Origin of the sequence: Pseudodesulfovibrio profundus, assembly GCF_900217235.1 — a bacterium.
In the GTDB taxonomy this organism is placed as follows: domain Bacteria; phylum Desulfobacterota; class Desulfovibrionia; order Desulfovibrionales; family Desulfovibrionaceae; genus Pseudodesulfovibrio; species Pseudodesulfovibrio profundus.
This window is the reverse complement of sequence record NZ_LT907975.1, coordinates 2,446,450-2,504,120: the sequence shown is the minus strand read 5'-3', so window position 1 is coordinate 2,504,120 and position 57,671 is coordinate 2,446,450. Positions and strand designations below refer to the sequence as shown.

The 57,671-nt window shown below is 54.7% G+C and carries 49 protein-coding genes and 2 pseudogenes (1 of these 51 running past the window's edge); 25 read left to right on the top strand and 26 right to left on the bottom strand.

Translation table 11 applies throughout. The features are described from left to right. Positions 1-388: 388 nt before the first annotated feature. The 6 genes from DPRO_RS11765 to aprB form a co-directional block, all read right to left on the bottom strand. Complete coding sequence (locus DPRO_RS11765; RefSeq protein WP_097012213.1) at positions 389-1,051, bottom strand: kinetochore Spc7 family protein; 663 nt, start codon at positions 1,049-1,051, stop codon at positions 389-391. Positions 1,052-1,102: 51 nt separating this feature from the next. Further along, positions 1,103-2,374, bottom strand: a complete 1,272-nt coding sequence (qmoC, locus tag DPRO_RS11760; RefSeq protein ID WP_097012212.1) for a quinone-interacting membrane-bound oxidoreductase complex subunit QmoC — start codon at positions 2,372-2,374, stop codon at positions 1,103-1,105. 10 nt (positions 2,375-2,384) lie between these two features. Then, positions 2,385-4,676 (bottom strand): hydrogenase iron-sulfur subunit, encoded by a 2,292-nt coding sequence (locus tag DPRO_RS11755; RefSeq protein ID WP_097012211.1) that lies wholly within the window; start codon positions 4,674-4,676, stop codon positions 2,385-2,387. 3 nt (positions 4,677-4,679) lie between these two features. Beyond that, on the bottom strand, positions 4,680-5,924 hold the full coding sequence (locus tag DPRO_RS11750) for a CoB--CoM heterodisulfide reductase iron-sulfur subunit A family protein (protein ID WP_269459698.1): 1,245 nt from the start codon (positions 5,922-5,924) through the stop codon (positions 4,680-4,682). 158 nt (positions 5,925-6,082) lie between these two features. Then, positions 6,083-8,080 (bottom strand): adenylyl-sulfate reductase subunit alpha, encoded by a 1,998-nt coding sequence (aprA, locus tag DPRO_RS11745; RefSeq protein ID WP_097012209.1) that lies wholly within the window; start codon positions 8,078-8,080, stop codon positions 6,083-6,085. Between the two features lie 66 nt (positions 8,081-8,146). Continuing rightward, positions 8,147-8,647, bottom strand: a complete 501-nt coding sequence (gene aprB / locus DPRO_RS11740) for an adenylyl-sulfate reductase subunit beta (RefSeq protein ID WP_097012208.1) — start codon at positions 8,645-8,647, stop codon at positions 8,147-8,149. 609 nt (positions 8,648-9,256) lie between these two features. Between aprB and sat the strand changes: the two genes are divergently transcribed. Continuing rightward, a complete protein-coding gene (sat, locus tag DPRO_RS11735) occupies positions 9,257-10,540 on the top strand; it encodes a sulfate adenylyltransferase (protein ID WP_097012207.1) in 1,284 nt (427 codons plus the stop codon). Between the two features lie 708 nt (positions 10,541-11,248). Here sat and DPRO_RS11730 read toward each other — a convergent pair. The 8 genes and pseudogenes from DPRO_RS11730 to DPRO_RS11700 form a co-directional block, all read right to left on the bottom strand. After that, positions 11,249-12,424 carry an aminotransferase class V-fold PLP-dependent enzyme gene (locus DPRO_RS11730; RefSeq protein WP_097012206.1) on the bottom strand — a complete coding sequence of 392 codons (1,176 nt, stop codon included), beginning with the start codon at positions 12,422-12,424 and terminating at the stop codon, positions 11,249-11,251. A 161-nt stretch (positions 12,425-12,585) separates the two neighbouring features. Then, positions 12,586-13,203 carry a GntR family transcriptional regulator gene (locus DPRO_RS11725; RefSeq protein ID WP_097012205.1) on the bottom strand — a complete coding sequence of 206 codons (618 nt, stop codon included), beginning with the start codon at positions 13,201-13,203 and terminating at the stop codon, positions 12,586-12,588. A gap of 92 nt (positions 13,204-13,295) precedes the next feature. Beyond that, positions 13,296-13,895 (bottom strand): class I SAM-dependent methyltransferase, encoded by a 600-nt coding sequence (locus DPRO_RS11720; protein ID WP_232005571.1) that lies wholly within the window; start codon positions 13,893-13,895, stop codon positions 13,296-13,298. Positions 13,896-13,970: 75 nt separating this feature from the next. Further along, positions 13,971-14,459 (bottom strand): PDZ domain-containing protein, encoded by a 489-nt coding sequence (locus tag DPRO_RS20745; protein ID WP_407681409.1) that lies wholly within the window; start codon positions 14,457-14,459, stop codon positions 13,971-13,973. Between the two features lie 120 nt (positions 14,460-14,579). Beyond that, positions 14,580-15,044: pseudogene (locus DPRO_RS20740) on the bottom strand (S1C family serine protease); the annotation flags it as partial. 250 nt (positions 15,045-15,294) lie between these two features. Continuing rightward, positions 15,295-16,148: pseudogene (locus DPRO_RS11710) on the bottom strand (zinc metalloprotease HtpX). Between the two features lie 357 nt (positions 16,149-16,505). Continuing rightward, positions 16,506-17,222, bottom strand: coding sequence for a methyltransferase domain-containing protein (locus DPRO_RS11705; protein ID WP_097012202.1), 717 nt, complete (start codon positions 17,220-17,222; stop codon positions 16,506-16,508). Between the two features lie 128 nt (positions 17,223-17,350). Then, complete coding sequence (locus DPRO_RS11700) at positions 17,351-18,028, bottom strand: substrate-binding periplasmic protein (RefSeq protein WP_232005570.1); 678 nt, start codon at positions 18,026-18,028, stop codon at positions 17,351-17,353. A 231-nt stretch (positions 18,029-18,259) separates the two neighbouring features. Between DPRO_RS11700 and DPRO_RS11695 the strand changes: the two genes are divergently transcribed. From DPRO_RS11695 to cydB, 3 genes are all read left to right on the top strand, one after another. After that, the gene (locus DPRO_RS11695) at positions 18,260-19,588 is read left to right on the top strand and encodes an ATP-dependent 6-phosphofructokinase (RefSeq protein WP_097012200.1); all 1,329 of its coding nucleotides are present in this window, start codon (positions 18,260-18,262) and stop codon (positions 19,586-19,588) included. 126 nt (positions 19,589-19,714) lie between these two features. Continuing rightward, entirely contained in the window at positions 19,715-21,028 is a 1,314-nt protein-coding gene (locus DPRO_RS11690; RefSeq protein WP_097012199.1) for a cytochrome ubiquinol oxidase subunit I, read from the top strand. Positions 21,029-21,059: 31 nt separating this feature from the next. Further along, complete coding sequence (cydB, locus tag DPRO_RS11685; protein WP_097012198.1) at positions 21,060-22,109, top strand: cytochrome d ubiquinol oxidase subunit II; 1,050 nt, start codon at positions 21,060-21,062, stop codon at positions 22,107-22,109. A gap of 100 nt (positions 22,110-22,209) precedes the next feature. Here the strand turns inward: cydB and DPRO_RS11680 are convergent, their stop codons facing one another. After that, positions 22,210-23,478, bottom strand: a complete 1,269-nt coding sequence (locus DPRO_RS11680) for a Y-family DNA polymerase (RefSeq protein WP_097012197.1) — start codon at positions 23,476-23,478, stop codon at positions 22,210-22,212. Between the two features lie 102 nt (positions 23,479-23,580). On the opposite strand from DPRO_RS11680, the gene DPRO_RS11675 reads away from it, so the two are divergent. The 3 genes from DPRO_RS11675 (at position 23,581) to DPRO_RS11665 (ending at position 25,828) form a co-directional block, all read left to right on the top strand. After that, positions 23,581-23,763: a hypothetical protein gene (locus tag DPRO_RS11675; RefSeq protein ID WP_097012196.1), complete on the top strand. Its 183-nt coding sequence runs from the start codon at positions 23,581-23,583 to the stop codon at positions 23,761-23,763. Between the two features lie 52 nt (positions 23,764-23,815). Beyond that, positions 23,816-24,883 (top strand): IS5 family transposase, encoded by a 1,068-nt coding sequence (locus DPRO_RS11670; RefSeq protein ID WP_097010253.1) that lies wholly within the window; start codon positions 23,816-23,818, stop codon positions 24,881-24,883. A gap of 147 nt (positions 24,884-25,030) precedes the next feature. Then, a complete protein-coding gene (locus tag DPRO_RS11665) occupies positions 25,031-25,828 on the top strand; it encodes an AraC family transcriptional regulator (RefSeq protein ID WP_097012195.1) in 798 nt (265 codons plus the stop codon). 4 nt (positions 25,829-25,832) lie between these two features. On the opposite strand, the gene DPRO_RS11660 is transcribed toward DPRO_RS11665, so the two are convergent. Continuing rightward, on the bottom strand, positions 25,833-26,297 hold the full coding sequence (locus tag DPRO_RS11660; protein WP_097012194.1) for a LexA family protein: 465 nt from the start codon (positions 26,295-26,297) through the stop codon (positions 25,833-25,835). A 218-nt stretch (positions 26,298-26,515) separates the two neighbouring features. Between DPRO_RS11660 and DPRO_RS11655 the strand changes: the two genes are divergently transcribed. The 8 genes from DPRO_RS11655 to DPRO_RS11620 are packed head-to-tail and all read left to right on the top strand — an operon-like array spanning position 26,516 to position 32,898. After that, positions 26,516-26,827, top strand: coding sequence for a c-type cytochrome (locus tag DPRO_RS11655; protein WP_097012193.1), 312 nt, complete (start codon positions 26,516-26,518; stop codon positions 26,825-26,827). Positions 26,828-26,830: 3 nt separating this feature from the next. Continuing rightward, a complete protein-coding gene (locus tag DPRO_RS11650; RefSeq protein WP_157917458.1) occupies positions 26,831-27,829 on the top strand; it encodes an SCO family protein in 999 nt (332 codons plus the stop codon). Next, positions 27,830-29,479, top strand: coding sequence for a cytochrome c oxidase subunit I (gene ctaD, locus DPRO_RS11645; RefSeq protein WP_097012192.1), 1,650 nt, complete (start codon positions 27,830-27,832; stop codon positions 29,477-29,479). Next, positions 29,476-30,075, top strand: coding sequence for a cytochrome c oxidase subunit 3 family protein (locus DPRO_RS11640; RefSeq protein WP_097012191.1), 600 nt, complete (start codon positions 29,476-29,478; stop codon positions 30,073-30,075). The genes ctaD and DPRO_RS11640 overlap by 4 nt, the downstream gene beginning before the upstream one ends. A 14-nt stretch (positions 30,076-30,089) precedes the next feature. Further along, positions 30,090-30,389, top strand: coding sequence for a cytochrome C oxidase subunit IV family protein (locus DPRO_RS11635; RefSeq protein ID WP_097012190.1), 300 nt, complete (start codon positions 30,090-30,092; stop codon positions 30,387-30,389). Positions 30,390-30,392: 3 nt separating this feature from the next. Then, on the top strand, positions 30,393-31,616 hold the full coding sequence (gene coxB, locus DPRO_RS11630) for a cytochrome c oxidase subunit II (protein ID WP_097012189.1): 1,224 nt from the start codon (positions 30,393-30,395) through the stop codon (positions 31,614-31,616). A 3-nt stretch (positions 31,617-31,619) separates the two neighbouring features. Continuing rightward, positions 31,620-32,447: a protoheme IX farnesyltransferase gene (locus DPRO_RS11625; protein WP_097012188.1), complete on the top strand. Its 828-nt coding sequence runs from the start codon at positions 31,620-31,622 to the stop codon at positions 32,445-32,447. Between the two features lie 19 nt (positions 32,448-32,466). Then, positions 32,467-32,898, top strand: coding sequence for a hypothetical protein (locus DPRO_RS11620; RefSeq protein WP_232005569.1), 432 nt, complete (start codon positions 32,467-32,469; stop codon positions 32,896-32,898). A 76-nt stretch (positions 32,899-32,974) separates the two neighbouring features. Here DPRO_RS11620 and DPRO_RS11615 read toward each other — a convergent pair whose 3' ends face one another. From DPRO_RS11615 to eno, 5 genes are all read right to left on the bottom strand, one after another. Beyond that, positions 32,975-33,625: an IS1595 family transposase gene (locus DPRO_RS11615; RefSeq protein ID WP_097012874.1), complete on the bottom strand. Its 651-nt coding sequence runs from the start codon at positions 33,623-33,625 to the stop codon at positions 32,975-32,977. Positions 33,626-33,707: 82 nt separating this feature from the next. Then, positions 33,708-34,532, bottom strand: coding sequence for a TatD family hydrolase (locus DPRO_RS11610; protein WP_097012187.1), 825 nt, complete (start codon positions 34,530-34,532; stop codon positions 33,708-33,710). A 10-nt stretch (positions 34,533-34,542) separates the two neighbouring features. Beyond that, complete coding sequence (locus DPRO_RS11605) at positions 34,543-35,538, bottom strand: glycosyltransferase family protein (RefSeq protein WP_097012186.1); 996 nt, start codon at positions 35,536-35,538, stop codon at positions 34,543-34,545. 320 nt (positions 35,539-35,858) lie between these two features. After that, positions 35,859-36,716: a bifunctional methylenetetrahydrofolate dehydrogenase/methenyltetrahydrofolate cyclohydrolase FolD gene (gene folD, locus DPRO_RS11600; RefSeq protein WP_097013733.1), complete on the bottom strand. Its 858-nt coding sequence runs from the start codon at positions 36,714-36,716 to the stop codon at positions 35,859-35,861. Between the two features lie 363 nt (positions 36,717-37,079). Further along, on the bottom strand, positions 37,080-38,369 hold the full coding sequence (gene eno / locus DPRO_RS11595; protein ID WP_097012185.1) for a phosphopyruvate hydratase: 1,290 nt from the start codon (positions 38,367-38,369) through the stop codon (positions 37,080-37,082). A 322-nt stretch (positions 38,370-38,691) separates the two neighbouring features. Here eno and DPRO_RS11590 point away from each other — a divergent pair, with 322 nt between their 5' ends. Beyond that, entirely contained in the window at positions 38,692-40,671 is a 1,980-nt protein-coding gene (locus DPRO_RS11590) for a methyl-accepting chemotaxis protein (RefSeq protein ID WP_097012184.1), read from the top strand. Positions 40,672-40,774: 103 nt separating this feature from the next. Here the strand turns inward: DPRO_RS11590 and DPRO_RS11585 are convergent, their stop codons facing one another. Then, the gene (locus tag DPRO_RS11585) at positions 40,775-41,545 is read right to left on the bottom strand and encodes a type III pantothenate kinase (RefSeq protein WP_097012183.1); all 771 of its coding nucleotides are present in this window, start codon (positions 41,543-41,545) and stop codon (positions 40,775-40,777) included. A 108-nt stretch (positions 41,546-41,653) separates the two neighbouring features. Continuing rightward, on the bottom strand, positions 41,654-43,807 hold the full coding sequence (locus DPRO_RS11580; RefSeq protein ID WP_097012182.1) for a methyl-accepting chemotaxis protein: 2,154 nt from the start codon (positions 43,805-43,807) through the stop codon (positions 41,654-41,656). A gap of 101 nt (positions 43,808-43,908) precedes the next feature. Between DPRO_RS11580 and DPRO_RS11575 the strand changes: the two genes are divergently transcribed. The 3 genes from DPRO_RS11575 (at position 43,909) to DPRO_RS11565 (ending at position 48,859) form a co-directional block, all read left to right on the top strand. Further along, positions 43,909-44,976: an IS5 family transposase gene (locus tag DPRO_RS11575; protein ID WP_097010253.1), complete on the top strand. Its 1,068-nt coding sequence runs from the start codon at positions 43,909-43,911 to the stop codon at positions 44,974-44,976. Positions 44,977-45,289: 313 nt separating this feature from the next. Continuing rightward, positions 45,290-46,333, top strand: coding sequence for a hypothetical protein (locus tag DPRO_RS11570; RefSeq protein ID WP_097012181.1), 1,044 nt, complete (start codon positions 45,290-45,292; stop codon positions 46,331-46,333). Positions 46,334-46,336: 3 nt separating this feature from the next. Continuing rightward, a complete protein-coding gene (locus DPRO_RS11565) occupies positions 46,337-48,859 on the top strand; it encodes a multiheme c-type cytochrome (protein WP_097012180.1) in 2,523 nt (840 codons plus the stop codon). A gap of 204 nt (positions 48,860-49,063) precedes the next feature. Here DPRO_RS11565 and serS read toward each other — a convergent pair whose 3' ends face one another. Together serS and cbiE are read right to left on the bottom strand one after the other, a co-directional pair. Continuing rightward, a complete protein-coding gene (gene serS / locus DPRO_RS11560; RefSeq protein ID WP_097012179.1) occupies positions 49,064-50,344 on the bottom strand; it encodes a serine--tRNA ligase in 1,281 nt (426 codons plus the stop codon). Positions 50,345-50,465: 121 nt separating this feature from the next. Next, positions 50,466-51,710, bottom strand: coding sequence for a precorrin-6y C5,15-methyltransferase (decarboxylating) subunit CbiE (gene cbiE / locus DPRO_RS11555; protein WP_097013732.1), 1,245 nt, complete (start codon positions 51,708-51,710; stop codon positions 50,466-50,468). 153 nt (positions 51,711-51,863) lie between these two features. Between cbiE and fsa the strand changes: the two genes are divergently transcribed. From fsa to DPRO_RS11540, 3 genes are all read left to right on the top strand, one after another. Next, positions 51,864-52,517, top strand: a complete 654-nt coding sequence (gene fsa / locus DPRO_RS11550) for a fructose-6-phosphate aldolase (protein WP_097012178.1) — start codon at positions 51,864-51,866, stop codon at positions 52,515-52,517. 89 nt (positions 52,518-52,606) lie between these two features. Continuing rightward, the gene (locus tag DPRO_RS11545) at positions 52,607-53,212 is read left to right on the top strand and encodes a WbuC family cupin fold metalloprotein (protein WP_097012177.1); all 606 of its coding nucleotides are present in this window, start codon (positions 52,607-52,609) and stop codon (positions 53,210-53,212) included. A 76-nt stretch (positions 53,213-53,288) separates the two neighbouring features. Then, on the top strand, positions 53,289-54,200 hold the full coding sequence (locus DPRO_RS11540; protein WP_097012176.1) for a DMT family transporter: 912 nt from the start codon (positions 53,289-53,291) through the stop codon (positions 54,198-54,200). Between the two features lie 49 nt (positions 54,201-54,249). Here the strand turns inward: DPRO_RS11540 and DPRO_RS11535 are convergent, their stop codons facing one another. Next, positions 54,250-54,978: a TerC family protein gene (locus tag DPRO_RS11535; protein WP_097012175.1), complete on the bottom strand. Its 729-nt coding sequence runs from the start codon at positions 54,976-54,978 to the stop codon at positions 54,250-54,252. Between the two features lie 158 nt (positions 54,979-55,136). Between DPRO_RS11535 and gnd the strand changes: the two genes are divergently transcribed. The 3 genes in view from gnd to pgl are tightly spaced (at most 10 nt apart) and all read left to right on the top strand, a layout consistent with a single transcriptional unit that may run on beyond the window. Then, the gene (gene gnd, locus DPRO_RS11530) at positions 55,137-56,045 is read left to right on the top strand and encodes a phosphogluconate dehydrogenase (NAD(+)-dependent, decarboxylating) (RefSeq protein ID WP_097012174.1); all 909 of its coding nucleotides are present in this window, start codon (positions 55,137-55,139) and stop codon (positions 56,043-56,045) included. A 5-nt stretch (positions 56,046-56,050) separates the two neighbouring features. Next, positions 56,051-57,538 (top strand): glucose-6-phosphate dehydrogenase, encoded by a 1,488-nt coding sequence (gene zwf / locus DPRO_RS11525; RefSeq protein WP_232005568.1) that lies wholly within the window; start codon positions 56,051-56,053, stop codon positions 57,536-57,538. Between the two features lie 10 nt (positions 57,539-57,548). Further along, positions 57,549-57,671: the beginning of a 6-phosphogluconolactonase gene (gene pgl, locus DPRO_RS11520; RefSeq protein ID WP_097012173.1), read on the top strand. 603 nt of this gene lie beyond the right edge of the window; the window shows 123 of its 726 coding nt (coding positions 1-123); it begins with the start codon at positions 57,549-57,551; its stop codon lies off the right edge, out of view.

Here is a 57,671-nt window from a genome sequence, read left to right as displayed (position 1 = left end):
CTCCCCACACCAAGTACCGCACCTTTGCCATTTGCATGCATTGCCATGCCTGCGCTCACTGCAGATTTATCGCTAGCAGTCCTACTCCCCGAGCAACATATCCTTTCAACTCCCCTTTTTTACAAGCACGACTCATGTGACGATGAGTCATGTCATTTGTTGGCATCCCGGCATGACGCCTCATTACTCGAAGTTGTCCTTCGCACCATTCATTGAGTCCACATAAAAGCGCCACGAGAATCAGTAGTGGTCAGCAAATTACAAGCTTCACTCTCACACTCATTGGTTATTGACTGCCAAATCCGCAACCAGTCGCTCCATACGCCAATAAAAAAGGCCCCGCACAACGCGGGGCCTTGATAGTTCAATTGGCGTGAAGGTAAACGATTTACCAGTCACCACCGAAGGCGTCGCCGCCCAGTCCGAAATCAGGTTCGGGTTCGCCACCGACTTCAGGACCGTCGGCCATGGCTGCGCCATCGGCTGCAGCACCTTCGGCACCGGCGGCACCGGCAACACCGGCGACAACCACACCCTGGCTCTTGACCTTCTCGACTTCAGCCATGAGGTCGTTGAGCTTCTGGGTCATTTCGTTCAGCTTGTTGGTAGCCACGGAAACCTGCTGCTCGCCAGCGGCGTTGGCAGCATCGATGGTTTTTACCTTGGCTTCAAGCGGGCTGATCTTATCAGCCAATGCTTTCTTCTCGTCGTTCAGTTTTTCAACTTCAGCCTTGAGAGTAGCATTTTCTTCCTTGAGAGCAGCCAGAATGTCCAGGACAGCCTGAGCACGGGCAGCTTCTGCAGCAGGAAGCGCTTCGATCTTGACCTGGTTGCCGAGCTTGGCGATATCGCCTTCGGCGTATTTGGTCAGACCGGGTTCTTGTTCGTAGATCCAGGCCTTGGACAGAGCCTGCGCCACGGGAGCGACGTCAGCGTCCAAAGTTTCTGCCTGGGTGATGTAAGCCAGCATATCGAGCTGGGTCTGGTCGGCGGCTTCGCCGCGCAGCACAGACACGAAAGCGTTCATTGGGAAAACCTTAGCTTCAGCCATTTGATGCCTCCTTAACTAAGTAAGCTTCGTTTTGTATGTTCACCCAGGCGACTACTTGTCATCGCCCATGGGGATGCGGCCAATCTTCTTGGCGTAGGACAGAGCCACGGTGCGGTATACCAGGTGTCCAAGCTTGGACCAGGGCAGGTATGCCAGCATCATGAAGACAGTAATCAGGTGCACGTAGTACACGGGGTAGGCGAGCAGAGCCACGCCCATCACGCGGAACAGGAAAGCACCCACACCAGTCAGGAAGATGGTCCAGATCAGTACGATCAGGTACCAGTCATACCAGCTGGAAGACTGTTTGGCTTGGTCCAGATTCACGCGACGCTTGGTCAACGCTACGAGGCCGTAGATACCCAGGCCGGCGCCAACAAAGGCAAGCAGCTTGATTGGGTGATACAGCGGCATCGGGGTATGGCCGATGGCGGAGACAATGTCTCCGAGCCCGGTAATACCCAGCGTACGAAGCAACCAGCCACCCCAGTGACCTGTAGCCACAACACCGGTGACGATCATCAGTGCAACGAAACCGAACATCAGCATGCGGTGTCCACCGGCGCGCTTCTGATCAAGCTCATCGGAGTGATCATCATTGCAGTCGTTGAACTGGCTGTGGTTCAGGATTTCGTGTTTGAAGGTATCGATCAGGCAAGAGCAGAAACAGGGTTCTTCCTTGCGGCCCACGATAAAGGTCTTGGGCTGTGCATCGAATGCTTTGACCATATTCCGGACACCGGCATAGAAGCCCCAGATCATGAATGCAAAGACAACCATGAAGATGGGGTCAATGGTGTAGTCGCCGGGGAAGAGACCACCGAAGATGATGTCTCCGTCAGCAACGGGAACCCAGGAATGATCAAGTGCGTTCCACTCGAAAGTAGGCAGGAAGGAACCAACCTTACCAGCCATGATGACCCAGATGATGCCGTAGATGATGGCCGGGATAGCGGCCAGCGGCAGCAGACCGGCGGAGCTGGACATCAGCTTGCCGATGATCGGCAGCGGAGCCAGGTTCCGGTAGGCCATGTTACGAAGCGCGGACAACAGGTCGCCCGGCTTGGCGCCACGGGGGCACAGATCTGAACAGGTGCCGCAGTTGTGACACAGCCAGATGTCGATATCATTGACCAGGCGGTCCTTCAGACCCCACTGCGCCCAAACCATCTCCTTGCGGGGATAGGGGCCGTCAGCAGGAGACAGCGGACATACCACCGAGCAGGTGGCGCACTGGTAGCATTTCTTAAGGGAGTCGCCGCCTACGGCCTGCAACTCTTTTACGAACTTAAGGTCCGGTTGTACCTTGACGGTATTAGACATGCCGTACCTCCTAGTAACCCTTGAACGGGTTCGGGCCGAAGTTGGTGGTGATGTTATCCACGAAGTCGTCGATCATGGCCGGGACCTGATCGTACATGTCGATGGAAACCTCGTACTGCTCAACGCGCTCAGCTTCGACACCCAGGCGTCCCAGGGACTCAGCGATGTTTTCCTTACGGCGGTTGCACAGTTCGGAACCCTTGACAAAGTGGCACTGGTAATCGTCGCCGTACTTACAGCCGAGCATCATCACGCCGTCGACACCCTTGGACATGGCATCAGCCACCCAGATGGCGTTGACGGAACCGAGACAACGGACCGGCAGGAAGCGGACATACGGAGACCAGGACTTGCCGCGCATGGCAGCCATGTCGAGGGCGGGGTAAGCATCGTTTTCGCAAGCCAGGATGAGGATACGGGGACCGCCTTCATCCAGGGTATCAGGAACTTTGACTTCCTTGATTGCCTGGCTGATCTGCGAAACGCCGTAGTTGGCGAAGGAGATGACGCGTTCCGGACAAGCACCCATGCAGGTACCGCAACGGCGGCAGCGGGTGGGGTTCGGAAGCGGCGTACCCTTCTCGTCATCATCGAGGGCGCCGAACGGACACTCTTCGGTGCAACGCTTACACTGAGTACAACGGTTGAAGTTGAACTCGGGGAAGCTCAGGTCGCCGGAGCGCGGATGTACGGAGACACCGCGGTTGGCGGAATCGATGCACTGGATGGCTTTGAGAGCGGCACCAGCGGCATCTTCTTCGGCCAGACCCAGCCCCATGGGCTGACGGACACAACCTGCAGCGTAAACGCCGGTACGACGGGTCTCGTACGGGAAGCAGATGTAGTTTGAATCCGCGAATCCGTCGAACAGTTCCAGGTCGGGGAATGCCGGACCCTGGCGGTAGACGAAGTTCATGGTCGGATCGGCAGCAGTGGTCGGAACGATGGCGGTCGGAACGACAACCATGTCGGCAACCAGCTCAACATCCTGACCGAGCAAGGTATTCTCGGCGGAGATGATGATCTGAGAACCGGCTTCCTTGACACCGGTAACGGTACCCTTGGTAAGCATTACGCCCGGATCATCCTGAGCTGCCTGATAGTATTTTTCATTGATGCCGGGAACCATCATGTGATCGTAGATCACGTAGGCTACGGCTTCAGGTGCGAGTTCACGCACGTAGTTGGCGTGCTTCAGAGCGACCAGCGAGGTCAGCTCGGAGCTGTAAGCCAGGTGCTTTGCGGACTCTTTATCCTCATACTCGAAGACTTCGCATTCTTCTTCGCCTTCAGCATAGGATTCGTCTTTGGTATCATCGCAAGGCATGTCTTCGGGAGCTTCGCATGCATCGCCACAACCATCGTAACGGATACCCTTCGTAAGGAGGGAGGTATCTACGATGAAAGCAACGGATTCAGGCGTCTTGCCGTCAGCGGTCTTGATAGCACCACCGGCAGCCATTTTCTCGAATTCAGCGGTTGTGACAACGTTTTTGATCTTGCCGTACCCCAGCGGAGCCAGGAACTTGGACTTGCCAGGAACCCAACCGGTGGCCATGACGACAGCGCCGATTTCGTATTCGGTGCCGGAGACAGTGGCCTTGTACCGGGCCGGAGCACCAGCGAGAGACTCGAGGGTGGAACCGGTAAGTACGGTGATCTTGCTATTGGCTTCAACGTCCTTGATCAGGGCGTCGATGCCGATTTCCTGCTCGCGATCGCTGAAAGGAGCGCCGAGCGGGAAGGATTTGTACATGGTGGCTGCTTTACCGCCCAGGTTCTCATCCTTCTCTACGAGCAGGACTTCGTACCCCAGAGCAGCTGCGTTCAGGGCAGCCTTCATGCCGGTGAAACCGCCGCCAAGAACCAGAACGGTCTTGTACACTTCGGGCAATTCCGGCGTGGGGATGTTGCTGTTGTGCAGCTTGCTGATCCCCATGTTGGTGTAGTCCTTGGCGATGACTTCCATCTGGCCAGGGAACTGCTTGTCTTCCTGGTAGGACCATACGCACTGCTCGCGCAGGCTGACGCGTTCTACCTGGATCTCATCACCGAACTTGAATACGTCCCATTTGGCACGGGGCGTACAGGCGCAGCAAACCACGCCATCAAGCTCATTCTCGGCGATGTCGGCCTCGATCATGGCTTTTCCTTCCGGGCTACAAAGAACCGGGTTGGATTTGGCCACGGTCACGTAGGAGGAATGCTTGCCATTGGCTGCAAATTCGGCCAGGGCATCGACATCGATATTATCACCGATATCGCAACCTCCACAGATATATACTCCAAGCTTTTCAGCCATTGGTTACCTCCCTACCACGGATTGGATCGCTTTCATCGCGGCAGCGGTGCCGGACTGGGCGGTCTTCATGACGTCAAGGGGCTGCTTGGCGCAACCGGCAGCGAAGATGCCTTCACCATCAATCACGAAACCGTCGGCATCGATGGTTCCAGCCGGAGCCTGAAGGCCAGCGATGCTGGGCTCCATGCCGGTGGCAAGAACGACCATGTCAAACTTGTCTTCGCGCTTGATGCTGGTGAGTGCGTCCTCGACGGTGACAACAGGGCTGCCGTCGGCGTCTTCGACGATTCCGGCAACCTTACCTTTGACCAAGCTGAGCTTGTCATCAGCTTCGGTAATGGATTTGAACTTGTCATAGCGGCCGGGGGTACGCAGATCGATGTAAAATACGGTGACTTCAGCATCGGAGCGTTCGCGAATGTAGCGGACATGCTTCAGGGAAGCCATGCAGCAGATGTAGGAACAGTAGTTCAGGTGGTTCTGGTCACGAGAACCGGCACACTGAACGAAAGCTATCTTCTTGGGTTCTGCACCATCGGAAGGACGAACGATCTTGCCGCCGGTCGGACCGTTAGGCGCTGCCAAGCGTTCCAGCTGAGCATTGGAGATAACGTTCTTGATCTGTCCACCACCCAAGTTGGTCAGGTTGGACATGTCATAGCTTTTCCAGCCGGTGGCGACGACGATTGCGCCCACAGCCAGATCGATGGTCTTGGATGTCTCATCCAAATCTACTGCATCATACGGACAGGCGTTTTTGATGGCAGCCAGTTCGCCATCGGATGCATTTTCTGCATCCACCACGTAGCGCATGGGGAACATGAAAGGATGGGTCTTGTAAGCCAGACCGCGCTTACCAACACCGTAGTCGAATTCAGATGCGACCTGGGTGGAGGTGGCTTTTTCACATTCACCGCAGGCGGTACATTTTTCGTTCACAAAGCGAGGACGCTGAGTGACTTTTACGTCGTAGTTGCCGACAGAGCCGGAAACGGATTCGACGCTGGCCATGGTGATGACCTTGACGTTGGGGTTGTTTTTTATGCGCTGGAACTGAATCTCCAGACCACAGGACGGCGGACACAGCTTGGGGAAATACTGATTCAGCTGTGCGACCCTGCCCCCGAGGTAGGGATTCGTTTCAACGATGTACACCTCGTAGCCCAGTTCGGCAGCTTCGAGGGCGGCGGTGATCCCTGCGAATCCCCCACCTACAACGAGAATACTATTATTCGACATTCTCTTCACTCCTCCCGAATAAAGTTGAGGATAAGCCAAAAAATGGCCTAAACCCGGACCGGGGGTATATCATCCCGGCCCGGATTCAGACCATTTCCCCGGCATGTTGGGAAGTGACCGCGGGCCCGGGGGGCCCGCGGTCACGGGATGATCAGTTACCTGCGAACTTATGCGTCAGGGATGATCTTGACGTAAGGCTTCTTGAAGACAGTGGTGACGCCGGTTTCAACGTCGTACTTGGAGTTAACGAAGCACTTCCACTTGGAATCGTCGAGGCCCATGAAGTCGCCGCGGTAGTAGAAGCCCGGGTAACGGGATTCTTCGCGGAACTCGATGTGCTGCATGTGCAGACGGACGGTCCAGAGGCGGTGGAACTGTTCCCAGCAGCGCATCAGTTCGTGGAGGTCACGAGCTGCGAGCTTCTGAGAGTCTTCCTCGATCATGCCGAGCAGCCAGAAGCCGGTGTTCAGCAGAGCCTTGGAGGTCATGTACAGGGTACCAACACCACCACCGTATTCATCGGTGCACTTGATGAGGCGCATCATGAAGTTGTGAGGAGTGATGTAAGCCGGGTTGACAACAGGATCGGTGGAACCGCCCTTGTTCTCTTCGTAGGTGTACCAGGGCTGGTAGAGTTCCTGCTTCAGTTCTTCAGCAGTCTCTTTCAGGGTCGGGGTGAAGTCCTTGTGGTCGACAACCCAACGGACCATCTGCTTACCGACGATGCGGCCTTCAGCGTGGGAACCGGAGGAGAACTTGTGACCGGAGGCGCCAACACCATCAGCACAGGTCCAGAGGCCGTTGACGGTGGTCATACGGTTGTAGACCTTACCGTTGTCAGCTTTAACCTTGTAGGATTCGGGGACCCATTCTTCGTCCGGACCGGAAACCCAGATACCACAGCAACCGGAGTGGGAACCCAGGAGGTACGGCTCAGTAGGCATGATCTCGGAACCGCGATCCTCAGGTGCGCAGTTGGTGGCAGCCCAGAGGTTGGCCTGACCGACACACATGTCGAGGAAGTCTTCCCAAGCCTCGGACTCGAGGTGCTTCCACTCGGGACCGGTGAGGTCGCCGTTGACGGTGTTCAGCAGAGCGGTTTTGGTGTCCATGAAGATCGGGCCGCGGCCTTCACGCATTTCACGGAGCATCATGTGGTTACGCAGGCAGGTGGGGATGATGTGACCCTTGGCGTAGCCGCGATCCTCGTAAGGCTTCAGCATAGCGCGGTTGGTCTCACAGTAGTCTTCACCTTTGTAGTTGGTAGCTTTGGCCTTGAAGAGGAGGAACCAAGCGCCGACCGGACCGTAACCATCTTTGAAACGGGCGGGGACGAAGCGGTTTTCCATCATGGTCATTTCGCCGCCAACCTGGGCAACCATGGTGTAGGTGGAACCAGCGTTCCATACGGGGTACCAAGCACGACCCATACCCTCACCAGTGGAGCGGGGACGGTAAACGTTAACGGCACCACCACAAGCAACGGTAGCAGCGTTGCACTTGTAGATGTAGATCTTGTTTTCGCGGGTGGAGAAACCAACAGCACCAGCGATGCGGTTGGGCTCATTGGCGTCGAGGAGCATCTTAACGATGAACACGCGCTCAACGTAGCGATCTTCACCAATGGCGTTCTTAGCAGCTTCAGCAACGATGCACTTGTAGGACTCACCGTTGATCATGATCTGCCAGCGACCGGAACGAACCGGCTCGGCGCCATTGCGGATTGCGAGGCCTTCAGCTTTAGCCTTGCCACCGTCGAGGTTCTTGCCGTCTTTCTTGACCCAGATGGGGAGACCCCATTCTTCGAAAAGATGGACGGAATCATCAACGTGACGGCCGAGGTCGAAGATCAAGTCTTCGCGGACGATGCCCATGAGGTCGGTACGGACCATGCGGACGTAATCGTCAACGTCGTTCTCACCGCAGTAGGTGTTAATAGCGGACAGACCCTGGGCAACAGCGCCACCACGTTCGATAGCGGCTTTGTCAACCAGCTCGAGGGTGATGGAAGGATCAACTTTTTCGATCCAGCGCATGGCTTCGAATGCAGCGCCGCAGTTACCCATACCGCCACCGACCATCAGAATATCAACGGATTTTTCGACGATTTCCGGCTCGGCGAGAGCAACACCCTTGGAAGCTTCTTTACTGGGAAGCAGAGGCATAATATTTCTCCTAAGATTTTACGTGATCTAAGTAGTCTAATCAGACAAAGGTTACGTCAAACTCGATTAAACGAGGTTGGCGTAGTCTTCCATCTTCCACTCTTTCTTCAGGTCAGCGTCAGTAACCTGTGCTTCTTCCATGGCGGTAGCGATGGGAGTTACCAGCTCGGCCTCGGTGAACAGCAGTTCGTTGTCGAGATCGGTGGGTTCCGGCTTACCTTCGAAGGGCTTGATGGAGCCTTCAGGGGTGGTGCGGATGGGGAACTTGAAGCGCTTCACGGAACCATTACGGAACTTGATGGTCCACATGATGTCTTCAGCGGAACGCATGGGGATGGAGGTACCACCCATGGGGGCGAAGTCGGCGTAAGGACGAGCTTCGATAGCGCCCTGGGGGCAAATCTTAACGCAGGAGTAGCACTCCCAGCAAGCGGAAGGTTCCTGGTTGTAAGCCTTCATTTCGTCAGCATCCAGGATCATCAGATCGTTCGGGCAAATGTACATGCAGGCGGTCTTTTCGCCACCCTTGCAGCCGTCACATTTTTCCGGGTTAACAAAAGTCGGCATAACTTCTCCTCCTAAAGGGTTTTATTTATCAACTAAACCGACGTCCTCTACCTAAACAAAATATTCTGCACCCTTTCAAAACGAGTGCGGAAATTGGGAATTAGCAAGAGGACACCCCCTTGTCAACGTGAAAGTGAATTTTTGAACAAGCGGTGTCTTTTCCTGCCTGGCAGTCTTGCTTGCATCGCCGTTTCACAAGCGATGCACTATGAATTCCCGCCAAAAGAGCAAAGCCTTGTGCACAGGAGGTTTCCCGCACAAAAGCACTGAGTTTTATAGTTCAACTCCAGCTTTTTTTGCAAGGCATTTTTCATCTGATTGCATATTTTTACCAATTCCCCGACTACGCCGGAATTCAAACTTTTTTCGGACTGATTCAGGCACCTTTTTTCTAGATTTTCTATCAAAATACTCTAATTTCTATCTCGCTCAATACAATATTACAAGCGATTGAGTATCCGCAAAAAACAGCTTGACACGACTTTCACAAACGGACATTAAAGGCGAACCCGATATGTGGGAAATAATCATGGTTTCGGGGCGGCTAGAATTCGCCACCATGAATTAAGGCAATGGTTTTATTACAAAATCTTTTTTTAGGAGGCTTAAATGTCCAACCTCGTAGCACCTCACGGTGGAAAAGGTCTCGTCTGCTGCCTGCTCGAAGGCGCTGAGCTCGAAGCTGAAATCAAGAAGGCTGAAGGCCTGAAGACTCTCGAAATTTCTGATCGCGCCAAGGGCGACCTGATCATGATGGGTATCGGTGGTTTCTCTCCGCTGAACGGCTTCATGACCAAAGCTGACTGGAAAGGCGTTTGCTCTGATTTCCTGATGGCTGACGGCACCTTCTGGCCCATCCCCATCACTCTCGACACCAACGACGAAGAAGTCGCAGTTGGTGATGAAGTAGCTCTGAAGGCCGCTGATGGCACCATCTACGCCACCATGAAGGTCGAAGAGAAGTTCGAGATGACCGAAGAGGACAAGAAGTGGGAATGCGAGCAGGTCTACAAAGGCGAAGGCGAAGAGTCCGCTGACGACGTCTTCTGGAAGATCGCTATGGAAGACCACCCGGGCGTTCAGATGGTTATGGCTCAGGGCAAGTACAACCTGGCCGGCCCCGTCAAAGTCCTGTCCGAAGGCGACTACGCCGAGCGTTTCCCCGGTGTATACCTCACCCCCGCTCAGATCCGTGAAGAGATGGAAAAGCGCGGTTGGTCCAACGTTGCCGCTCTGCAGCTGCGTAACCCCATGCACCGCTCCCACGAATTCCTGGCCAAGATCGCCATCGAAGTGTGTGACGGCGTCGTCATCCACTCCCTGATCGGTAACCTGAAGCCGGGCGACATCCCGGGTGATGTCCGCATCAAGTGCATCCAGACCCTGATCGACAACTACTTCGTTCCCGAGAACGTCATCAACGCCGGTTACCCCCTCGACATGCGTTACGCCGGTCCTCGCGAAGGTCTCATCCACGCTACCTTCCGCCAGAACTACGGCATCAACAACATGCTCATCGGTCGTGACCACGCTGGCGTCGGCGACTTCTACGGTCTGTTCGAAGCTCAGGATATCTTCAAGAAGATCCCTTACGTCACTGAAGCATGCCCCGAACCGGGCAAGGCTCTGCTCTGCAAGCCCATGAACATTGACTGGACCTTCTACTGCTACAAGTGCGACGGCATGGCTTCCATGCGCACTTGCCCGCACACCAAAGAAGACCGCGTCATCCTGTCCGGTACCAAGCTCCGTAAGGCCCTGTCCGAAGGCGCCGAGGTCGTTGACCACTTCGGTCGTGACGAAGTCCTCGAGATCCTCCGTGACTACTACGGCAGCCTGACCGAAAAGGTTGAAGTCAAGATGCAGAAAGCTGCTTCCGGCGCAGACATGTAAGTGTCCGTCGGTCAGCCCAAGCTGACTATTCAAGGGGAAGCTGCATTGCAGCTTCCCCTTTTTTGTTGCCCTTCATTAGAAACGACCACCTGTGTTTCGGTCTAACACTCTGAACACATGTGTTTTTTGGCTCATTTGATTAGGACCAGCGCACACAGCAAAACAAGTACGCCCCAGCGGAAAACTCGCCCCAACCTACTTCATGAGTGATTGGCTTGGACATGGCGGAATCGCATCATTTTCCGACCTCTTCATACAACCATTCTATATAGCCTGAATAAACAGGCACTATTTTCCAGAGTATTTGCTATTGCGTGGGGAAAGCGTCTTATGTATTGAAGTCATCAATGGAATCTTCCACAACACCACAAACCACTGATAACATTGTGCTATTACTAGAACTGATCATTCCAGACTTTAACAGTCTGATTTGTGAATATATGGAACAAGCGCCAAAACAGCTCAAATCCCATTTTTCACAATAAGGGGTTTGACCCTTTACGCTCATTTTTTCACAAGTGAGTCTCAAGGATATATGGGAAGCCAGCGAATAGTGAGATACTCTATTGAGTCCCCCCAGAGTATCAAACTTATATGAGAAATCGTACTATCCCCATAGCACGCATCACGGCTTATTAATAGACCATCGACCGCCGCACACAAAAAAGCCACCCGAAGGTGGCCTTGTCGTCACATATGACAATTGGCTCAGGAAGCCAGGCGGTTGCCGTAGAACCCTGCTATTTCTCTGACAGCCGTCACTGCGGCATCAATATGTTCTTCGGTATTGAACGGGCCAACTCCCAATCGCACTGTGCCTCCAATGGATTCCGTCCCGATCTGCCGGTGAACAAAGGGGGCGCACTGCAGGCCGGTCCGGCAGGCAATATTGTAGTCACCATCGAGGATGGTTCCGACGTTTGTGGCCTCAAAGCCCACAACATTGAAACTGACCACACCTATGTGGCTGGTCAGATCATCCTGGCAGTAGAGGTTGATGTTCTCCACATCACGCACCCCATGCACAAACTGCTCGGTCAGCGCCATCTCCCGTTGATGTATGGTTTCCATACCCTGCTCGTTCAACCAGCGAACTCCGGCCAGCAACCCGGCAATGCCCACTAGATTAGGCGTCCCATATTCCATCCGGTAGGGATATTCATGCAAATGGTGAAGCTGGGCCGACTTCACGCCCGTACCACCTGCCCGAACATGTTTGATATCCACGGATTCCCGCACATACATTCCGCCGATACCTGTCGGGCCAAGCAATGATTTGTGGCCGGTAAAGACCAGCACATCAATATTGCACGCTTCGACATCCACCGGGATCTTGCCTGCGGTCTGCGATGCATCCACAATGAAGAGCACCCCTCTCTCGCGACAAATACGACCGATCTCCTCAATGGGCTGTACTGTGCCGATGACATTGGATGCGTGGTTGACGATCACAAGCTTGGTGTCCTGCCTGATTCGTTGGGCAATGGCTTCCGGCTGGATAAATCCTGCCTCATCAAAAGGAACATAATCCACTCGCCCTTCATTGTAGACTTCGTGGTGATGAAGCGGACGCAGGACAGCATTGTGCTCGACATTGGTTGTGACCACATGATCGCCAGGCTCAAGCAACCCGTTTATGGCGAGATTCAGTGCATCCGTAGAGTTGAGAGTAAAGACGAGGCGGTTATGGTCTGTGCCGTTAAAGAGCGCCGTCATGGTTCGACGCGCCGCTTCGATAATGTTGCCCGTCTCTATGGAGAGGTCACAACCGGAGCGCCCGGGGCTGACCCCATTGGTGCGCTGAAACCTGTCCATATACTGATAAACGGCTTCTGGCTTGGGAAATGATGTTGCTCCATTATCCAAATAAATAAGGCCATCCATGATCCTCTCCTTTGCAAATCTGTCGGAAATAGAATTTACATTGTATTCATTATAAATACACGGTAAATACACTTTTGGCAAAGAGGACGTAATAGGCTAGAATAAAACAAAAAAGCCCGCTCCTCTTGGGGCGGGCTTTCTATACAACTTTTTACTAAAATTTATCGCGTTCCCATGATCTCGGCCACAGAGTTGCGGATGTGCCGCACCGTGCAGGTTCGCACCCCGTCTTCATCACCAGCAGCAATGGCATCGATCAACTCTACGGCTTCCGAAAAGAAAACCTCGGGATCGATTATCCGCGGCGAAGAAAGCCAAAAACGAAGGTAATGGCTGAGGATGCGCTCCAACATGGTCGTCAGTTGGGCATTTCGGGCCGCCGTAAAGATGACCCGGTGAATCTCCGAATCAAAATCGACTATGGACTGATTCGGGCTGTTCGCATCAAAGGAGGCAATACGCTCCTTCAGTTGCAGGAGGTGCTGTTTCTCCTCGGGCGTAATTCGCTGCATGGCCCATATATTTGCCTGCACCTCCATGACCATGCGAATCTCGGTAATTTCCCGAATCCGCTCCAGACTGAGCGGGGTCACGATGAAATGGGTCCCCTGCCGCATGATCCACTCTTCGGCCTGGAGCGTAATCAGCACTTCCTTGATGGGTGTACGGCTGACACCGAATTCCTCGGCCAGTTCCGAAAGGTTGAGAACCGATTCCGGTGCGAGTTCCAGGTGGATGATCTTGGAACGGAGAGCTTCATATATGGTACGCGAATCCATGGGGAACCCTTTGCTGAATATGAGCGTGCCAGGCGTTCGTATCGCCTGGCACTGGTCGTAACAATGTATCTAGATTGGGCCTACACCGAGTGTCAAGGCATCCGCAAAAGGGAGTAGAATCCCTGCGACTGATTCCCGTGCATGGTATCGTACACCACTTCTTCGAATTCGATGGTCTCAAAATCGAAAAAGAGTGCTTCCATGTGATTCCTGTCATGGTGTCGCAACACGCCTCCATCGGCTGTATCGAACACACCGTAGATACCGTATTTCTCTTTGCCGATGGCGTATCGATCGAGGTTGCGCTTATCCCTGTTAAGCAGAAAGTCGTTGACGTACAGCACGCCACCCGGTCGCAACACCCGCTTCAGTTCAATAAGCGTTTCGGCCTGGGTTTTCGTATCGACAATGCAGGTGAAAACCCCGAGCATGAGTGCAGCATCAAACGAGTCGGTCTCATACGGCAACGGCCCACCGGGAAACACCGTCAGATCAAGATCAGGGCGCTCCTCTTTTCCTCGTTGCACCAGGGGCTCGGAAAAATCGATCCCGGTCAGATCGGTGTATCCGGCATCGGCCAGTTCGGCCAATGTACGCCCATATCCACAGCCATAATCCAGAACCCGGGCATCCTTTGCCACATGTTCCGAAAACAGATTCATCTTGAACGGAGTAGTGAACGTCTTGTCCACGGCTTTTTCCGTCCAATACCTTCGATGAGCGTCTATGGTACTTTCTCCTGATAGCGATTGAAACGAGTCCGCCGACTACATGGTCAAGCGGACGTGATACAGACTTCTCCCACGCTGTACGCGCATGAGAACCGTTTTCTGCATACGGCTGCGCAGGAAGGCATTGAGCAGATCAATGCCCCGTGCCAGCCGTCTATTACCAATTTGATGTATAATATCCCCGGGCTGCAAGCCAAGCTTGCCAGCGGGGCTGTTCGGTACGATCAACGTCACCTCGGCACCGGCACCGCGAGAACGGTCCGCCAGCTCGAATCCCCAGCGGGATCGCACCAGCTCCAATGCCTTCTCCTTGTCCAGCGCCTGCGGCTTGAGCTTCAGCTCGCGCTTTCTGTCACCGCGCTGCACGGTCAGAGTGACTGTTTCCTGCTGGGTCATATTGAACAACTGGGTCAGATAGCTATCCTTGCCAGTAACAGGACGCCCGTTGAAGGCGAGAACAATATCCCCCGGACGAATATCCGCACGGGCAGCCGGACTGTCGGCATACGCTTCGGCCACCAGCATTCCGTTCAGACTGTCGAGATCAAAATACCGCGCCGTCGCCTGATTGAGATCCTGTCCGAATAATCCAAGCCAGATAGGGGAAACATGGCCGGTGTCCAGCAGTTCGCTGATAACATACTTGGCCTTGTTCACCGGAATGGCAAACCCGATACCCTCGGCCTGCGCATGAATGGCCGTATTGATGCCGATCAGCTTGCCGTGAATGTTGAGGAGCGGCCCACCCGAGTTGCCGGGATTAATGGCGGCATCGGTCTGGATGAATGAACCGAAGGCCCCGTTTCGCGTCTTCATGGGCCGATTCAATGCGGACACAACGCCGGTCGTCACCGTATTCGAATACCCAAAAGGATTTCCAATGGCGATGACCGTCTCCCCGATATAGATATCGTCGGAATCTCCGACCTCCACCTCGGGCAGGTGCTGCGCTTTATTCAGCTTGAGCACGGCCAGATCGAAATCCGGGTCCGATCCCACAAGATCGGCCTCGAACTCACGACCGTCATTCAGCCGAACGACAATGGAGCCGCCACCGGCGACCACGTGGGCATTGGTCAGAACCAGGGCCTTTTCTCCATCAAGGATAACACCAGACCCAAGGGATTGGGCCTGACGACGCTGGCCGTAAAAGTCCTTGAAGAACTGATCGAAAAACGGATCGCCAAATGGCGAGTTGCCCTGGGCAAGCACCTCCTTGTTCACAGTGATGTTGACAACGGCGGGACTGACTTTGTCCACGGCCTTGACGACAGGCGTGCGTCGATGATCCGCCGCTGCCGGTGCCGAAAACACCAGCAGCGCCAGAACTGCGATTAAGGTGGTACGAATCCACATGGGGCTATCTACTTCCTTGCGCCATGGCCCGAAGACGGGCGATTCGCTCTTCGATTGGCGGGTGCGTGGAGAAGAGTGCTGTTGCCCCCTTCCCGCTGAACGGAGCGACAATGAACATGTTCTCCGTGGCCGGACTGCCCTCGATGGGCAGCTGCTTCGAGGCTGCATCGAGCTTGCCAAGGGCACCGGCAAGATACAGCGGATACCGGACAAGCGAGCACCGGCGTCATCGGCCAGATATTCACGGGAGCGGGAGATCGCCATCTGAATGAGACCGGCTGCCACAGGGGCCAGAAACGCCATGGCGAGAGCCGCAATGGGACTGCCACCGCCTTCCTCGTCGTTGTTGCCAAAGCCGAAAATGGTGGTCCACTGCAGCATGTTGGCAATGAACACAATGGCACCGGCGAGCACAGCGGCGACCGTCTGAATCAGGATATCCCGATTGACGATATGGCCCAACTCATGTGCCAGAACGCCCTTCAACTCATCGGGGTCAAGGATGTTGACGATGCCGCGGGTAACGGCAACCACGGCGTTCTCCGGGTTACGACCGGTGGCAAACGCATTGGGCGAATCCTGGGGAATGAGGTACAGCCGGGGCTTGGGGATACCCGCATTGCGGGACATCTCCTCGACGACTCGGTGAATATGAGGGGCATCACCAGGAGAAAGCTCCTGGGCCTTGTACATTTTAAGAACGATTTTATCGGAGTACCAATAACTCCCGACGTTCATCAGCATGGCAAAGCCGAAGGCGAACATCAATCCGACGCGACCGCCCATGGCTCCACCGAGCAACATAAGCAGGCCTGTGAGCAAGCCAAGAAGCAAAACGGTTTTAATCTGACTGGTCATGTCAGTAGTATCCTCCAAATAATGATGTGATACCAATAGATAGGGATTTGCATGATAACGTCAAGAAGGAAAATAAGAAGAATCCCTCAGCGGGCGGGGGAAAAGGTAGAAAGGAGAGGGAGAGATGCATGGCAGATCAGAAGGTGTTTCCATAGATATTCGAATCAGCAGGGGAAGCCGCCTTCGGAAGAATTATCGAGTGACTTTGGCTCCGGCGGCCAAAGGCTCAAACCCTTTGAAACAGAAGCCATGAACTAAAAGAGGGAAAAGGCCTATCCAAACGAGTATCGCCAGGATAGGCCTTTTCCCTAACTTTCCCAATGTCATTGAGTTCTGTAGAGCAGTCTAATTGCGAATTTATTTAAAGACAATATCTATGGTTTTGTGGTCAACAGTCATTTCGTAGCCACACTTTGATATCTGCTCTAAAGCATATTGGAAGTCGCCATGAGGATCATTATTGAAGAAAAGGTGTAAACGACCATTCTTTTTGATAAAGTTATTCTCAATATCATTCAAAAAGAATTTCCACTCTTGATGATTCCATGGTTTCTTTCCACAGTTATGAAAACAAATCGCAAAAGCCGTTATCAAATCAAACTTTTGACCTAGGCTTGGGATTGGCTGATTTGGCTCGATGCGGTGGTCCAAGCGGGGGATATCAAAGTAGTTCACCATATGATTGTATATCTTGTGATAATCGAGATCAATCCCGTGGGGTGTGTGCCCAAACATCCTAGCAATATAGAGAAAAAATCCTCCACCACACCCGATGTCTAAAATATTTATACTGCTTTGTTTATGCAGTCCAAGCTCAAAAACTCTCCTAAAATTTATACTGAAATATCTCTTAAAATTTCGATATTTACCACAGTCTTCAAAGTCCTTTACCTGATCGGACAATTTAACAATTTCATGCGTATTCGCAACAACTTCTCCATATTTTTTAGAGACAACTCTCCACCAAATACGCACAGGACGTTTAAGGTAGTGTAAATAGTTGTAAAAACGATCGTATGTTCTTTTTTTCAGGTGTTCTTTATTTGTGAAATACTTTTTTATATCGGACTTCATTTTTCCCACTCTTTTACGTTAAATATCAATTTCTATCAAAGAGTTGAACCCTATGCAATTGGATTTCCACTACTCCCATAAGGGCTCCTCACATATTCATGGATATTTGCGGAAACACCATGATCGGATCAGTATCGGGCTTCTATGGCCGCAAAGGAACCATCCTTGACCATCTGCCTGACCACTGCCCCGAAGTCGTTTGCCAACTGTTTGGCTCGCTGCCCATGGGCTCGGGAAAACATCAGGTAGAGGGGTTCGCGGCTCACTTCGAACACGAACCGGATTTTATCCAACGCCTCTTCTTTTCGGGCGATGTACTTGAATACGGTCTGATTACAGATAGCCACATCCATCCGGTCATTGAGCAACATAAGCAACAACTGGTGTGCGGACTGAGCCTCGATGATGTTGAGGCCGCGCATGGTATCGAACTTCGTGCCGTAGGCGTATCCGCGAACAACGCCGATTCGCAAAGGACGAAGATCATCCAGTGACTTTATGGAAATATCACGGTCTGACCGGGTGATCACCATATTGGTCTCAAGGGCCAGCGGTGTGTCGGGGAAGTAGGCGAAAAGCTGACGATCCTTGGTCCTGAAACCGGATGAAAGAGCCAGTATTTCACCAGTTTTCAACTGATATATTGCGCGGTTCCATGGACGAGGCTCAAAAAACGGGGTTATGCCCATTCGCTTGAAGGCTTCCCGAATGATATCCATATTGATACCTTTGACCTGTCCATCCTCTACAAATTCATAAGGCGGATATTCCTCAAAAACGATGGGCAGTGCGTTCCTTTGGGCCAATGCGCGCTCCCCTGCCCCAAAGCAGAGGAAAAAGAAAGTGGCGATGAGGAGTAATGGACCAATGAAACGCATGGCGGCACCATACTCGCAGCCGCCTTTATGGGCAAGCGACTTTCATGCACCTGTATTTGCGGCAGAACCCGTTATTTCTTAATAAGGATTTGCGCATAAATCAAAATACATATAAGAATCTTGGAGTAATCTCCGAACAATCAAATCGCGGGGGAACCGATGAAAACATGTACAGACGAAACCGTCATACCGACTGACACCACCATACCTGTCGTCGGTGAGGCCAAGGTAAATAATCCAATAAAATTCGGCCGCTTCGTCAGCGAAGAGGATGCGGTCCTGGTCAATATATCCAAACGCAACGTGGAGCGCACGGGCAAAGCCCGGAAAGACCCGGTGCATCAGTACTTCGAGCCAGCCGGGCCACGTGGTAAGATTTATTACGACACCAGCAAGACCAAATGTGCCGTTGTCACCTGCGGCGGCCTGTGCCCGGGGCTGAACGACGTTGTTCGCGCCATTGTCATGACAGCCTACCATCAGTACAACGTCCCGTCTGTGCTGGGCATCAAGTATGGTTTGGCAGGGTTCATTCCCAAGTACGGGTATGATGTCATCGAGCTGACTCCTGACTATGTAAGCCGCATCCACGAATTCGGCGGCACCATCCTGGGCAGTTCTCGCGGCCCGCAAGACCCGGAAGATATCGTCGATGCCCTGGAACGCATGAATGTCTCCGTACTCTTCATGATCGGAGGCGACGGAACCATGCGTGCAGCCAGCAAGGTGGTTAAGGTCATTGCCAAGCGCGAACTCTCCATCTCGGTGGTCGGCCTCCCCAAAACCATTGATAACGACATCAATTTCGCCTCCCCGTCCTTTGGCTTCGATACCGCAGTGGAGACCGCGGCCAATGCCATTCGCGGCGCTCACGTGGAGGCCACCGGCGCTCCCATGGGCGTTGGACTGGTCAAGGTCATGGGCCGTCATGCCGGCTACATTGCCGCCCAGTCAGCCCTCTCCTGCCAGGAAGTCAACTTTGTCCTGATCCCCGAAGACCCCTTCGACATTGAAGGCGAGAACGGATTTCTCGCTGCACTGGAAAAGCGCATGCATGACCGTGGCAACGCGGTCATCGTCGTGGCAGAAGGCGCCGGACAGGAACATCTGGAAGATTCCAACCAGAAAGACGCATCCGGCAACGTCAAACTGAGCGACATCGCCCTGATGCTCAAATCGCGCATTGTGGAATACCTCAAGTCAAAAGGGATTGAGCCGACGTTGAAATACATCGATCCCAGCTACATAATCCGCTCGGTACCGGCCAACGCCAACGACCGCATTTACTGTTCCTTTCTCGGCATCAATGCCGTCCACGCAGGCATGTCCGGTCGAACAAGCCTGGTCATTTCCCGCTGGAATGGCCGGTATGTGCATATCCCCATGTCTCTTGTCACCAAAGGGAAGAAGCGGATCAATGTCTGCTCCAACTACTGGCGCGCCGTCCTGGAATCCACTGGCCAACCCATCTCTATGAAGAATGAGTAGCCCTAAAGCGCTAATGATAATTGTTCTTGCTATGAAAAAGAGAGTAATGTAATTTGCCACTACTGTTGAAGTTTTTCGCAAAAATCGGCATACGAGTATAAGATACATTTCCGCAAGGGGGTTTTTATGGATGTGTTAATGCTCTCACGGCTGCAGTTTGCTGCTGCCACCATGTTCCACTTCATCTTTGTTCCGCTCACGCTGGGGCTCTCCGTGCTCATCGCCTGCATGGAAACCGCGTATGTTCGCACCGGCAATGAGGTATGGCGCAAAATGGCTAAATTCTGGGGTAAGATATTCCTGGTCAACTTCGCCCTCGGTGTTGTGACCGGTATCACCCTCGAATTCCAATTCGGCACCAACTGGTCCCGTTATTCCATGTTCGTAGGAGACATTTTCGGCTCTCTGCTCGCCATCGAGGCGACAGCGGCCTTCTTCCTCGAATCAACATTTATCGGCGTCTGGCACTTCGGCTGGAACAAACTCACGCCCAAAGCACATGCCATCGTTGCATGGCTGGTCGCGGGTGCGTCCAACCTCTCAGCCATTTGGATCCTCATCGCCAACGGCTTCATGCAGGACCCGACCGGATATGTCATCCGCAACGGCCGCGCCGAGTTGACCGACTTTTTCGCGGTCATCACCAACAAATGGGCCTGGCTGGAATTCTTCCATGTCATCCCCGCTGCCATGTGTCTGGCAGGTTTCTTCATGATGGGCGTGGCCGCGTGGCACCTGCTCAGAAAGAGCGAAACCGAATTCTTCCAGAAGTCCTTCAGCCTCGGCGTGACCATCGCGCTCATTTTCTCGATCTTCACCGCTGTCGAAGGACACATCCACGGCAACAACATGGCCCTGAAACAGCCCACCAAGCTGGCTGCCATGGAATCGCACTGGGAAACCCAGCGCAATGCGCCCATGTACCTGCTCGTTGTTCCGGGTGAGGACGGCAACCTTATCGAAGCCCTGCCTATTCCGGGCATGCTGAGCTTCCTTGCCTACAACGACTTCAATGCTGAAGTGAAAGGCCTGAACGACTTCCCCAAGGAAGACCGGCCTCCTGTCGTGATCACCTTCCTGGCTTTCCGCGCAATGGTCGGTATCGGCACCATCATGCCTGCCCTCGCCCTCTTCGGATGGGTCATGCGCAACCGGCTGGACAAGTTCCCGCTGTATCTCAAGATATTACCGTTCTGCATCCCCCTTCCCTACATCGCCATCCAGGCGGGCTGGGTACTGGCGGAAGTAGGACGTCAACCATGGATCGTTTACGGGCTGATGCGGACCTCGGATGCGGTCTCGCCCATATCAACGGGTGAGGTCGGCTTCACGCTGGTTCTCATGTGCGCTCTTTATGCTCTGCTCGGCGCAGCAGGCATCTGGCTGATGATCAAGCTGGCCAAGAAGGGCCCTGAAGACAACACCCCCATCCAGGTCTAACCTGAGATAGAGAATACAAGGAGATCCAACAATGGTTGATATTATGGAAATTGGCTCTTGGCATTACTATCTGGCCATGATCTGGTTCGTCCTGTGGGGCGTCCTCTGGTCCGTCTACTTCATATTGGACGGCTTTGATCTGGGCGTGGGCTCACTGCTCCCGATTCTGGCCAAAAACGAGGCTGAGAAACGGGCCATGCTCAACTCCACCGGTCCCTTCTGGGATGGTAACGAGGTGTGGTTGATCTCGGCAGGCGGCGTTACCTTCGCTGCATTCCCTTATGCGTACGCGCAGATGTTCAGCGGACTGTACACGGCCCTCATGCTCCTGCTGTTCGCGCTCATCATCCGCGGCGTATCCTTCGAGTTCCGCTCCAAGGTAGAAAGCGATCGCTGGAAAAAGATATGGGACAACTGCCACTTCTTCGGTTCGCTGCTGCCCGCCCTTCTGCTGGGCGTGGCCTTCGGCAACATCTTCCAGGGCCTGCCTCTGGATGAGACCGGATTCAGCCAGGCTGGCCTGTTCGGCCTGCTCAATCCGTACGGCCTGGCCGGTGGCGTCCTGTTCGTGGTGATCTTCATCATGCACGGCGCACTGTGGCTGACCATTCGTACCACCGGCGACCTGCACGGACGCGCCGTGACCACGGCAACTCGCGTCTGGCCCGTCCAGGTGGTGCTGACCGTCCTGTTCCTCGCCTTTACCGCCTTTGCAACGCAGTTGTTCAACAACTACATGTTGTACCCGGTTCTCTTCGTGGTTCTGGCCCTGCCCGTGGCTGGCCTGGTCCTCATGCGCACCTATCTTGGTGCCAAGGAATACTGGAAAGCATGGGCCGCGTCCTGCGCCTACATCGGCGGCGTGGCGCTCTTCGGCGTTATCGGCATCTTCCCGGCGATCATTCCGTCCAGCCCGAATCCGGCTCACAGCCTGACAATCATGAACTCCGCATCCAGCCAGTTGACCCTGCAGATCATGCTCGGCGTGGCTCTGGTGTTCGTACCCATCGTCATCGGCTACCAGTTCTGGGTTTACAAGAACTTCGCCACTCCCATGGGAGAGGACGACATTCACTACTAGAAACAATTCCCTTCGGAATACACAAAGCGCCCGCCCATCTGGTCGGGCGCTTTTTTTGTAATCTTCCAAACATCAGGACGTCATGACTGAAGGGAATACATCACTTCACCTCTAGCAACTCCTCCCACACGGTGGTGTATCTCGGTGAACACATTTCCCGGCGCATTCGCCACGTTCCGTTGATGCCGGAGGCCGCGAACTTGATCGTATCCCGCCCCCACCTATTATTGCATGCATCCACGGCGTTCATCAGGGGGGTGTGCTGCGCATGATCGTCGGGCGGTAAATCCAGCAGGCTCAGCCAGCGGCCATTGGCCGGTTCAAGGCTGGAGAGCATCACACCACATTTCTTGTACCCATATCCATCACGAAATATCCGCTCCATGCCGCTGACAGCCGCCTTGATCAAGGTTGGGGTGTGCGCCGTCGAGACCGGCAGCGGAATGGAGATGCTGTTGGAATACTGCGGTTCACCCAGCTTGAAACGGTTGGTTTGCAAAAAGGCCAGAATATTGGAGGTGACCGAACCCTGTTTACGCAGCTTTTCAGCGGCACGGGTCGTATACTGGGCCGTAGCTTCCAGCAGGTCCGATTGCTTGAAAACCGGATGCCCGAATGAGCGGGATGAAACAATGGTCTTCTTGGGCGGGGGACCGGCCGCAAAATCGTAGCAAGGCAGTCCTCGAACTTCGAGCAGCGTCTGCAAACCGGTGACCGTCATTTTCTTTTTTACCCAATTCCGTTTCAACAAACGGAAATCCAGTGCATTTTCGACCCCCTCCCTGCGTAGTTTTTTTGCATGGCGCGATCCGATTCCCCATACATCGCAGACAGGCGTCCAACGCAAAACCAAGTCCGGGTCAGGACTGCTGGTCAGATCAAATACTCCCTTGCTCCGTGCATGCTTCTTGGCGAAACGGTTGGCGATCTTGGCCAGGGTTTTTGTCGAACCGATACCGATGGACACGGGGATACCTGTCCATGATTCCACGGTAGCCTTGAGTCGACGCGCAAAGGCGTCCGCACCCCCCGGTACACCGCTCAAATCCACAAATGCTTCATCAATGGAATAGATCTCAACGGATGGGCAGAAACGAAACAGCACCTTCATGACCCGATTCGACAGGTCGCCGTACAATGCGTAATTGGATGAAAACACTGCGACACGATTTTTGTCGATGACAGTCCGCCATTTAAAGTAAGGAGCACCCATTGGTATCCCGATCGTTTTCGCCTCTGCAGAACGTGCAATGACACAGCCATCATTGTTTGAAAGCACCACCACCGGGCGATTACGCAACTCGGGACGAAAGGCTCGTTCACATGAGGCATAGAAGTTATTGCAGTCGACAAGGCCAATTTTTTTCATGATAACTATATGGATGAACAGGGCTTTTCTTTATAACAATATTATGATATAGATTTGGGCGACATTATGGGTACTCGGGGGAGTTCTCGCAGGAGGTTGATCATGGAACCCAATTTGTTTGTCAGCGGTGACTTACATGGTGTTTTGAGTTTGCCACCTTCCATTATCGGATGGGAGGTCGAAGCCGTGCAGCGTGAAAAAGGACGTCTTTTTTCCGAGGTGCGCCTTTTTCAGGGCAAAAGAATGCACTTGGCCGAAATTCAAACCAGCAAAAGCCTTATGTGAGACCTCTGCACGGCAAATCCCACACTTTTACTCTTTAACTATTTGATTTATTATGCTATTATTTCTCCATCCAAAGGAGGAAGGCATGGCTATTCGGCAGAAAGGACCTCGGTTGGGTGATTACTTCCTGGGGCACCGCAGAACCAAGACCACATTTCTGGATGAGATCAACGAACTCATCGACTGGCAGCCCATCAACGCCTTTCTGTGCAAGAAGATCAGGCGCAAGGCCAACGCCGTGGGCAATCCCGCCTATCCGCCTCTGGCGATGTTCAAGATTCTGCTCTTGCAGCGTTGGTACAACCTGAGTGATCCGGGCGTGGAGCAGGCGCTGCTCGACCGGCTCTCCTTTGTCAGATTTACCGGTTTTTCCATCGAGGACGACGTGCCGGACGAGACCACCATATGCCGTTTCCGTAACGGTTTGATCCGCCTGAAGGTGCTGGACTCCTTGCTCGACATGCTTAACCGCCAGCTTGAAGGACAAGGGCTTCTTGTCCGTGAGGGAGCCGTGGTGGACGCCTCGGTAGTCGAGTCGCAGCGGCGGCCGCGCAAGGTTATCGACGTGATGCCTGAGGACCGTTCCGAGGACGCCGAAGAACAGGATGGGCCGGTGGACTGCCGGGTCAGCTATTCGGATGACGAGGAGGCGGCCTGGCTCCGCAAGAGAAATCGGGCCTATTACGGCTACAAGCTCCATGCCGCGACGGACAGTCGAGACGGGTTTCTGCTCTGTGGTCACATCACTCCCGCGAACCATTCGGACACGGGCGAATTCGAGCGGCTCGTGAATGGCGTCGGCCTTGATCCCGGCGCACGGGTTTATGCGGACAAGGGCTATTGCAGCGGGAAGAACCGGGACATTCTGTTTGATCGCGATTTGGAGGACGGAACCATGGACAAGACGCCTCGTGGCGGCAGGCTGACAGACTTCGAAAAGACCCGCAACCGTGACATCAGCAGCATTCGGCAAATAGTCGAGCGGGCCTTCGGCACACTCAAACGTGGCTACGCATTCTTTCGGTCCCGATACGTGGGTCGTGAGAAGGTGGAGGGAGAGTTCCACATCCTCGCCATGGCGTTCAATTTGAAAAAAGCTGTTCGACTGGCGCGAGCCTGAAGGGAGAGGTGCGTCCAAAATCCGGCATTTCGGCCAGAAATGGCAGGAAAAGGCCGGGAATGAGCCCAAGCTGGGGTGCGGTCAGAACATCAAATTGGGTGCGGAGCGCAAGGCACGGACGCGAAAAGGGGATGCGCAGAGGTCTCTATGTATAAAGGATGTGGCCCGGAGGAATGGCGCTCTTTCCTGGTGCGCATTGCTACGCATGGCCCCCACATTGCCCACGGCCTTTCAATAGATGACCATGAACTATTCATTTCTCCCACATCACATGAAGTGGATGTCATCACCCCTACCAATTCCCATGCTTTCAACCTGAGCTTTCCTAAAGAAGAACTGGATAACCTCATCAGAAAACATGGTTCCGAAACATTCTTCAAACAATTGCGGCTGGGGGGGTGTTTCCGTCCCTCACCCGAATCACTGCAACGCCTTTGCGGTGTTCTGGTCCAGGCTACCAGCGTGGCTGAATCCAGCAAGGAGCCACAACGACTGAGGTCCATGTGTGAAGATGTGGTTCACGCTTTTGGACAATGCCTTTCAACCACTTCCTCTTCCATACGCCAGATGTCTCCCAATGCACGTCGTCGGATAGTTCGGCGCGTCATTGACTTCATCCGATCAAGACCCCATGAAAACTGTAAGCTGGCCGAACTGTGCAAAGCAGCCGAAGTCAGTGAACGCAGCCTTTTGTACGCATTCAAACTGGAACTGGGGATGACCCCAAAGGCGTACCTCAAAATCTATCGCCTGCACGGCGTGTTTCGGGAACTGCGCAGCGGCAACTGCAGCAGTATCACGGAAGCCGCCACTCGCTGGGGGTTCTGGCATATGGGACAGTTTGGCGTAGACTACAAGGAGATGTTCGGCGAACTACCTTCCGAAACACTCCGTGCAAAGTCGCCGACCGTCCATCTGATGAAGACAACGCCACCTGCCACGTGAGACACTACAGGCGGTGCACCACATGTCGCACCACCCCCCATATCTCGAAGTCCGTTTCCTGACTCAGGGGAATGGGGGCGTATTCCGTATTTTCCGGTTCCAGAGACAACCCCTCAGGGGTTCGCACCAGTCGTTTCACTGTGAACTCTCCCTCCACACACGCAATAACCACATTTCCCGGTCGGGCAGTCTGCGATCGGTCCACCACCAGAATATCGTCATGGTGAATCCCCGCATTGATCATTGAATCCCCGGACACACGAACAAAAAACGTCGCTTCAGGACGAGGAGCCACATACTCATTCAGATCAAGAGCACGCTCCATGTACTCTTCCGCAGGGGAAGGGAACCCCGCCGGGACAGCTTCAACAGCGAGCGGGATTCTCTGTTTGCCTGTCGACCTCAGTTGCCCGACCTCAGCCAGCCAACAGACGCCTTCCAGGCTTTGTATTTCTTCTAAAAGACGCATCAACTCCCTCTTTTTGTCAACTTAAGAAAAACAAAAATGCTGCAAGTCGCCTTTTTTGTCAATCAAAGTTTAACTAGCAAGCGAACTATGAGGAAACCAAGCGGCTTTTTAGATTATAGTTTGAACTATTTTTTCATAATGGGTTGAATTGAAAGATAATTAAATGGTATGGTGCAAGCTAATCAATTATTTTAATCAATTAAAAATCGAGGTTTACAGTGAAAAAAGTACTTATTGCCCTCTCTCTTTGTCTGGCACTCGGAGCCACGGCTGCTTTCGCCGGTGGTGATGCTGCGGAATTTTACGCCAAACGCTGTGGTAATTGCCACGGTGAGGATGGCAGCAAAACATCCGGGCCATCCGGTGGTGTAATGCTCAAGGGTCAATCCGCTGAGGACATCAAGGCCAAGCTCATGGGCTACAAGGACGGCTCCTATGGTGGAAAGAGAAAGAAAACCATGATGCGCATGGTGGAAAAAATCGATGACAAGATGCTCAACGATCTCGCCACCCACATAGGCGGTTTCTAAATCATGAGCACATTCATGCGCCATCTTTCGGGGGCGATCATTGCGATCGCCCTCCTGTCCGTCCCTGTTCACGCCATGCAGGATAAGGAAATGGATCACGCCCAGCATGGGGCTGCATCCATGGAAGATGCAGGGCATGAAGTGAACAAGGCCGAAGGTACCATGGATCACTCCTCCATGGACATGAACACCACCGACCACAACCATGGCAACATGGACATGAGCGACGAAGACCATGCGAACATGGACAGCGCCGAGCATGACCATGAAGCCATGATGGAAGAAGCGGGCCAGGAAGTAGGGATCGAAGAGAAACTCGGCAGCATCCTTGCCGACGTCAACTTCGTTGATTCGCAGGGCAACAACGTGAACCTTCGCGAGTTGACCAAGGACATCCCCACCATCATGATCCCCATCTATTACCGCTGTCCGGATGTCTGCAACATGCTGCAGGGTTCCTTTGCTGAAATCCTTCCCGATGTTGCACTGAAACCCGGCCAGGAAATCCAGGTGGTTTCCATCAGCTTCGATCCTCGCGAAAACCGCAAGGACGCAGCCCGGGCCAAGCGCACGTATATTGCTGCCACCCAGGGCGGTTACCCCGCCGAGCACTGGAGTTTCCTCTCCGCTGAAGGCGATGTTCAATCGGTCAACAAATGGCTGCATTCCATCGGCTACACCGTCAAACGCGAAGGCGGGCTCTATGCCCATCCCGTGGCTGTCGTGGCCATCGCGCCGGGCGGCAAGGTGGTTCGCTACCTGTACGGAAGCTCCTTCCTGCCCTTCGACATCACCATGGCCGGAGCCGAAGCTGCAACAGGCAAGGAAGGACTGTCCATCAAACGGATGCTGTCATTCTGCTACAACTACGATCCCGAGGGGCGGCGGTACGTCTTTTCCATCTTGCGCGTATCCGGCTTCGCCATTTTCGGATTCATCGGCATCTTCATTCTTTACCTAGTCCTCTCCGGACGCAAGCATAAGGGAAAAAAGGCGAACTAAATGGCTGACGCTGCCGCAGACAAAGGTTTCTTTGCTTCGAAGGGCGGCTCCTGGTTCATGGAGTGGTTCTTCACCATCGACCACAAACGCATCGGGATGCTCTACCTGTGGACCATTCTCGGATTCTTCGTGGTCGGTCTTCTCCTGGGGCTTGCCATCAGGCTGGAACTCTTCTCGCCCGGCGAGACAATCATGTCCCAGCAGGCGTACAACGCCGTCTTCACCCTGCATGGTGTGATCATGATCTTCCTCGTGGTCATTCCGTCCATCCCCGCCGCATTCGGGAACATATTCCTCCCGCTGCAACTGGGGGCCGAAGACGTCGCCTTTCCCAAGCTGAACATGTTCTCCTACTGGCTCTATCTCATCGGTGGGGCCGTAGCGCTCACATCGCTGTTCACCGGGGGAGGGCCACCGGATACGGGCTGGACCTTTTATGTCCCGTTCTCAGCCATCTCCACCACCAATGTTTCCGTCGCTGTCATGGGCGTCTTCATTCTCGGCTTCTCCTCCATCCTGACCGGACTCAACTTCATCGTCACCATCCACCGCCTGCGCGCTCCGGGCCTGCGCTGGACACGGTTGACCCTCTTTGCCTGGGCTTTGTACGCCACAGCCTGGATTCAGGTGCTCGCCACGCCGATCCTCTCCATCACCGTGCTCCTTATCGCGGTTGAGCGACTGCTCGGCATGGGGATTTTCGACCCGGCCCGCGGCGGCGATCCGATTCTCTACCAGCACCTGTTCTGGATCTACTCGCACCCGGCCGTGTACATCATGATCCTTCCGGCCATGGGCGTTGTCTCCGACATCATCCCCGTGTTCTGCCGAAAGCCGATCTTCGGCTACAAAACCATTGTCGGCTCATCGCTGGCCATCGCGTTTGCCGGTTCCCTCGTCTGGGCGCACCACATGTTCGTATCCGGCATGTCCGATACCGCGGTCATGGTCTTCTCATTCCTGACCTTCATTGTGGCCGTGCCATCGGCTGTCAAAGTCTTCAACTGGCTTTCAACAATGTATAAAGGAGCGATTCGCCCGGAACCCCCGCTTATTTATGCGCTGGGATTCATCTTCCTCTTCGCCATGGGCGGTATCACCGGCCTGGTCCTCGGCTCGGCAGGAACCGACATGCACGTGCACGACACCTACTTCGTTGTCGGCCATTTCCACTATGTCATATTCGGTGGAACCGGCATGGGCCTTTTCGCCTCCATGCACTACTGGTTCCCCAAGATTTACGGGCGCATGTACGACAAGAAGCTGGCGACATGGGCCGCGCTGATCATCGTCATCGGCATCAACGGGCTGTACTTCCCCATGTACCTGCTCGGTCTGGCCGGAATGCCGCGCCGTTACTACGACTACCTGCCGCAGTACACGGACCTCCATCAGCTCTCGACCTACGGATCATGGATTACCTTTGCCGGTTTGATTCTCATGTTCTGGAATCTCTGGAGATCCCGCACCAGGGGCAGACCAACCGGAATCAACCCATGGGGGGCAGCAACACTGGAGTGGACTCTCCCCTCCCCGCCGCCCACGCACAACTTCGATGAAGACCCCGTGGTCACCCATGGTCCCTATGAATACGAGGGAATCACCATTGATGAAGAACATGCCAAGCGAACCGTGGAGGCTGACACATGAGTGAACATCCCAAAGACGCTCTGGGCGCAAAAATGGGCATGTGGCTGTTCCTGTTTACAGAAATACTGCTCTTTGGCGGCCTGTTCGTCCTCTATGCCGTGACACTGCAACGATTCCCGGATGAATTCCATGCTGGGGGCAAGATGCTCGATCTGACCATGGGAACCCTCAACACCGTGGTACTGATCACCTCGTCACTCTCGGTCGCCCTCGCCGTGGTCGCCCTGCAGAAAGGTGAAACGAAACGAGCCAAGATATTCCTCATCATAACTCTGGTTCTGGCCGCAGTTTTCCTTGTGGACAAGTACTTTGAGTGGGGAGCCAAGATCCACCACGGCATCTATCCCGGTGGAGCTGAAATGGCTGCCTTTGATCCGGGCCTGCAAGCCTTCTTCAACCTCTACTACATCATGACGGGGTTGCACGGGCTGCACATCATCATCGGTATGGGGGCGCTCACGTGGGTCTACTGGCTCATAGAAAAAGGGCACTGCAACCCGGAATACAACGTGGCCCTGGAAAACGGCGGCCTGTACTGGCACCTCGTTGACCTGATCTGGATTTACCTGTTCCCGCTCTACTACCTTATAGCCTAGCGGGGAGGACGCATATGAATACTGATACACATGCCCACCACGGGCCCGGCTACAAGCTGTTCGTCATCATATGGTGCTGCCTGCTGGTCCTCACAGCGGTCACCGTCTATGCGGCGGAAATCGATCTTGGATTTCTCAATGTGGCTCTGGCCATGACCATCGCTTCGACCAAGGCGGCTCTGGTCACGTTTTTCTTCATGCATCTGAAATACGAGAACCTGACGTTCAAACTGATGGTGCTGATATGTTTCATCATCCTCGCCATCTTCATAGGACTCACGTTCTTCGACACTGTATACAGGCCGTTGGGGTAGTCTATGTATCCACAAATATTCTCCGCAGCCAAAGATGTTGATCAGGCTTTTCTGGCCATTCTCGGTTTCTCGGTGTTCATCCTCGTGGTGGTCACCCTGTGCATGTTGTGGTTCCTTTACCGGTACAACCATAAACGCCACCCGGATGCCGCACAGATTCACGGCAATGTCTGGGCAGAAATCATCTGGACCGGCCTGCCGACGCTCATCGTGCTTGGTTTGTTCTGGACCGGCTGGACCTCGTTCAAGGCCATGCGGACCATTCCGGACGGGGCCATGATCGTGAAAGCCGAAGGACGCATGTGGTCCTGGAAGTTCACCTATGAGAACGGACGGACCAGCGATGAATTGTATATCCCCATAGACACACCCATCAAACTGGAGTTGTCGGCCCGTGATGTCATTCACTCCTTTTACGTCCCGGCCATGCGTGTCAAATGGGATATGGTGCCGGGCATCGACACCGATGCCTGGATTCAATCCGACACCCTTGGTCAATATGACATTTTCTGCGCGGAATACTGCGGGTTGAAGCATGCGGACATGATCACACTGCTCCATGTGCTACCCGATGACGAATTCCAGGCCTGGCTTGAGAAGAAGCCGGACGACGGCGGCAAACCCCGCGGACTGGTACTCATGGAAGAAACCGGCTGTTTCGACTGCCACGCCATGGACGGTTCCGACGACATCGCCCCGCATCTCAACGACATTGCCGGTGCGGAACGATTGATCATCATACCCGGCGGCGAAAAGAAAACTGTTACTGTGGACGAAGAGTATTTGCGCAAAGCTATTCTTCAGCCCGGAGCTGAACTGGTCGACGGGTGGTATGATGACATGCCCTCCTACGAAGGGGAGTTCAGTGAGGAAGATCTGAATGCCATCATCGATTACATGCTTGGCAAAGCGGAATCTTCCGCACCCCACCCCGGCATGGAAGTGGCTGAGATCGAAGGCTGCCTGACATGTCACTCGGCTGATGGTTCCGAAACGGGCATTGCCACCTCATTCAAGGGCTTGTTCGGTTCCGAAATCAAAGCAACGCGCTACGACAAGGAAACGACATTGATTGCTGACGAAGCATATATTCGTCAATCCATCAAGAATCCTTCCATGTTTGTTCGCGATGGCTATGACGACACCATGCCTTCCTACGATTATCTGGATGACGAATCCATGGACAAGCTGGTGTCCCTGATCAAGTCCCTGGGGGAGGAGCAATAGTCAGTGAAGCGATACGTTGATCTCATGCGGTATCGCGTCAGTCTCGCGGTTACTGCCGGTTCACTGTTTGGCGCGCTGTTTTACGGCGGGCCGAACGTGATCGACGGCGTAGCAACGGCCATTGGTGCCGGGCTCCTTTGCGCAGGAAGTTCCGCTCTCAATCAGATACAGGAACGGGCGTATGATGCGCGGATGGATCGAACCAGACATCGCCCCGTTGCCAGTGGCGCATTGTCTGTGGATCATGCCTTGCTTGTTTCACTCGTGCTCATGATATCCGGCCTTGTTCTGTTCTCGTTAACCGGAGGCTGGCCGCTTCTTCTGCTCGGTCTGGCCGTACCTGTCATTTACAACGGCATGTATACGCCCCTCAAACCCATCACCCCCATGGCGCTTCTGGTGGGCGGTGTAAGTGGTGCTCTACCTCCGTTGACCGGATGGATGGGAGCTGGCGGTAGCATGACCGCTCCGGCAATCGTCGGCGTAACCGTTGTCTTCTACCTGTGGCAGGTACCCCACTTCTGGCTGTTGCAGGAAAAGCATCGCGAAGACTACGAGCGTGCCGGTTTCGCCACTCTTGGCAAACGCCTGCCAAAAGCGTTCTACAAACCGCTGCTTGCCCTGTGGGTTGCGGCATACTTCCTGGCTCTGGGCTATCTTGCGGTTATGAACGTCATGGCCTCTGTCCATTGGCTGATGCCGCCCGGATTGTTGTTCATGGGCGGCTGGACCCTGTTTTCCGTGGCGCGCGAGCACAATCGCCGTGCCGCCATGACCATATACGCCTCGCTGCCGCTGACCCTTGCGGCCGTGCTGGCAAATACGCTGTGATAAACGAGGATATTACGATATGCTGCTGATGTGGGTACACCCCCTGATTCAATCCGTTGCCATGATCCTTGCCGTATACGTTTTGTACCTTGGCATTCAACGCTTTCGCTTCCAGCACCTGAAGGTGCGCTGTCCTTTCAATTGGAAACGCCACGTGCTGCTGGGCAAGGTCGTTCATGGCCTATGGGCCTTTGGCGCCTGTCTCGGCCTGTATATGGCGTATTACGCCTGGGGGTCCATTGATCTGACGGGCGGGCATTTCACTGTCGGCGTACTCATGCTTCCGGTAATAGTCGCAGCCCTTATATCCGGCCTTATTCTGGAAAAGCCCAAGGGTAAACGGGCCAACCTTGCTCTCTTCCATGGCTCCTGCAATGTGCTGCTGTTCCTTATGGCCTGTTACCAGAGCTATACCGCCATTGAAGTCATCAACCTATTCCTTCTGCATTAGTCGCTGTCATCCACTAAACAGCAAAACGCCCTGCCGATCACTCGACAGGGCGTTTTTTAGGGGCTGTACCAGATAACTAGCCCATATGTCTTCTAACCCACTGTTTCAGTTGTTTAAACTGGCTTCGCGGATTGCTGTTATTAAAACGCCACTCGCATTCCTTTAAAAACAGAGAAAAATGCTTGGTTGGAATGCCGTTGAATTTCCTCATATGGCGTTTGGCCTGGTTCCAAAAATTCTCGATTCCATTGATGTGGTTGTGGCTATCTGCAAACAGCTTCGAGTGGTTGATTCGGAAGTGTTTGAACGCTGACACATCAAGGACATTGTAGCCATACCAGCAGTCCGAGTAAACCACACTGTCTGGCTGGATTCTTTCCTGAATAATGGGAAGCAAGGTTTTACCTTTCGCATCAGGAATCACCTGTGTATAGACCTTCCCGCCCCTTTTAAGGATTCCAAAAACAGGAACCTTACCAGCCGCCCCACGTCCTCTTTTGCCCTTTCGCTTGCCACCGAAGTAGCTCTCATCGACCTCAAATTCGCCAAAATCCATCCCTTCACAGGACTCTTCTACCGCTATGATTTCCCGGAGCCGGTGAAAGTAATAGGCGGCTGTTTTGACGTTCACACCAACCAGATCGGCAGCGCAACGAGCTGTCGTGCCAGCCACAAAATGTTCGATTAAACGAAGCTGCTTGTCCTTGCTCAAACGACTTTTTCGCATTGCCATACCGATAACCCAAAGGAGTTATCTGGTACAGCCCCGTTTTTTATTCGCTGAGAAAAACTTGACTTCCATGCTTGAATCAATCGTTCAAGCCAAAGAAGCGCCGCGCATTATCTCCGGTCATCTTCCATAGATCAGCCACAGGGCGTCCCTTGATTTCAGCAATGCGCTTAGCAGTGAATCCGACCAATGCAGGGTGGTTCCGCTTGCCGCGCCACGGTTCAGGGGCGAGGAACGGGCAATCCGTTTCAATCAGCAGTCGATCAAAGGGGATACGGGCTACGGCCGCCTGCAAATCATCTGTTTTGCGAAATGTGACCGGACCGGGAATCGAGACATACCAGCCATTGTCGATGACAGGCTGGGCCAGCTCCAGGCCGGACCCGAAGCAATGCCACAGCACCGGATAATCCTTGAACCCCTGTTCCTCAAGAATGGCGATACAATCGGCATTGGCGTCGCGAGAGTGGATGATGACCGGCATTTCCAGTTCCCGCGCCAGATCAAGCTGTTTGATAAACGCTGTTTTCTGGACCTCATGCGGCACCCTGTCCCAATAATAGTCGAGACCAATTTCACCCACGCCTTTGAGGCGATCATCTTCGGTGAAATGGCGGCGCATCCGTTCAAGGACTTCGTCTGTCAGGGTATCGGCGTTATTGGGATGGACCCCGAGCAGAAAGGAAATCTGCGGGTGCGCATCGAACATCCCCTTGTTACGCTCGTAGGCATCAGGGCCGAGGAACACATTGATGATCTGCTCCACACCACAGGCGGCAGCGCGAGCGATCATCGCTTCGCGGTCTTCGTCAAAATCTTCCAGATCAAGATGGGCGTGCGAATCCACGCCCCCCAGGGGCAATTCCAGGGCCTCGGGTTCGAGGCGGGGCTTCTTTTTTCCCATTAGTATCGGCTCACAGTGCGTTCCACAGTTCAAGGACTGCTTTGCGTTGTTCTTCGGTATCGTATGCAATGGCGGTTTCCTGCCCTGCCTTGAGCAGAGAGTCAAGGGCGGGTCCACCGCTGTTGATCAACTCCACGGCCTCGGTCAGGCACAACGCAGCATCAAGGGCATCGCCATCGGCACACCAGAAACCGTTTCCAGTCCAGGGAACATCACGCAGAGGCCACCACGGCGTAAAGCGCGGCATCATCTGTCCCTGTCGCATGTAATCCCATCCCCCGAAGCCGGAGAAGCCGACGGGAAGACAACCGCACGCCATGGCCTCAAGGGGCGGTAACGGACATCCCTCAGGATAGCCGGACGCCAGAAAAATGTGGGACGCACGAAGTGTTTCGGCCACCTCGTACGTATCCATCCCTTCAATGGGTACCCAGCGGACACCTTTGGCATCGAATCCGCCACAGGAATGTTCAAAGATGGACTTGATCTGTGCGACCATGGCCTTGTTCTTGCGCGGCATGTAGGCAATGGAGATCACATTATCCGGCTTTTGTTCCGGTGCATGAAAAATAGAGCGATCAATGCCGGGGCGCAGGACGGGCGCGTCTTTGCATGTGGACTGCTTGACGAAAAATGAGACCGGGTCCGAGACCGCCAGAAACTCCACCGGCAACGTATGCCAATCAGCGCCATCCGGAAGCGAGGAGAAGAGGTACGCCCAGTTCTGCACGTAGCTCAAGCAGGTGGCACGCGCTTCCAGCCCTGGCATGAGGGCATTGACCCACCCTTCGGGTACGAGCCACAGGTCATCGCCGGTCAAGCGCATGTCGGCCCACTGGATAACCGGCGCGGTATCGGCCAGTCCTTCCGGTCGCCAACCCGAATTATCCCTGACAACAAGTCGGGCCTCATGCCCTCCCTGATGCAGGATGTCAGCGATCTGCCGAAGAACGGTGACACCGCCGGTGGGTTTTTTGACTGGGGGCAAAAAGATATATGTGATCATAACAAGACAAGTGAAACCACACTCGCCACCCTTTTGCAAGGGTACGCCTATATAACATGCACAAAAGAGTCGGTAATCCAGCGCGCTGTGTGCCAACTCCTCTTACGGAATTTGGGAGCGGGGCGGGAGGGCTTGGGGGAGGTCCCACCCCGCTGACTATGGGATTGGAGCCGATGCCCCGTTCTTACTGTATATACGCTCACACACGCATCAAGGTTACGAATCTGCTGTGATTATGTGAAATAAAATGCTGTCCCAAAAAAAAGCGGCTCCCCCATTCAGGAGAGCCGCTCTGCATTATTACCAAAAAGTATGGCTACTTATGCGCCGACGTGCAGCTTGAACGCTTCAAGGGTATTGACCATCAACTGCGCAATGGTCATCGGGCCAACGCCGCCCGGAACCGGAGTAATGGCATGGACCTTGTCCTTGAGACCTTCAAAGTCACAGTCTCCGGCCAGCCCTTCATCGGTGCGGTTGATGCCGACATCAACAACAACAGCCCCTTCCTTGACCATATCGGCGGTCACGAAGTTGGGCATGCCGATGGCAGCGAAGATGAAATCGGCCTCAAGACATTCTGCTTTGAGGTCTGCCGTACGGGAGTGACACAGGGTCACGGTGGCATTGGCGCACGGACCGGACTGGGAAAGCATCATGGCCAGCGGCTTGCCCACGATATTGGAACGACCAATGACAACGGCCTTCTTACAGGCTGGGTCGATATCGTAACGCTGCAACAGGTTGATGACACCGGCAGGCGTACACGGTTTGAACCCGGGCAGGCCGAGGGACATCTTGCCCACGTTCACCGGATGGAAGCCGTCCACATCCTTATCAGGATCGATGAGGTCGAGAATTTTCTGGGAGTCTAATCCTTTGGGAAGCGGCAACTGAACAAGGATACCGTCCACATTCACATCGCGATTCAATTCCTGAATCAACCCTTCCAGCTCGTGCTGGCTGGCCGACTCCAGACGGTAGGGGATAGACTTGATGCCGCAATCCTCGCAGGCCCGCTCCTTATTGCGAACATAGACCTGGCTGGCCGGGTCTTCACCCACCAGTACGACAGCCAAGCCGGGCTTACGCCCGAATTTACCCTCAAGAGCGTCCACTTCCTCTCTGATCTCAGCCCGGATTTCCGCGGCTGTTTCCTTACCGTCTAGCAGAATCATTTTCGCCTCCAGCGACTTGGAATCCCACATCTGCCCATCCACAGGCAGCGCATGCGATTCCGTCTTCTTTTCCCTGAAACATAGAACGCCTCGCGACGGTTGCGCCGACTATAAAAAAATCTGCCGCCTCGTTCCATGTCCGAAAAATATTTCAAAGCACCAACACAGCTCAATACACCCGTGCGCTGCTCGCTTCCTTAGAAAAAAAGGACAGCCAATGCAAGCCGCACGGACTGTCCTTATAAGGATATTTCCCAATTATCATGCTTCAACTCAGTCTTCACGCATCCTAAAATGGAAGCGGGCTACCCAGATGAGCATGTCGGGAGAGACCATATCCATCTCTCCCGTTCATATGCACGCCTACTCTTCTTCGAAGAAGCTGCCGCCGAGGATGGGACCGTAGTAGATGCCATCGTCGTCGAGCTCTTCCTCAATGCGAAGAAGCTGGTTGTACTTTTCCAAACGATCGGAACGGCAGAGCGAACCGGTCTTGATCTGTCCTGCATTCACGGCAACGGACAGGTCGGCGATGAAGTGATCGCCGGTCTCACCGGAGCGGTGGGAAACCACGTTGGTGTAACCTGCGGTCTTGGCCAGTTCGATGGTGTCGAGAGTCTCGGTCACGGTACCGATCTGGTTCAGCTTGATCAGGATGGAGTTGCACACACCCTGGTCGATGCCATCGGCAAGGATGTCGGGGTTGGTAACGAACAGGTCGTCGCCCACCAACTGGATGCGGTCGCCCATTTTTTCCGTCTGCAGGGCAAAGCCGTCCCAGTCGGACTCGGCCAGGCCGTCTTCGATGGAGACCAACGGGAACTGGCTGGCGAGATCGTCGTAGAAATCGACCAACTCAGCAGAGGTCAGGGTCTTGTCCTCACCAGCGAGCACGTACTTGCCGTTCTTGTAGAATTCGGAAGCAGCTGCATCAATGGCGTAGCAAATTTCCTTGCCCGGCTCATACCCTGCGCCTTCAACAGCGCGAGTGATGTACTCGAATGCCTCGGCGTGGGACTTCAGGTTAGGAGCGAATCCGCCTTCGTCGCCTACGCTGGTGACATGACCGTCCTTGGCAAGGATGGATTTGAGCTTATGGAAAACCTCAGCACCCATGCGAAGGGCCTCGGCAAAGGTCTCCGCGCCAACAGGCATGATCATGAACTCCTGGATATCCAGGTTGTTGGGAGCGTGTTCGCCACCATTGATGATGTTCATGAGGGGCACGGGCAAAAGCTTGGCATTGGTGCCGCCAAGGTACTGGTACAAGGGCAAGCCAAGCACCTGGGCACCGGCACGGGCCGCAGCCATGGAAACACCGAGCAGCGCATTGGCGCCAAGTCGTTCCTTGTTTTCGGTCCCGTCCAGATCAATGAGCAGGTTGTCGAGGGTTACCTGACGAAGGCAATCCATACCGATAACGGCACCGGCAATTTCGCCGCGCACGTTTTCAACTGCGGTCATGACACCTTTACCGCCATACCGCTCTTCTTTATCCCGCAATTCCAAGGCTTCACGGGAGCCGGTGGATGCACCGGAGGGCACAGCAGCCCTGCCGACAACACCGGATTCGAGGATGACTTCTACCTCTACGGTGGGGTTACCGCGTGAATCAAGAATTTCACGGGCCCAAACGCCGGAAATGGTACTCATGATCTACTCCTTCTATGTGTAGTAAAAATGACAATCATTTGAATCGCGTAAAACACTAAACGAATTTTCCACGATACTCAATTGTCTACACGCGAATCATGCCAATGGCAGTTATTTTCCTCAACCGCCCCAACTGTCACATGATCGTCACATCCAGGCCCGATTTATAATAGCATCAGATAAACTGACTACAATATCATAATAATTACTACTTGCAAATATTTTCTGAATGTATAAATTGCTTGCTTGCATAATTAGAAACAACACTAAACGGGCGAATTATCGGTGAAAGCCGAGCCCACACCATAAGAAAGGTAACGCTATGAGACTATCCAAGAAGTTAACATTGTCCTTCGGCACATTGGTAGTTCTTTTATTGGGACTTGCTTCCGTAGCCTACTGGTCCCTTGAAAATTCCAGTTCAGGATTCAATCAATATAGAGAGTTGGCAAGAGACTCCAATCTAAGCGGCCAACTACAGGCCAACATGCTCATGGTGCGCATGAACGTGAAGGACTTCATTATCACCGGAAGCCAGAAGGATCTGGATCAGTTCAACGACTATTTCGACAAGATGCGCGGATTCATGGACGAAGCCCAACAGAATATCCAGAATCCATCACGGTCCGCATTGATAGATCAGGCAGACGAACGTGTCAGAGACTACGGCAATAATTTCAACAGGGTCCAGGAGCTCCGTGATCAACGTAATGCGCTCGTCGCAACCCTTGATGAAGCCGGAGCCAGGGCCGAACAGAGTCTCACACAGGTTCTGACCACAGCAAACAGTGCTGAGAACTCGGACATGGCCTACCGTGGAGGCATGGTCATGCGCAACCTGCTTCTGGCGCGCCTCAATGCCAACAAGTTTCTCACTTCCAACGCTCCTGAAATCGTCAAGGTTGTGGCCGATGAGCGTGCATCACTCGAAAAGCAGCTGCAACGCCTGGATATCTACCTGGAAACTCCCGAACAGCGACGACTTATCAATGAAGTGAACGAAGCCACATCCACCTATTTTTCCACTTTCGATAAGATCGTCAACGTCATCACCACTCGTAACGACATCATCAGCAATCGACTCGATGTCATCGGACCGCAGATCGCCAAGGATGTGGAAGATGTGAAGCTCTCCGTGCTCAAGGATCAGGATGAACTAGGTCCTCGACTCGAAGCCGCCAACCGCAAGACTGAAATCTCCGTCATAGTGATCAGCGCCATTGCCGTCGTTCTCGGTATCGTCGTGGCCTACATCATCACCCGCTCCATCACCGGCCCGCTTGGTAACGCCGTCCGTTTCGCCGGGGATGTTGCCAAGGGAGACTTGTCGACACATGTTGAACAGGATGATCTGAACCGCAAGGATGAAATCGGCGAACTGGCGAGGGCGCTGAAGAACATGATGCAGCAACTGACAGTCGTCGTCAGCGACGTTCGTGTCGGCTCCACCAATGTCGCCAATGGCAGCGAAGAGCTTTCCTCATCGGCAACGGCTCTCTCCGACGGCGCCAACGACCAGGCCGCAGCCATCGAAGAGATCTCGTCCTCCATGGAACAGATGTCGTCCAACATCGCACAGAACTCCAGTAACTCCATCAAGACCGAGGAAATCGCCAACCAGGCCGCCAAGGACGCTGACGAGAGCGGCAAGGCAGTTCAGGAAGCGGTTGTCGCCATGAACTCCATCGCGGAAAAGATCTCGATCATCGAAGAGATCGCCCGCCAGACCAATCTGCTCGCCCTGAACGCGGCCATTGAGGCTGCCCGGGCCGGTGAACACGGCAAGGGATTCGCGGTTGTCGCCGCTGAAGTCCGCAAGCTCGCCGAACGAAGTGGACAGGCTGCCGGTGAAATCAGCGAGCTGTCGTCCAACACCGTACACGTAGCCGAAAAGGCCGGAACCATGCTGGAAACGCTGGTGCCCAATATCCGTAAGACGGCTGAACTGGTGCAGGAAATAGCCCAGGCCAGCAGTGAGCAGGACAGTGGTGCAAGCCAGGTGAACAGTGCCATCGCCCAGCTGGATCAGGTCATTCAGCAGAACGCCGCGGCCGCTGAAGAGGTCGCCTCCACCAGTGAAGAGCTCTCCAGTCAGTCCAGACAATTGGAAGAGACCATGTCCTTCTTCCGCACCAACGGAGACTCGCCCGAACTGCCGCAAAGAACGGTTCGGGTCCTTCAGACGCCCAAGCAGACTCTGCCCCAATCCGGGCCGAAGAAGCCCACCACACCGCCGAAGAAGGTCAACGAAAATCACGGCATTGACATGGACATGGATGATGAAGACTTCGAGCGTTTCTAGCTAGAACTCATCATCGCCAAAAAAAGAACCCCGTCTTCTTCGGAAGGCGGGGTTCTCCATATATCGACAGTCGAGCCGTATACGGCCAGGCTCGATCAGCTAACTACCTGTTGTAATAAGCCATCCACAATCCTTCCATGACCAGCTCGGGGCGCAGCTCGTCAATTCGCTCACTGACCTGGGCCACATTGCGGGACAACCCGCCTGTAGCAACGACAAACGGATCGTCCATTTGTGCGGAGAGCTTTTCGACGAGGCCATCAACCATGGACGCAAAACCGAAAACGAGCCCTTGGTTAAGACACTCTTCCGTGCTTTTTCCCCAGTGAAGGTCCGGGCTTTTGATCTCCAAATCGACTTTGGGGAGCTTTGCCGTACCGCTGGACAAAGCAGAGGTGGAAGAGAGAATACCCGGGCAGATCAGGCCGCCTTTGAATGCGGTTCCCTGCACGCAGGCCAGCGTGGTGGCGGTGCCGAAATCGATAACAATAAGATTTCGGTGCTCATAGGTCAGACGAGCCGAAAGACAACCGACCAGAATATCGGCTCCTACCTGCTCGGGTCTGGCATATTCATTTTCAAGGTCGATGGGCAGATTTCGCCCGGCAAAGTATGGTTCGCAATCTAGAAAACGCTGGGCCATGTCCATGATAAGCGGATCGAGCGGGGGAACGACACTGGAGATGGCACATGCTTCCACGTCATCGGCCGAAACGCCCTGCCTTGCCAGAATGGCCTCTATTTTCAAGCCCCAATCATCAGCGGTATTGGCCGGACGGGTAGGCAGCGTGTAGCTTTCGCCCAGCCCCTGATCATCGGCCAGACAGATTTTGGTATTGGTGTTTCCGGCATCAAAAAGTAATACATACCCCATGGCGATCTCCTTTCAGGGAGTTTCTACTCCTTTCGATACAAAAGACAAGGCCCGCCTTTTCACTAAAAGACGGGCCTTGATTTCAGCAATTACTTTTCAATCACAGGATCAGAACTTTTCGAATTCGTCATCACTGTCATCACCCATATCCAAGGCCACGCCGCTTGATTGCTGCGCGGGGGCAGGGGTGGAAGGTCTGCTTGGAAGCGACTTGGGAGAAGGCTTGGACACAGTCACCTTGGAGGCAGATCGTGACCTTCTGGAGCCGCCACTACCCAGGCGGAAGTAACCGATTGTCTCTTCCAACAGTCCGGCATGCCCGGCCAGTTCTTCGGATGAAGCAGCCACTTCTTCGGATTCAGCGGAGTTCTGCTGCACCACGCGGTCCAGTTCGAGCATGGCATTCTTGATCTGGTTGGAGCCAGACTGCTGCTCATCACTGCTGGTGGCTATTTCCTGCACCAGTTCAGCGGTCTGAATGATGTCCGGTACCATCTTTTCAAGCATCTTGCCTGCTTCTTCGGCGATATCCACACTGTTGGCAGACAATTCGCTGATCTCGGCAGCAGCCACACCGCTTCGCTCGGCCAGCTTGCGGACTTCGGCGGCAACAACCGCGAATCCCTTGCCGTGCTCTCCGGCCCGGGCAGCCTCAATGGCCGCGTTCAGGGCGAGCAGGTTGGTCTGACGGGCGATCTCTTCGATTATCGCGATCTTGTCGGCGATCTGCCGCATGGCTTCGACGGTCTTGGATACGGACTCGCCACCACGCTTGGCATCGCTGGCAGCCTGTCGAGCGATCTTTTCCGTCTGACGGGCGTTATCCGTATTTTGCTCGATGTTCGCGGTCACCTCTTCCATTGAAGCAGAGACTTCCTCAACAGAGCTGGCCTGATTGGTGGCACCTTCGGAGAGTGACTGCGACGTTGCCGCCAGCTCGCCACTACCCTGGGTGACACTTTCCGCCGCACCCTGAACATTGGATACAACCTCGCGCAACTTGGAAGACATGGAGTTCACAGCAGCTCCCAGCTCTTCCAGTTCGTCACGGGGGCCCTTGGCATGAACGGACAAGGGCTTCACATCGAGATCACCGTCATTGATGGCCGACATGACCGACACGGTGTTGCTGATGGACAGGCTCATGTTTCGAGCAAAATAGATTGCCACGAACACGCCAAGAACAACCATGAGCAGACCAATACCGGCCGACCAGTACTTGGCAGTATTCAATGCTGCAGTTGCAGCCCGCTTACCGGCCATGAATTCTTCCACATAGGCTGTACCAAAGATGACCCAGTCCCACGGCTCGAAGTAGATGGCAGTCAGAATCACATCCTGCCCTTCGATGACAGCTCGACCGGAGACCGGCTTGCCGCTGTTCCCCTTGGCTTCATTGATCAGAGTCTTGTAAACGCCATCGGCCTGATCCATGACGCTGGATCCTTCCTTGGTCGAGTCCTTGTGCATCTTGATGACGCCCTGGGTATTGCCGGACCCGCCAACAACGGACAGGTACCCGGATTGGCCCAAAACAACTGACTTGAGACCATCGCGCAGCTCGCTGACACCCTCCTGAAGGATGCCAACGTAGATACAGCCGATGACCTTGCCGGAAGCGTCCTTGATCGGCTTGTACTGAGTCAGGTACCAGGCATTGACTACGTAGGCGGTGCCACGGAACGTCTTCCCGGACTTGATGGTCTGGGCAACCACGCTCGAACTGGGGATAAATGTGCCAACAGCCCGCTGCCCGTTGGTTTTCAAAATATTGGTGGCAACACGAAGCAAATCGCCCTGACTGTTCATTGTCTGGAAGACGGTACAGGTCGTTTCCGTCAGTTGCATGATATCATCAACCAGTGGGGTACGCTTGTCCGCGCTGGCATTCTGACCAAGCCACTGGTCTCCCAATGCCATTTTAGGCAGGGAAACCGTGCTTGTCGCTTTGCTGACCTGATTGACAGCCTGCCATTCCACCTGTTCATCCATCAGTTGCAGCCCGCCGCCGCGTCGGACAATATCTTCCAGCACCCGCATATCGTTTTCCAGTTGCTTTTGAAGCGTCGCGTGCTGAGTGGCAAGCATGGCTTTGGCATCTGAAACTCCCAACTCTATCTCATGTTCAGCCTGTGAATCAAAATTTTGGGTCAGCGTGTATTCTACGTTGGAACTCTGCCAAAATAGAATAGCGAGTATGCCGAGGGTCGTTAAACCGACCAGCGATACGCCGAGGGTTGTTAGTTTTGGGCCTATTTTCATGAGCGGTACTCCTGAATTTAGAGTGGAGGTCAACAGGTTGCCCTTTTGAGACCTCTGCACGGCAAATCCCACACTTTTACTCTTTAACTATTTGATTTATTATGCTATTATTTCTCCATCCAAAGGAGGAAGGCATGGCTATTCGGCAGAAAGGACCTCGGTTGGGTGATTACTTCCTGGGGCACCGCAGAACCAAGACCACATTTCTGGATGAGATCAACGAACTCATCGACTGGCAGCCCATCAACGCCTTTCTGTGCAAGAAGATCAGGCGCAAGGCCAACGCCGTGGGCAATCCCGCCTATCCGCCTCTGGCGATGTTCAAGATTCTGCTCTTGCAGCGTTGGTACAACCTGAGTGATCCGGGCGTGGAGCAGGCGCTGCTCGACCGGCTCTCCTTTGTCAGATTTACCGGTTTTTCCATCGAGGACGACGTGCCGGACGAGACCACCATATGCCGTTTCCGTAACGGTTTGATCCGCCTGAAGGTGCTGGACTCCTTGCTCGACATGCTTAACCGCCAGCTTGAAGGACAAGGGCTTCTTGTCCGTGAGGGAGCCGTGGTGGACGCCTCGGTAGTCGAGTCGCAGCGGCGGCCGCGCAAGGTTATCGACGTGATGCCTGAGGACCGTTCCGAGGACGCCGAAGAACAGGATGGGCCGGTGGACTGCCGGGTCAGCTATTCGGATGACGAGGAGGCGGCCTGGCTCCGCAAGAGAAATCGGGCCTATTACGGCTACAAGCTCCATGCCGCGACGGACAGTCGAGACGGGTTTCTGCTCTGTGGTCACATCACTCCCGCGAACCATTCGGACACGGGCGAATTCGAGCGGCTCGTGAATGGCGTCGGCCTTGATCCCGGCGCACGGGTTTATGCGGACAAGGGCTATTGCAGCGGGAAGAACCGGGACATTCTGTTTGATCGCGATTTGGAGGACGGAACCATGGACAAGACGCCTCGTGGCGGCAGGCTGACAGACTTCGAAAAGACCCGCAACCGTGACATCAGCAGCATTCGGCAAATAGTCGAGCGGGCCTTCGGCACACTCAAACGTGGCTACGCATTCTTTCGGTCCCGATACGTGGGTCGTGAGAAGGTGGAGGGAGAGTTCCACATCCTCGCCATGGCGTTCAATTTGAAAAAAGCTGTTCGACTGGCGCGAGCCTGAAGGGAGAGGTGCGTCCAAAATCCGGCATTTCGGCCAGAAATGGCAGGAAAAGGCCGGGAATGAGCCCAAGCTGGGGTGCGGTCAGAACATCAAATTGGGTGCGGAGCGCAAGGCACGGACGCGAAAAGGGGATGCGCAGAGGTCTCCTTTTATTAAGACTTTCACGAGATCACCACATACCACAGTAAATCAACAAAGTCCTATTATAATTACGAGTTGATTATTCGGGTTATTATTTTGGTACAGTCGATCTCTGTTGTGCATGAGGGCCAAATATCCTATAGGACTATGGTGAACTTATAAGGAGTTACATATGGATCCAGCCACCCTGATACCCCTAGCCGACCCATTGCCCATACATTCGGCATGGTTCGATGTGTTGTTAATCGTGACTTTCACTGCCCATATTCTATTCATGAATGCCATGCTCGGCTCGGCCGCCATCGGCATCGTGAAAACCATCAGAGGCAATGACCAACTCAACAGGGATGTCGGCCAGAAACTGCCGCCCCTCATGGCATTGACCATCAACATGGGAGTCGCGCCACTGCTTTTCCTTCAAGTGAACTACGGACAGTTCGACTATGTCAGTTCCGTGCTCATGGGAGGCTGGTGGCTGGGAATCATTGTTGCCCTGCTCATATCCTACTACGGATTTTATGCGTATAAATTCCGGGTGGACAACATGGGCAAAGCCACACGCAACCTGCTTTTCGGCGTATCCATAATCGGATTACTCTATGTCGGTTTCATGCTGACCAACAACACGACCCTGATGCTGGTTCCCCATGAGTGGAAGCAGTATTTCGACGGCGCAAAAGGGTTCCTCAACCTGAACGATCCCGCCATGCCGCCGCGATTCCTGCACTTCATGGTCGGCTCCCTGGCCATCGGCGGACTCTTCATTGCTCTGCTCGGGCAGTGGAGAAAACACAATGAGTACATCACAATCGGTATGCGCTGGTTCACCCACGCAACCCTGGCCAATCTGCTGGTAGGCGTGTGGTTCCTTATCTCCATCCCCCGCGACATCATGCTCAAATTCATGGGCGACTCGACTCCGGCCACAGCGACCTTCATTGCATCGCTGTTCGGCGTAGTCATGCTGCTTTCTGCCGGATTTCGCAGAAAACCCGGGGCCGCCACCATCTGGTCGATCATCACGGTCTTCCTGATGGCCTGCAACCGTCACTGGTTGCGCACCTTCTACCTGTCCCCCTGGTTCAGAGTCGAAGACACCCCGGTCACCAATCAGTTCGGCTCCCTGTTCCTCTTTCTCGGCTTCCTTGTGGTCGGCCTCGTCGCCATCGGGTACATGCTCAACCTCTACTTCAAAGCATACGACAGGAGGGCGTAAGGCATGGAATATCCCATTTGGCAACTAACGACTCTAGGTGGCGGATTCTGGATAGCCGTCATCGCCACACTGCACGTTTATGTGGCGCACTTCGCTGTTGGCGGCGGACTGTTCCTCGTTCTCATGGAGCAGGCAGCCTATCGCAACAACAATCCGCATCTGCTCGAATACACGAAAAAACATTCCCGGTTCTTCCTGCTCCTGACCATGGCCTACGGCGCGGTCTCGGGCGTGGCAATATGGGTCACCGTGGCCCTGCTCGCTCCACAGGCAACCATCACGCTCATCCACCAGTTCGTTTTCGGATGGGCAGCGGAGTGGGTATGCTTCCTTGGCGAGATCGTCGCCCTGATTATCTATTACTATACATGGGACACCATGAACCGCAGAGACCACGTCATAATCGGCTGGCTCTACTTCGTGTTCGGCTGGTTCTCTCTGTTCCTCATCAACGGCATCATCGGCTTCATGCTCACTCCAGGTGACTGGCTGACGACCAAGTCGTTCTGGGACGGCTTCTTCAACCCGACCTTCTGGCCGCAACTGGTTTTCCGTACCTTCTTCTCGGCTGCATGTGCCGGTCTGTTCGGATTCGTCACCGCCACCCGCATCCCCGACGAGGAAACACGCCACAGCGTGGTCCGCTCCTGTTCCGCATGGACCATCGTCGGCGTTCTGGCCACCGTAGCCACCGGTTACTGGTACATAGCTGCCCTGCCTGCACCGCAGTATGAAATGGTCATGCTCAAGTCCCACCGCGTCATCAACTTCATGCAGTGGTTCTGGTTCTTTGCTGGCGCAACCCTGATCGGTGGTCTGGCACTGGCCGTTCGCATGCCGAAACTGATCAGCTTCCCGCTGGCCCTTGTCGTACTTCTGGCCGGTCAGGGCCTGTTCGGTTCCTTCGAGTTCATGCGCGAAGCCGGACGTAAGCCGTACCTCATCTGGGGACACATCTACTCGAACTCCGTGCTCAAGGCACATGTGCCCATCATCAATCAGGAAGGCGCCATCAAACGCGCCAAATGGGCACCGCCCGAACTCAAGGAGAACGGCATCACCGATGACAACGTCATGGAAGCGGGTGCATTCCTGTACCAGCTCCAATGTGCTTCCTGTCACTCCATCGGCGGCCCCATGAACGAAATCCGTAAACGGACGAACATGTACGATACCAACGGTATGGATGCGTTCCTTAACGGCATGGGCAAAAAGAACAAATACATGCCGCCCTTTGTCGGAACCGGCGAAGAGCGTCAGGCACTGGCTCTGTATATTGCAGAAGGGTTGAACGGAACCGGCGAGGTGCCTGATCCGAACATCCCCGAACCTGAAGCGGCGACACCGGCTCCCTATGATCCGGAAAAAGACGAGTATGTGCTGTTGGCCTGGGCCGATCAGGGCATGCAGTTCTACGTCGAGGCCGAAGAATTCACCCTGTTGCCCGCAGGTAACATGATTCGCGCCCAGCTCATCCAGCGCGATGTGCTGCCCACACGTATCACCGAGGATGTCTCCATCAGTTACCGCGTGGAGCCGGGTTTTGAAGGTGAAGGTTTGAACGGTTACCTTGAAGTCCACGAAGACGCCGGACGATTTGAAGGTCGTATAGCCGTTGAACCGTTCAAGAACGGCGAATTCGAGCCGCTGCCCATCGTGGAGCTGGAAGCTCGCGACAACAAGGGCAACCTCATCGCCTCCACAAAGATGAGCATCCCCACCAGTGATCAGATGGGATGTCGCAATTGTCATGGCGGCTACTGGAATGAAGGCGAGTCCGGCATTGCGTCCGAAACCGCAGGAAACATTCTGGCCACCCATGATCGCATCAACAACACCAACCACGTGGAGCGCTCCAAGAAGGGGCCGATCCTCTGCGTGGAATGCCACGACGATCCGGCCCAGAATGCGGAAGGCTCGTCGACCAGACCGTCACTGTCTGCGGCGATTCACGGCACCCACGCCGTGTTCCTTGCCGGTCGCAGTGCCGAGGAATCCTGCCTCAGATGCCATCCCAAGAACACCTTGCGCGGGCAGCACCTGGACGTCGGATTCGAATGCTCCAACTGCCACGGCACCGTCGAAGACCACGCCATCGGCCTGCTCAAGGGCGACCTGGAAGCAGGCAAGACCAAGAGTGCCAAGCGCCTGCTGGCCATCCTCAAGCCGAATGCTGTCGGAACGCAGGATGCCGTCAATCCGCGCAAGGCATGGGTCAACCTGCCCGAATGCCTGACCTGCCATGAAGACTTCCAGGCACCGGATACGGACAGCGCCTTCAACGAGTGGACGGAAACCGTTGAGGATCACTACTCCATGCGCCGGGACGACATGGACGCCGTCAACTGCGCGGCATGCCACGGCAGCCCGCACGCCATCTATCCGGCGACCAAGCGCGACAACCTCCAGCCGCTCCAGTACATGGGTGAAGCCATGAGCATTGGAGCCAACGGCAATTGCGCGGTGTGTCATACCGAGGAGATGGACTTCCCGGTCCACCATCCGGGCATGGGGATAGAGGAATAGGCACCCAGAAGACCATTACAGGGGCCGTCCAACAGGGCGGCCCTTTTTTTGTGACATGTGGAGAGTTCATATGAACATGCTCCGTCCGAACCCGACTTTACCCCGCCCTTGATCTGCCCATAGAGGAGCGGTTTCGACCGATCAACAGACAACAAAAAAGGGCCGCTTCCGAAGAAGCGGCCCTTGAATCGACTTGGGTATCCGTTACTTGGCTTCAATCACCTCAAGGCCACCCATGTAGGGTCGCAGGGCCTCGGGGACAATGACAGAGCCATCGGCCTGCTGGTAGTTCTCAAGGACCGCCACAAGGCAACGTCCTACAGCCAGGCCGGAGCCGTTCAATGTATGGACAAACTGCTTTTTCTTGGAATCGGCAGGCTTGAACTTGATGTTGGCTCGACGAGCCTGGAAGTCCTCACAGTTCGAGCAGGAGGAAATCTCACGGTACTTGTCCTGTCCGGGCAGCCAGACTTCGATGTCGTACGTCTTGGCCGCGCTGAACCCGATATCGCCGCTGCACAGCTCGATGACGCGGTACGGCAGATTGAGTATCTGCAGAATTTTTTCTGCCGCTGCCGTCATATCTTCCAGTGCCTCGTAGGACTTCTCTGGGTGGGCAAAGTTGACCATCTCCACCTTGTAGAACTGGTGCTGACGGATCAACCCTTTGGTGTCCTTGCCGTAAGATCCGGCTTCGGAACGGAAGCAGGGAGTCTGCGCACAGAACTTGATGGGCAGTTGCTCTTCTTCGATCACTTCGTCGGCGTAGACGTTGGTCAGCGGGACCTCGGCCGTGGGGATCAGGTAGAAACCGCGATCATCGGTGAGCTTGAAGAGATCTTCCTCGAACTTGGGCAACTGGCCGGTGCCGGTCATGGTCTTGGTGTTGACGATGAACGGCGGCAGAACTTCGGTGTAGCCATGCTGATCGGTCTGGGTATCGAGCATCAACTGGGCCAGAGCACGCTCCAGACGAGCGCACCAGCCAAAGCTGATGGAAAAACGGGACCCGGCAAGTTTGGCTGCCCGCTCGAAATCAAGGCCACCCAATTCGGTGCCAAGCTCCCAGTGTTCCTTGGGAGCGAAGTCAAACTCGGGCTTGTCGCCCCAATGCCGCAGAACCGGATTATCATCTTCGGATTCCCCGACAGGGATAGACTCATGGGGGATGTTGGGCACGGCCATCATCCACTCTTTTTCAGCCGCTTCGACTTCGGTCAGTTCGGCGTCCAATTCCTTGGTCCGAGCAGACACTTCGCCCATTTTCTTGAGCAGGTCGGAAGCGTCTTCACCGGCCTTCTTGCGCTTGGCAATTTCCGGTCCCACAGCGTTTTTTTCCGCCTTGAGGGATTCTACCTCGCCAATCAGCGCCTTGCGCCTGGTGTCGAGATCGACAAATTCCTGAACATCTATGTTGGAGCCACGTTTTTCGAGGCTCTGCCGGACAATTTCCGGGTTCTTTTGCATCAACTTGAGATCAAGCATGAAAAACTCCTCGTTGGATTTGGTCATTGTGTAATGGAAAACAGCACGGATGAAAAGAGTGCGATGCGCACCTTCCCATCCGACACCCTCATTCCAGAGCCAAATCAGCCTTATTGAACGCTTACGACTTTTCCGCCCACAGGATGAAAACCGGATTCTGCGCCTTGAATCGCAGGTCGCCGGCCAATGGATTGGTGGCTGATGCCTGCAACTGGGTCACGCCGAAATGCCAGCCCAGCCGCTTGAAGTGATCCTTGGCCATATGGAGCGAATCCAGCAGGATGGTGTGGCAAACGATATGCCCCCTGGGTTTCAGTCGCTCACAGGCGATTTCCAGCAGCTTGGTCTCATCGTTGGTCACGCCGCCAAGCCCACCGCCGATGAAAATGCGATCCGGGTCGGGCAGCCCTTCAAGACAATCGGGCATATCACCCAGCACCGTTTCCACCAGCCATGCACCGGTACGCCGAATGTTCTCGCGAATCATGGCTGCACGGGTCTTGTTTCGCTCCACGGCATACACATGACCATATCGCGCCAGATGCGACGCCTCGATGGAAATCGAACCGCACCCGGCACCGAGGTCCCACACGGTGGAATCGGGCTGCACATTGAGGTGCGCCAACCCCGCAGCCCGTACAGGCAGCTTGGTGATGAGATTTCGCTGGTGCAGGTAAAAATGATCGGGGATACCAAGGGACAATGGTATTTCGGGCGGATATTGCCGCTCCAGCACAACCAGATTGAGATCGGCGAAGTCCATTCCCCAGGTATCGGGCAGGGCCAAAGGCAGCACCTGCTCCTCCGGCGTGCCCAGATTTTCGAGCACGGTCATGGAAAAGCAGTCGGCACCGCGTTGGAGCAGCGCGCGAGCCACTTCCGCCGGGGTATTGTTGGCATCAGTGAAGACGGCAATAAGATCGGAGTGGACCAACGATGCGTAGAGCGGCGAATAATCATCACGACCATGCAGGGAGACAAAAGCCATATCCTGCCACGGCAACCCCAGACGGGCAGCCGCGACCTGCATGGTGGAAATATTCGGTTCAACGATAATATTCTCCCGCCCGAACTCTTCCCCCAGCCGCTTGCCAATGCCGAAGAACAGGGGGTCGCCATCGGCAAGCACCACGACACGCTTCCCCTCTTCAGCAGCGTTGCGAATGGAATCCATGATGGGCGGCAGCGGTCCGGCAATCGGCTCACGCCGAGCGTCTTCTTTGGTGGCGGAAGGCGGGCAGGCCGCGAGCAGCCGTTTGCCTCCGATGACAAGATCCGCCTCCGCCAGCACCTGTCTGGCGGCGCGGTTGAGCTCAAGTGTTCCGGGTGTCAGCCCTATGATGCGTACTGGTTCCATATTCAACATGGAGGCAATGTAAACCAAACACCTGCAAGGGGGAAGAGGATTTGAGTGATAGACAAAACGTATTCATATACTTTCCACAACGATTTGTTTGTGATAAGCGTGTACGAATTGGATACGATGCGCACTCCGGCGCCGATCACCGAAGGAGGACATATGCAATTTTTTCTGGATACCGCCAATCTCGACCAGATTTTGGAAGTCAAAGAACTGGGACTGCTGGACGGTGTAACCACCAACCCGACCCTCATGTCCCGCGAAGGCGGAGACTGGAGAACACAGGCCGCCCGAATCTGCGAGGTGGTTGATGGACCGGTTTCTCTTGAGGTGGTTGGTACCACCCGCGAGGAAATGATCAAGGAAGCCAAGGACCTCGTTTCGTTCGGCGATAACGTGGTGGTCAAGATTCCGATGATCGCCGAAGGACTCAAGGCGCTCAAGGACCTGACGGAACGCGGCATCAAGACCAACGTCACCCTCGTCTTCTCCCCGGCTCAGGCGCTGCTCGCAGCCAAGCTCGGCGCGACCTATGTTTCGCCTTTCGTGGGCCGACTCGACGCCCTCTCCCAGAGCGGCATGGAAGGCGTGGATCAGATGCGGACCATCTTCGACAACTACGGATATGCCACCAAGATTCTGGTTGCTTCTGTCCGTCATCCGCTGCACGTGTTGGAAACAGGCCTGATCGGAGCCGACGTCATCACCCTGCCCCACTCCACCATCATGCAGTTGCTCCACCACCCCCTGACCGACAAGGGATTGGCCGCTTTTCTCGCCGACTGGGAAGCATTCCAGAAAGAAGCAAAGTAGCCTGATTATTTCGACAAGTTATGGCCGGACTTCCCATGGAGGTCCGGCCATCCCTTGCCCAACACGACTCCCCCATGTAGGACAGTCCCATGAGCGAAGAAAAAAACACCCACCCGTTGTCTGTGGCCGCCCCGGAAACCGACGTCACTCCGCTGACCCTGACCATGGCAGGCGAACTGCTTGGCATGTCGCGCGAAAGCCCGAGAAAGCGCATGCTCCAATGCATTCACAAGTCGGAAGGGGACGCGGTTCACAAGATGTTCAATGCACTTCAGCCCGGCACCTATGTCACACCGCATCGCCACATGAATCCGGCCAAGAGCGAGACCGTGCTCGTTATTTCCGGCTCCATGCTGTTCGTTGAATTCACGGATGACGGCGCAATCAAGGAGCACATCCTGATCCAGCCGGGAACGGAAATCTTCGGCATCGATGTCGCGCCCAATGTCTACCATACCTTTGTCGCCCTCAAGCCGGACACACTGATCTTTGAGGTCAAGGACGGGCCGTACCAGGAAGAGAGTGACAAGGATATCCCGGAATGGGCGCCCCGTGAAGGCAGCCCGGAGGCCGAGCCGTATCTTCTTGGCCTGCTCAAAGAGCTGGCGGAACGGACCAATGCAGCGGCAGCCGAGGCGCAGGCCGCCAAGGCCGAAGCTGACGGTGAAGCCAACGGAGAAGGCTCCGAAGCTTAGCCTTTTTTCACTAAAACTTGCCCGCAATGAGGGAATACAGTACACGGTATGCTCTTTATGAGAGGAGAGAATACCTGTGAATACCCGTACCCTTAGGGCAGATATCCTGCTCTTCACCACCGCTGCCATCTGGGGTTTCGCCTTTGTGGCGCAGCGTGTGGGCATGGATCATGTCGGCCCGCTGACCTTCAATGCCGTTCGCTTCGCCATCGGAGCGCTTGCCCTGCTTCCGCTTACGTATCGCATGCAAAAGGGAAGGGCTCCCGGCTTTCAGGCTACGGACAACAAGCGACTGTTCATCGGCGGCGGACTGCTCGGGCTGGCCCTGTTCTGCGGTGCCACCCTGCAACAGATCGGGCTGGCCGGACCGCAACTGGCAGAGTTCGGCTTCGAGGCTTCCACGGCAGGCAAGGCCGGATTCATCACAGGGCTCTACGTTGTTTTCGTTCCTCTTTTCGGGCTGATGCTGGCCCAGAAGCCCGGACTGGGAACATGGGTCGGTGCAGGACTGGCCGTCATCGGCATGTACCTGCTCTCCTTCACTGCCGAGTTGACCATCTCCTTTGGCGATCTGCTCATCCTCATCGGCGCCCTGTTCTGGGCCGGTCATGTGCTGATCATCGGCAAGCTGTCCCCCGGCATGGATGCGGTGGATGCAGTCAAACTTTCCACCGTACAGTTTTTCGCCTGCGCCGTGCTCAGTTTCATCGGCTCCCTGCTGACCGAAGATATCGCCTGGGCAGGCATACAGGATGCCGCCATGCCTATCCTGTATGGTGGCCTCATGTCCGTCGGTGTTGCCTATACATTGCAGGTCGTGGCCCAACGCGATGCGCAACCGGCCCACGCCGCCATCATTCTCAGCCTTGAGTCAGTCTTCGCCGCCATCGGTGGTTATTTCTTCCTCAACGAGTTGCTGACCGTCAGAGCGATGATCGGTTGCGGCCTGATGTTGACAGGCATGATATTCAGCCAGTTGCGACCATAGCGCCTTCAAGCGCCACCCCATAGGCTGTCCCGCTCCCTGAGAGTGGTGACTATGTATTGGCTTCGCCGCCTCGTATCTTCTTCATACGCAGGTTGAGGAACTCCACGCCCAATGAAAAAGCCATGGCAAAGTAGATGTAGCCGCGGTCGATATGCTTGTGCATGCCCTCGGCCATGAGGAATATCCCCACCAGCAGCAGAAATGAAAAGGCGAGCATCTGAACCGTCGGATGGCGGGTGACAAATTCGCTGACAGGTCCGGCAAAGAGCAGCATCACCAGCACGGCAATGACAATGGCCGCGATCATGACCTCGACTCGCTGAACCATACCCACGGCCGTGATGACCGAATCCAGTGAGAAGACCAGATCCAACAGCAGTATCTGGATGATGGCCCCGACGTAGGAGTAGCTTTTCTGGATTTTCTCCGGCAGCTTGCTCGGCTCTTCCAGCTTGTCGTGTATCTCATGAGTCGCCTTGGCCAGCAGGAACAGCCCACCGGCAAGCAGCACGATGTCGCGCCCGGAAACCGTGTGTTCAAACACGGTAAAGAGTGGCGCGGTCAGCCCCATGATCATGGAAATGACCATCAGCAGGGCGATGCGCGTGACCATGGCCAACCCGATGCCCAGCCGACGCGCAGTCTTGCGGGACGCCTCGGGCAGTTTGTTGGTGACCACCACGACAAAGACGATGTTATCGATCCCAAGCACGATCTCCAGCCCGGCAAGGGTCACCAGGGCGATGGCATTCTCAAGAGTCCAGAGTCCTTCCAGCATGGCATGCTCCCTTCATCGGATTTTTCCATCTGTCCACTATGAGTAAAGCCCCATTATAAATCAATGAAAGCTTTTCCAACGCATGCAGGGTTGTGCTATGCGAATGAAGACTGAGTATTGTGTCCAGCCGTATACTGAACCAAGAAGCGAGGAAAGATATGCGAATCGGAATGGTAGGCTTAGGCCGCATGGGATTGAACATGGCCCGCAGGTTGATGCAGCACGATATCGACGTTGTCGGATACAACCGGAGTGCCGATGCGGTGGAAACCCTTATCGAGGAAGGGGGCACCGGGGTTCACTCGTTAGCCGAAGTGGTCGAAAATCTGGAGCCGCCCAGAACGGTCTGGTGCATGCTTCCGGCAGGAGAAGCCACCCGATCCACCATCGAAGCCCTCGCCGATCTCCTCTCGCCCGGTGACACCATCATCGAAGGCGGCAACTCCTATTACAAGGACGACATCCGACACGGGGAGTTTCTGGCCGAAAAAGACATACAGTATCTCGACGCCGGGGTTTCCGGTGGTATCTGGGGACTGGAGATCGGCTACTGCACCATGGTTGGCGGTCCCACAGACGCATTCCGCCGCCTCGAACCCATTTTCAAGGCCCTGGCACCCAAGGAAGGGTATCTCCATTGCGGCCCTGTCGGCTCCGGGCATTTCATCAAGATGATCCACAACGGCATCGAGTACGGCATGATGCAGGCCTACGCCGAGGGATTCGCTCTCATCGAGGATTCGGATTTCGGTGAAAACATCGACTTTGCCGAACTTTCCCACCTCTGGAATCAGGGCAGCGTCATCCGTTCCTGGCTCCTAGAACTGGCTGGCGACGCCTTTGAAAAGAACAGCCGCCTCGATGATATCGAAGGGTATGTCGAGGATTCCGGCGAAGGGCGGTGGACCGTCATGCAGGCCATCGAGACCAGTACCCCCGCACCGGTTTTGACATCGGCGCTGATGGAACGATTCGCTTCGCGCCGTCCCAATGATTTCCGCAACCGCGTACTGGCCGCCCTGCGACGTGAATTCGGCGGCCACGCAGTCAAGACTTCGGAGGAATAAGAGCAATGATGGCCGATACCGACTCCACCTGCACCTACAATAAGCCGGATGACCCGTGCTCCATCATCATCTTCGGAGCCACGGGCGATCTCGCTTCACGCAAAATCCTCCCCTCGCTCTATGCCCTGCGCTGCTCGGGCCGCATGCCGACTCCGTGTCTGGTCATCGGTGTTTCTCGCACCAAACAGACGGACGAGGAATTCCGGGAGCACATTCGCCATATCATCGAAGACAACGGCATGGACATGGCCTGCTGGGACGACTTTGCCCAGCATCTGCACTACCGAAGTGTTGACTATAATGACATCGGGACCTTCACCAATCTGGCCGGATACATTAAGACAATGGAATCCGAAGCCGGAACCGGCGGCAATCGACTCTTCCATCTGGCCGTACCACCTGTGGTTTACGAACATATCGGTCAGTCGCTGGCCCATGTCGGATTGGCCCATGAAAAAGACAACTGGGTTCGACTGGTAGTCGAAAAGCCGTTTGGCCACGACCTTGAGAGCTCCAAGTCATTGAACGAAGCGCTTCGGGAAGGTTTCAAGGAAAACCAGATATTCCGCATCGATCATTATCTGGCCAAGGAAACCGTTCAGAATATGCTGATGTTCCGGTTTGCCAACGCTATTTTCGAGCCGATCTGGAACCGACAGTTCATTCAATCCGTTCACATCACGGCAGCCGAATCCCTCGGCGTCGAGCATCGAGCAGGGTTTTACGATCAAACCGGCGTGCTGCGTGACATGTTCCAGAACCACATGATGCAACTGATGTCGCTGGTGGCCATGGAGCCGCCCTCCATTTATCAGGCCGATCGCATCCGCGACGAAAAGGCGAAAATCTACCGTTCCCTGCGCCCATTCCCCATGGATGACCTCGACAACCACCTCATTCTGGGCCAGTACGCCGCAGGCATGATCGACGGCAAATCCGTGCCTTCCTACGTCAAGGAACCGGATGTTCAGCCCGATTCAGCCACCCCGACCTTTGCCGCCATGAAGGTCTACATCGATAACTGGCGCTGGCAGGGCGTGCCTTTTTACATCACCTCGGGCAAACGCATGTCCACCAAACGTACGGATATCACGGTCCAGTTCAAGGAAGTGCCGCATTCCATGTACCGCAATATCCTCGGCGAGCACATCACTACCAACTCGCTGACACTCTCCATTCATCCTGAAGAGGAAGTCCGGTTGGCCTTCCAGGCCAAATCACCCGGGCCGGGCATGTGCCTGCGCAATGTCACCATGAAGTTCGACTATTCCGAAGGAAAGAAACAGCGCTTCACGGATTACGAGAAGGTGCTGCTCGACGTGCTGATGGGCGACCACACGCTCTTCTGGCGTCAGGACAGTGTTGACCTCTGCTGGGAGTTTCTTACTCCGGTTTTGACCGAATGCGACTGCCCGGACACAGCCGACCGACTCCACCTGTACAAGGCTGGAACCGACGGCCCGAAACGAGCCAGAAGCGGCTGGATAGTCTAAGGGAGGCACCATGGCCAACTTCATGATATTCGACACCCTTGACGAATTGAGCTTCAACGCGGCAGAAACCTTCATCGAACTGGCGAACGAAGCCGTAGACAGACACGGCCGCTTTGTTGTGGCGCTCTCCGGT

Coding starts and splice junctions, on each gene's coding strand:
- DPRO_RS11765 (WP_097012213.1), bottom strand. CDS start 1,051: ATGGCTGAAGCTAAGGTTTTCCCAATGAACGCTTTCGTGTCTGTGCTG.
- qmoC (WP_097012212.1), bottom strand. CDS start 2,374: ATGTCTAATACCGTCAAGGTACAACCGGACCTTAAGTTCGTAAAAGAG.
- DPRO_RS11755 (WP_097012211.1), bottom strand. CDS start 4,676: ATGGCTGAAAAGCTTGGAGTATATATCTGTGGAGGTTGCGATATCGGT.
- aprA (WP_097012209.1), bottom strand. CDS start 8,080: ATGCCTCTGCTTCCCAGTAAAGAAGCTTCCAAGGGTGTTGCTCTCGCC.
- aprB (WP_097012208.1), bottom strand. CDS start 8,647: ATGCCGACTTTTGTTAACCCGGAAAAATGTGACGGCTGCAAGGGTGGC.
- sat (WP_097012207.1), top strand. CDS start 9,257: ATGTCCAACCTCGTAGCACCTCACGGTGGAAAAGGTCTCGTCTGCTGC.
- DPRO_RS11730 (WP_097012206.1), bottom strand. CDS start 12,424: ATGGATGGCCTTATTTATTTGGATAATGGAGCAACATCATTTCCCAAG.
- DPRO_RS11725 (WP_097012205.1), bottom strand. CDS start 13,203: ATGGATTCGCGTACCATATATGAAGCTCTCCGTTCCAAGATCATCCAC.
- DPRO_RS20745 (WP_407681409.1), bottom strand. CDS start 14,459: ATGCTGGTGGCCGAAGCGTATGCCGACAGTCCGGCTGCCCGTGCGGAT.
- DPRO_RS11705 (WP_097012202.1), bottom strand. CDS start 17,222: ATGAAGTCCGATATAAAAAAGTATTTCACAAATAAAGAACACCTGAAA.
- DPRO_RS11695 (WP_097012200.1), top strand. CDS start 18,260: ATGAAAACATGTACAGACGAAACCGTCATACCGACTGACACCACCATA.
- DPRO_RS11690 (WP_097012199.1), top strand. CDS start 19,715: ATGGATGTGTTAATGCTCTCACGGCTGCAGTTTGCTGCTGCCACCATG.
- cydB (WP_097012198.1), top strand. CDS start 21,060: ATGGTTGATATTATGGAAATTGGCTCTTGGCATTACTATCTGGCCATG.
- DPRO_RS11680 (WP_097012197.1), bottom strand. CDS start 23,478: ATGAAAAAAATTGGCCTTGTCGACTGCAATAACTTCTATGCCTCATGT.
- DPRO_RS11675 (WP_097012196.1), top strand. CDS start 23,581: ATGGAACCCAATTTGTTTGTCAGCGGTGACTTACATGGTGTTTTGAGT.
- DPRO_RS11670 (WP_097010253.1), top strand. CDS start 23,816: ATGCTATTATTTCTCCATCCAAAGGAGGAAGGCATGGCTATTCGGCAG.
- DPRO_RS11665 (WP_097012195.1), top strand. CDS start 25,031: ATGTATAAAGGATGTGGCCCGGAGGAATGGCGCTCTTTCCTGGTGCGC.
- DPRO_RS11660 (WP_097012194.1), bottom strand. CDS start 26,297: ATGCGTCTTTTAGAAGAAATACAAAGCCTGGAAGGCGTCTGTTGGCTG.
- DPRO_RS11650 (WP_157917458.1), top strand. CDS start 26,831: ATGAGCACATTCATGCGCCATCTTTCGGGGGCGATCATTGCGATCGCC.
- ctaD (WP_097012192.1), top strand. CDS start 27,830: ATGGCTGACGCTGCCGCAGACAAAGGTTTCTTTGCTTCGAAGGGCGGC.
- DPRO_RS11640 (WP_097012191.1), top strand. CDS start 29,476: ATGAGTGAACATCCCAAAGACGCTCTGGGCGCAAAAATGGGCATGTGG.
- DPRO_RS11635 (WP_097012190.1), top strand. CDS start 30,090: ATGAATACTGATACACATGCCCACCACGGGCCCGGCTACAAGCTGTTC.
- coxB (WP_097012189.1), top strand. CDS start 30,393: ATGTATCCACAAATATTCTCCGCAGCCAAAGATGTTGATCAGGCTTTT.
- DPRO_RS11620 (WP_232005569.1), top strand. CDS start 32,467: ATGCTGCTGATGTGGGTACACCCCCTGATTCAATCCGTTGCCATGATC.
- DPRO_RS11615 (WP_097012874.1), bottom strand. CDS start 33,625: ATGCGAAAAAGTCGTTTGAGCAAGGACAAGCAGCTTCGTTTAATCGAA.
- DPRO_RS11610 (WP_097012187.1), bottom strand. CDS start 34,532: ATGGGAAAAAAGAAGCCCCGCCTCGAACCCGAGGCCCTGGAATTGCCC.
- DPRO_RS11605 (WP_097012186.1), bottom strand. CDS start 35,538: ATGATCACATATATCTTTTTGCCCCCAGTCAAAAAACCCACCGGCGGT.
- folD (WP_097013733.1), bottom strand. CDS start 36,716: ATGATTCTGCTAGACGGTAAGGAAACAGCCGCGGAAATCCGGGCTGAG.
- eno (WP_097012185.1), bottom strand. CDS start 38,369: ATGAGTACCATTTCCGGCGTTTGGGCCCGTGAAATTCTTGATTCACGC.
- DPRO_RS11590 (WP_097012184.1), top strand. CDS start 38,692: ATGAGACTATCCAAGAAGTTAACATTGTCCTTCGGCACATTGGTAGTT.
- DPRO_RS11585 (WP_097012183.1), bottom strand. CDS start 41,545: ATGGGGTATGTATTACTTTTTGATGCCGGAAACACCAATACCAAAATC.
- DPRO_RS11580 (WP_097012182.1), bottom strand. CDS start 43,807: ATGAAAATAGGCCCAAAACTAACAACCCTCGGCGTATCGCTGGTCGGT.
- DPRO_RS11575 (WP_097010253.1), top strand. CDS start 43,909: ATGCTATTATTTCTCCATCCAAAGGAGGAAGGCATGGCTATTCGGCAG.
- DPRO_RS11570 (WP_097012181.1), top strand. CDS start 45,290: ATGGATCCAGCCACCCTGATACCCCTAGCCGACCCATTGCCCATACAT.
- DPRO_RS11565 (WP_097012180.1), top strand. CDS start 46,337: ATGGAATATCCCATTTGGCAACTAACGACTCTAGGTGGCGGATTCTGG.
- serS (WP_097012179.1), bottom strand. CDS start 50,344: ATGCTTGATCTCAAGTTGATGCAAAAGAACCCGGAAATTGTCCGGCAG.
- cbiE (WP_097013732.1), bottom strand. CDS start 51,710: ATGTTGAATATGGAACCAGTACGCATCATAGGGCTGACACCCGGAACA.
- fsa (WP_097012178.1), top strand. CDS start 51,864: ATGCAATTTTTTCTGGATACCGCCAATCTCGACCAGATTTTGGAAGTC.
- DPRO_RS11545 (WP_097012177.1), top strand. CDS start 52,607: ATGAGCGAAGAAAAAAACACCCACCCGTTGTCTGTGGCCGCCCCGGAA.
- DPRO_RS11535 (WP_097012175.1), bottom strand. CDS start 54,978: ATGCTGGAAGGACTCTGGACTCTTGAGAATGCCATCGCCCTGGTGACC.
- gnd (WP_097012174.1), top strand. CDS start 55,137: ATGCGAATCGGAATGGTAGGCTTAGGCCGCATGGGATTGAACATGGCC.
- zwf (WP_232005568.1), top strand. CDS start 56,051: ATGATGGCCGATACCGACTCCACCTGCACCTACAATAAGCCGGATGAC.